58 protein-coding genes and 2 pseudogenes (1 of these 60 only partly in view) are annotated in these 56,511 nt (G+C 61.1%); 34 read left to right on the top strand and 26 right to left on the bottom strand.

The genetic code is table 11. The features are described 5' to 3' along the window. The 3 genes and pseudogenes from QFZ57_RS20255 to QFZ57_RS20245 all read right to left on the bottom strand — a co-directional run. Positions 1–236: the 5' end (the start) of a DUF4192 domain-containing protein gene (locus tag QFZ57_RS20255; RefSeq protein WP_306901704.1), read on the bottom strand. 778 nt of this gene lie to the left of the window's left edge; 236 of the gene's 1,014 nt are visible here — the first part of the coding sequence; it begins with the start codon at positions 234–236; its stop codon lies off the left edge, out of view. Positions 237–832: 596 nt separating this feature from the next. Further along, positions 833–1,183: a hypothetical protein gene (locus QFZ57_RS20250; RefSeq protein ID WP_306901703.1), complete on the bottom strand. Its 351-nt coding sequence runs from the start codon at positions 1,181–1,183 to the stop codon at positions 833–835. Positions 1,184–1,260: 77 nt separating this feature from the next. Then, positions 1,261–1,693: pseudogene (locus tag QFZ57_RS20245) on the bottom strand (hypothetical protein). Positions 1,694–2,368: 675 nt separating this feature from the next. Here QFZ57_RS20245 and QFZ57_RS20240 point away from each other — a divergent pair. Both QFZ57_RS20240 and QFZ57_RS20235 read left to right on the top strand, forming a co-directional pair. Continuing rightward, positions 2,369–2,587: a hypothetical protein gene (locus tag QFZ57_RS20240; RefSeq protein ID WP_306901702.1), complete on the top strand. Its 219-nt coding sequence runs from the start codon at positions 2,369–2,371 to the stop codon at positions 2,585–2,587. Between the two features lie 8 nt (positions 2,588–2,595). Continuing rightward, the gene (locus QFZ57_RS20235; protein ID WP_306901701.1) at positions 2,596–2,901 is read left to right on the top strand and encodes a hypothetical protein; all 306 of its coding nucleotides are present in this window, start codon (positions 2,596–2,598) and stop codon (positions 2,899–2,901) included. A gap of 100 nt (positions 2,902–3,001) precedes the next feature. Here QFZ57_RS20235 and QFZ57_RS20230 read toward each other — a convergent pair whose 3' ends face one another. The 4 genes and pseudogenes from QFZ57_RS20230 to QFZ57_RS20220 all read right to left on the bottom strand — a co-directional run bounded on the left by QFZ57_RS20230 (position 3,002) and on the right by QFZ57_RS20220 (position 7,690). Continuing rightward, complete coding sequence (locus QFZ57_RS20230; protein WP_306901700.1) at positions 3,002–3,820, bottom strand: restriction endonuclease; 819 nt, start codon at positions 3,818–3,820, stop codon at positions 3,002–3,004. Between the two features lie 88 nt (positions 3,821–3,908). After that, positions 3,909–4,052, bottom strand: a pseudogene (locus tag QFZ57_RS21645) (Eco57I restriction-modification methylase domain-containing protein); the annotation flags it as partial. A gap of 1 nt (position 4,053) precedes the next feature. Next, entirely contained in the window at positions 4,054–7,341 is a 3,288-nt protein-coding gene (locus tag QFZ57_RS20225) for a DEAD/DEAH box helicase family protein (RefSeq protein WP_306901699.1), read from the bottom strand. Further along, complete coding sequence (locus QFZ57_RS20220) at positions 7,334–7,690, bottom strand: hypothetical protein (protein WP_306901698.1); 357 nt, start codon at positions 7,688–7,690, stop codon at positions 7,334–7,336. The genes QFZ57_RS20225 and QFZ57_RS20220 overlap by 8 nt, the downstream gene beginning before the upstream one ends. On the opposite strand from QFZ57_RS20220, the gene QFZ57_RS20215 reads away from it, so the two are divergent. Continuing rightward, positions 7,573–8,208, top strand: coding sequence for an ATP-dependent DNA ligase (locus QFZ57_RS20215; protein WP_306901907.1), 636 nt, complete (start codon positions 7,573–7,575; stop codon positions 8,206–8,208). The two genes, QFZ57_RS20220 and QFZ57_RS20215, sit on opposite strands and share 118 nt — an antisense overlap. Here QFZ57_RS20215 and QFZ57_RS20210 read toward each other — a convergent pair. Continuing rightward, positions 8,183–8,329: a hypothetical protein gene (locus QFZ57_RS20210; RefSeq protein ID WP_306901697.1), complete on the bottom strand. Its 147-nt coding sequence runs from the start codon at positions 8,327–8,329 to the stop codon at positions 8,183–8,185. The genes QFZ57_RS20215 and QFZ57_RS20210 overlap by 26 nt on opposite strands. Before the next feature lie 9 nt (positions 8,330–8,338). Continuing rightward, positions 8,339–9,055, bottom strand: coding sequence for an SOS response-associated peptidase (locus QFZ57_RS20205; RefSeq protein WP_306901696.1), 717 nt, complete (start codon positions 9,053–9,055; stop codon positions 8,339–8,341). A gap of 81 nt (positions 9,056–9,136) precedes the next feature. Between QFZ57_RS20205 and QFZ57_RS20200 the strand changes: the two genes are divergently transcribed. Continuing rightward, on the top strand, positions 9,137–9,979 hold the full coding sequence (locus tag QFZ57_RS20200; RefSeq protein WP_306901695.1) for a hypothetical protein: 843 nt from the start codon (positions 9,137–9,139) through the stop codon (positions 9,977–9,979). Between the two features lie 65 nt (positions 9,980–10,044). On the opposite strand, the gene QFZ57_RS20195 is transcribed toward QFZ57_RS20200, so the two are convergent. Continuing rightward, on the bottom strand, positions 10,045–10,965 hold the full coding sequence (locus QFZ57_RS20195) for an AbiTii domain-containing protein (protein WP_306901694.1): 921 nt from the start codon (positions 10,963–10,965) through the stop codon (positions 10,045–10,047). 266 nt (positions 10,966–11,231) lie between these two features. On the opposite strand from QFZ57_RS20195, the gene QFZ57_RS20190 reads away from it, so the two are divergent. The 4 genes from QFZ57_RS20190 to QFZ57_RS20175 all read left to right on the top strand — a co-directional run bounded on the left by QFZ57_RS20190 (position 11,232) and on the right by QFZ57_RS20175 (position 14,938). Further along, complete coding sequence (locus tag QFZ57_RS20190) at positions 11,232–11,843, top strand: RNA polymerase sigma factor (RefSeq protein WP_306901693.1); 612 nt, start codon at positions 11,232–11,234, stop codon at positions 11,841–11,843. Between the two features lie 11 nt (positions 11,844–11,854). Further along, positions 11,855–12,517: a hypothetical protein gene (locus QFZ57_RS20185; protein WP_306901692.1), complete on the top strand. Its 663-nt coding sequence runs from the start codon at positions 11,855–11,857 to the stop codon at positions 12,515–12,517. A gap of 123 nt (positions 12,518–12,640) precedes the next feature. Beyond that, a complete protein-coding gene (locus tag QFZ57_RS20180; protein ID WP_441296750.1) occupies positions 12,641–14,227 on the top strand; it encodes a competence protein CoiA in 1,587 nt (528 codons plus the stop codon). Between the two features lie 15 nt (positions 14,228–14,242). Beyond that, complete coding sequence (locus QFZ57_RS20175) at positions 14,243–14,938, top strand: uracil-DNA glycosylase (RefSeq protein ID WP_306901690.1); 696 nt, start codon at positions 14,243–14,245, stop codon at positions 14,936–14,938. Between the two features lie 26 nt (positions 14,939–14,964). On the opposite strand, the gene QFZ57_RS20170 is transcribed toward QFZ57_RS20175, so the two are convergent. The 5 genes from QFZ57_RS20170 to QFZ57_RS20150 form a co-directional block, all read right to left on the bottom strand. After that, a complete protein-coding gene (locus QFZ57_RS20170; RefSeq protein ID WP_306901689.1) occupies positions 14,965–15,642 on the bottom strand; it encodes an 8-oxoguanine DNA glycosylase OGG fold protein in 678 nt (225 codons plus the stop codon). Between the two features lie 779 nt (positions 15,643–16,421). Then, a complete protein-coding gene (locus QFZ57_RS20165; protein ID WP_306901688.1) occupies positions 16,422–16,571 on the bottom strand; it encodes a hypothetical protein in 150 nt (49 codons plus the stop codon). Positions 16,572–16,650: 79 nt separating this feature from the next. Beyond that, positions 16,651–16,833 (bottom strand): hypothetical protein, encoded by a 183-nt coding sequence (locus QFZ57_RS20160; RefSeq protein WP_306901687.1) that lies wholly within the window; start codon positions 16,831–16,833, stop codon positions 16,651–16,653. 37 nt (positions 16,834–16,870) lie between these two features. Beyond that, on the bottom strand, positions 16,871–17,407 hold the full coding sequence (locus tag QFZ57_RS20155) for a hypothetical protein (protein WP_306901686.1): 537 nt from the start codon (positions 17,405–17,407) through the stop codon (positions 16,871–16,873). A 211-nt stretch (positions 17,408–17,618) separates the two neighbouring features. After that, positions 17,619–18,149 (bottom strand): hypothetical protein, encoded by a 531-nt coding sequence (locus QFZ57_RS20150; protein ID WP_306901685.1) that lies wholly within the window; start codon positions 18,147–18,149, stop codon positions 17,619–17,621. Positions 18,150–18,801: 652 nt separating this feature from the next. On the opposite strand from QFZ57_RS20150, the gene QFZ57_RS20145 reads away from it, so the two are divergent. Both QFZ57_RS20145 and QFZ57_RS20140 read left to right on the top strand, forming a co-directional pair. Next, complete coding sequence (locus QFZ57_RS20145) at positions 18,802–21,948, top strand: SNF2-related protein (RefSeq protein WP_306901684.1); 3,147 nt, start codon at positions 18,802–18,804, stop codon at positions 21,946–21,948. Between the two features lie 342 nt (positions 21,949–22,290). Next, a complete protein-coding gene (locus QFZ57_RS20140) occupies positions 22,291–22,680 on the top strand; it encodes a hypothetical protein (RefSeq protein ID WP_306901683.1) in 390 nt (129 codons plus the stop codon). Positions 22,681–22,799: 119 nt separating this feature from the next. Here QFZ57_RS20140 and QFZ57_RS20135 read toward each other — a convergent pair whose 3' ends face one another. From QFZ57_RS20135 to QFZ57_RS20115, 5 genes are all read right to left on the bottom strand, one after another. Then, complete coding sequence (locus QFZ57_RS20135) at positions 22,800–23,390, bottom strand: recombinase family protein (RefSeq protein WP_306901906.1); 591 nt, start codon at positions 23,388–23,390, stop codon at positions 22,800–22,802. Positions 23,391–23,664: 274 nt separating this feature from the next. Beyond that, positions 23,665–24,363 carry an HAD family hydrolase gene (locus QFZ57_RS20130; protein WP_306901681.1) on the bottom strand — a complete coding sequence of 233 codons (699 nt, stop codon included), beginning with the start codon at positions 24,361–24,363 and terminating at the stop codon, positions 23,665–23,667. A gap of 89 nt (positions 24,364–24,452) precedes the next feature. Then, positions 24,453–24,845, bottom strand: coding sequence for a DUF6262 family protein (locus QFZ57_RS20125; protein WP_306901680.1), 393 nt, complete (start codon positions 24,843–24,845; stop codon positions 24,453–24,455). Further along, positions 24,832–26,331, bottom strand: coding sequence for a tyrosine-type recombinase/integrase (locus QFZ57_RS20120; protein ID WP_306901679.1), 1,500 nt, complete (start codon positions 26,329–26,331; stop codon positions 24,832–24,834). The genes QFZ57_RS20125 and QFZ57_RS20120 overlap by 14 nt, the downstream gene beginning before the upstream one ends. After that, positions 26,328–27,431, bottom strand: coding sequence for a site-specific integrase (locus tag QFZ57_RS20115; RefSeq protein ID WP_306901677.1), 1,104 nt, complete (start codon positions 27,429–27,431; stop codon positions 26,328–26,330). The genes QFZ57_RS20120 and QFZ57_RS20115 overlap by 4 nt, the downstream gene beginning before the upstream one ends. Positions 27,432–28,670: 1,239 nt before the next feature. Between QFZ57_RS20115 and QFZ57_RS20110 the strand changes: the two genes are divergently transcribed. From QFZ57_RS20110 to QFZ57_RS20100, 3 genes are all read left to right on the top strand, one after another. Further along, positions 28,671–28,850 (top strand): hypothetical protein, encoded by a 180-nt coding sequence (locus QFZ57_RS20110; RefSeq protein WP_306901676.1) that lies wholly within the window; start codon positions 28,671–28,673, stop codon positions 28,848–28,850. A gap of 110 nt (positions 28,851–28,960) precedes the next feature. Then, positions 28,961–29,731 (top strand): ParA family protein, encoded by a 771-nt coding sequence (locus QFZ57_RS20105; protein WP_306901675.1) that lies wholly within the window; start codon positions 28,961–28,963, stop codon positions 29,729–29,731. After that, positions 29,728–30,270: a hypothetical protein gene (locus QFZ57_RS20100; protein ID WP_306901674.1), complete on the top strand. Its 543-nt coding sequence runs from the start codon at positions 29,728–29,730 to the stop codon at positions 30,268–30,270. The genes QFZ57_RS20105 and QFZ57_RS20100 overlap by 4 nt, the downstream gene beginning before the upstream one ends. 80 nt (positions 30,271–30,350) lie before the next feature. On the opposite strand, the gene QFZ57_RS20095 is transcribed toward QFZ57_RS20100, so the two are convergent. Further along, positions 30,351–32,174: a MarR family transcriptional regulator gene (locus tag QFZ57_RS20095; RefSeq protein ID WP_306901672.1), complete on the bottom strand. Its 1,824-nt coding sequence runs from the start codon at positions 32,172–32,174 to the stop codon at positions 30,351–30,353. Positions 32,175–32,408: 234 nt separating this feature from the next. Continuing rightward, on the bottom strand, positions 32,409–32,738 hold the full coding sequence (locus QFZ57_RS20090; protein ID WP_306901671.1) for a hypothetical protein: 330 nt from the start codon (positions 32,736–32,738) through the stop codon (positions 32,409–32,411). A gap of 336 nt (positions 32,739–33,074) precedes the next feature. Between QFZ57_RS20090 and QFZ57_RS20085 the strand changes: the two genes are divergently transcribed. Genes QFZ57_RS20085 through QFZ57_RS20070 form a run of 4 tightly spaced genes read left to right on the top strand, consistent with a single transcriptional unit; the run spans position 33,075 to position 36,190 of the window. Continuing rightward, a complete protein-coding gene (locus QFZ57_RS20085; RefSeq protein WP_306901670.1) occupies positions 33,075–33,578 on the top strand; it encodes a hypothetical protein in 504 nt (167 codons plus the stop codon). Then, the gene (locus QFZ57_RS20080; protein ID WP_306901668.1) at positions 33,578–34,567 is read left to right on the top strand and encodes a hypothetical protein; all 990 of its coding nucleotides are present in this window, start codon (positions 33,578–33,580) and stop codon (positions 34,565–34,567) included. The genes QFZ57_RS20085 and QFZ57_RS20080 overlap by 1 nt, the downstream gene beginning before the upstream one ends. Continuing rightward, on the top strand, positions 34,564–35,745 hold the full coding sequence (locus tag QFZ57_RS20075; RefSeq protein WP_306901667.1) for an alpha/beta hydrolase family protein: 1,182 nt from the start codon (positions 34,564–34,566) through the stop codon (positions 35,743–35,745). The genes QFZ57_RS20080 and QFZ57_RS20075 overlap by 4 nt, the downstream gene beginning before the upstream one ends. Next, positions 35,732–36,190 carry a hypothetical protein gene (locus tag QFZ57_RS20070; protein ID WP_306901666.1) on the top strand — a complete coding sequence of 153 codons (459 nt, stop codon included), beginning with the start codon at positions 35,732–35,734 and terminating at the stop codon, positions 36,188–36,190. Before QFZ57_RS20075 ends, QFZ57_RS20070 begins: the two co-directional genes overlap by 14 nt. A 64-nt stretch (positions 36,191–36,254) precedes the next feature. On the opposite strand, the gene QFZ57_RS20065 is transcribed toward QFZ57_RS20070, so the two are convergent. After that, complete coding sequence (locus QFZ57_RS20065) at positions 36,255–36,569, bottom strand: ArsR/SmtB family transcription factor (RefSeq protein WP_306901665.1); 315 nt, start codon at positions 36,567–36,569, stop codon at positions 36,255–36,257. A gap of 371 nt (positions 36,570–36,940) precedes the next feature. On the opposite strand from QFZ57_RS20065, the gene QFZ57_RS20060 reads away from it, so the two are divergent. The 6 genes from QFZ57_RS20060 to QFZ57_RS20035 are packed head-to-tail and all read left to right on the top strand — an operon-like array spanning position 36,941 to position 41,595. After that, a complete protein-coding gene (locus QFZ57_RS20060; RefSeq protein WP_441296749.1) occupies positions 36,941–37,873 on the top strand; it encodes a CHAP domain-containing protein in 933 nt (310 codons plus the stop codon). Next, the gene (locus QFZ57_RS20055) at positions 37,870–38,382 is read left to right on the top strand and encodes a hypothetical protein (protein WP_306901663.1); all 513 of its coding nucleotides are present in this window, start codon (positions 37,870–37,872) and stop codon (positions 38,380–38,382) included. The genes QFZ57_RS20060 and QFZ57_RS20055 overlap by 4 nt, the downstream gene beginning before the upstream one ends. 46 nt (positions 38,383–38,428) lie before the next feature. Next, positions 38,429–39,892: a chromosome partitioning protein ParA gene (locus tag QFZ57_RS20050; RefSeq protein WP_306901662.1), complete on the top strand. Its 1,464-nt coding sequence runs from the start codon at positions 38,429–38,431 to the stop codon at positions 39,890–39,892. A gap of 39 nt (positions 39,893–39,931) precedes the next feature. Beyond that, positions 39,932–40,531: a DUF6668 family protein gene (locus QFZ57_RS20045; RefSeq protein WP_306901661.1), complete on the top strand. Its 600-nt coding sequence runs from the start codon at positions 39,932–39,934 to the stop codon at positions 40,529–40,531. Between the two features lie 11 nt (positions 40,532–40,542). After that, on the top strand, positions 40,543–40,812 hold the full coding sequence (locus QFZ57_RS20040; RefSeq protein ID WP_306901660.1) for a hypothetical protein: 270 nt from the start codon (positions 40,543–40,545) through the stop codon (positions 40,810–40,812). Positions 40,813–40,839: 27 nt separating this feature from the next. Then, on the top strand, positions 40,840–41,595 hold the full coding sequence (locus QFZ57_RS20035; protein WP_306901659.1) for a hypothetical protein: 756 nt from the start codon (positions 40,840–40,842) through the stop codon (positions 41,593–41,595). A 33-nt stretch (positions 41,596–41,628) separates the two neighbouring features. On the opposite strand, the gene QFZ57_RS20030 is transcribed toward QFZ57_RS20035, so the two are convergent. Next, positions 41,629–41,856 carry a hypothetical protein gene (locus QFZ57_RS20030; RefSeq protein WP_306901657.1) on the bottom strand — a complete coding sequence of 76 codons (228 nt, stop codon included), beginning with the start codon at positions 41,854–41,856 and terminating at the stop codon, positions 41,629–41,631. Between the two features lie 97 nt (positions 41,857–41,953). Between QFZ57_RS20030 and QFZ57_RS20025 the strand changes: the two genes are divergently transcribed. Genes QFZ57_RS20025 through QFZ57_RS20005 form a run of 5 tightly spaced genes read left to right on the top strand, consistent with a single transcriptional unit; the run spans position 41,954 to position 48,158 of the window. Then, entirely contained in the window at positions 41,954–42,862 is a 909-nt protein-coding gene (locus QFZ57_RS20025) for a hypothetical protein (protein WP_306901656.1), read from the top strand. Continuing rightward, on the top strand, positions 42,849–44,357 hold the full coding sequence (locus QFZ57_RS20020; protein WP_306901655.1) for an SCO6880 family protein: 1,509 nt from the start codon (positions 42,849–42,851) through the stop codon (positions 44,355–44,357). Before QFZ57_RS20025 ends, QFZ57_RS20020 begins: the two co-directional genes overlap by 14 nt. Then, the gene (locus QFZ57_RS20015) at positions 44,357–45,931 is read left to right on the top strand and encodes a helicase HerA domain-containing protein (RefSeq protein WP_306901654.1); all 1,575 of its coding nucleotides are present in this window, start codon (positions 44,357–44,359) and stop codon (positions 45,929–45,931) included. Before QFZ57_RS20020 ends, QFZ57_RS20015 begins: the two co-directional genes overlap by 1 nt. Then, on the top strand, positions 45,928–47,706 hold the full coding sequence (locus tag QFZ57_RS20010) for a type IV secretory system conjugative DNA transfer family protein (protein WP_306901653.1): 1,779 nt from the start codon (positions 45,928–45,930) through the stop codon (positions 47,704–47,706). Before QFZ57_RS20015 ends, QFZ57_RS20010 begins: the two co-directional genes overlap by 4 nt. An 11-nt stretch (positions 47,707–47,717) precedes the next feature. Beyond that, positions 47,718–48,158 (top strand): DUF4913 domain-containing protein, encoded by a 441-nt coding sequence (locus QFZ57_RS20005; RefSeq protein WP_306901652.1) that lies wholly within the window; start codon positions 47,718–47,720, stop codon positions 48,156–48,158. A 91-nt stretch (positions 48,159–48,249) separates the two neighbouring features. Here the strand turns inward: QFZ57_RS20005 and QFZ57_RS20000 are convergent, their stop codons facing one another. Together QFZ57_RS20000 and QFZ57_RS19995 are read right to left on the bottom strand one after the other, a co-directional pair. Next, positions 48,250–48,579, bottom strand: a complete 330-nt coding sequence (locus tag QFZ57_RS20000) for a histone-like nucleoid-structuring protein Lsr2 (RefSeq protein WP_306901651.1) — start codon at positions 48,577–48,579, stop codon at positions 48,250–48,252. Positions 48,580–49,447: 868 nt separating this feature from the next. Beyond that, positions 49,448–50,584 carry a hypothetical protein gene (locus tag QFZ57_RS19995; protein WP_306901650.1) on the bottom strand — a complete coding sequence of 379 codons (1,137 nt, stop codon included), beginning with the start codon at positions 50,582–50,584 and terminating at the stop codon, positions 49,448–49,450. A gap of 523 nt (positions 50,585–51,107) precedes the next feature. Here QFZ57_RS19995 and QFZ57_RS19990 point away from each other — a divergent pair. The 6 genes from QFZ57_RS19990 (at position 51,108) to QFZ57_RS19965 (ending at position 56,357) form a co-directional block, all read left to right on the top strand. Further along, complete coding sequence (locus QFZ57_RS19990; RefSeq protein WP_306901649.1) at positions 51,108–51,347, top strand: hypothetical protein; 240 nt, start codon at positions 51,108–51,110, stop codon at positions 51,345–51,347. 241 nt (positions 51,348–51,588) lie between these two features. Further along, complete coding sequence (locus tag QFZ57_RS19985) at positions 51,589–52,635, top strand: site-specific integrase (RefSeq protein ID WP_306901648.1); 1,047 nt, start codon at positions 51,589–51,591, stop codon at positions 52,633–52,635. Positions 52,636–52,764: 129 nt separating this feature from the next. Further along, positions 52,765–53,148 (top strand): hypothetical protein, encoded by a 384-nt coding sequence (locus QFZ57_RS19980; RefSeq protein ID WP_306901647.1) that lies wholly within the window; start codon positions 52,765–52,767, stop codon positions 53,146–53,148. Between the two features lie 3 nt (positions 53,149–53,151). Next, a complete protein-coding gene (locus tag QFZ57_RS19975) occupies positions 53,152–54,684 on the top strand; it encodes an Hsp70 family protein (RefSeq protein WP_306901646.1) in 1,533 nt (510 codons plus the stop codon). A gap of 27 nt (positions 54,685–54,711) precedes the next feature. Beyond that, positions 54,712–55,842 (top strand): tetratricopeptide repeat protein, encoded by a 1,131-nt coding sequence (locus QFZ57_RS19970; protein WP_306901645.1) that lies wholly within the window; start codon positions 54,712–54,714, stop codon positions 55,840–55,842. A gap of 14 nt (positions 55,843–55,856) precedes the next feature. After that, positions 55,857–56,357, top strand: a complete 501-nt coding sequence (locus QFZ57_RS19965; RefSeq protein ID WP_306901644.1) for a nucleotide exchange factor GrpE — start codon at positions 55,857–55,859, stop codon at positions 56,355–56,357. The last annotated feature ends 154 nt before the right edge of the window (positions 56,358–56,511 follow it).

Raw genomic sequence — 56,511 nt, 5'->3', positions numbered from 1 at the left:
GTGTAGATGACCAGCAGGCTGCCGGTGGCGGCCTCGTCCGCGGTCAGGTAGCTGACCATCGTTTGGGCGTAACCAATCGGGGCCTGCCCGAACGGGGCATCCACGCGCAGAGTTGCGCCGAGCTTGCTGCCTTGCACCGTCATGGCGACGAAGGACTCTGTCGGGGTCTCGCCCAGCGTGTGCGGGATGAAGGCCAGGATGTCGGCGGGACCGGTGAATTTGATGAAGTCGTTCATTGGTGTTGCTCCTTCTTGCCGAGAAGTTGGGTGGGGCGGCTTAGGTGACCGGCCAGCTTCCCTCTCCCCCCGTTGTTTTTTGGCTGCTGGCGAAGCTTGCGGAGCTGTGCCCGTGCAGGCCCGTCTACCCGTGAGGGCAAGACCCGGGAAATCTTCGGAGGAAATAAGCGACGAAGGAGCGCCGGAGAAGACTTCCCGGGCCGCAGGCCCCGGAGGAACGGAGGGGCTAGAGGGGCCGGAACGGGCACGTACAATCCGAAGGACAGCAGCCAAAAAACGTCGTAGACACACAGGGCCAGGGGGTCCGGAGCTCTGCGACGGTGCGCCCTGGACCCAACAGCCGGCCGCGCCAGCGGACGCCCATCAACTGGTTGAAGCGCAGCGGAAACCAGGGCGAGCCCAGCGAGCCTGCCTCTCCCCCAGGGCCCCGGGACAACCCAACGCCACCACCAGCTCTGGCTTGCCGCCGGCGGCCGCCAGCCATGCACCTGTTACTGCGGGATTGGCGGTCCGCCGCCGGCGACCACCACCAAAGCCGGCCACAGGCGGCGGACCGCCCGCGGTGACCGGCCCCGAAAGACCGGCCACCCCCGGCCCTATTCGCGGCGGTCGTGCAGCGGGACGGCTCCGTAGTGTCCGGCTGCACTTCGGAACCTTGAGTCACTGCTGAAGATGAACGTGCCGCCGAACATGTAACAGGGTGCGGGTTCACCTTCCGGGGTCATTGGCACGGCGTGGATCACGGTTTCGCGGTGGAAGTGCTCGTTTTTGACGAGTCGAACGGCGGGCCGTTCCTCGGTGGCCTCGAAAACGGGGTCGATGCCCTCGCCAATGACAGTTACTTCCATGACGCGGGCGGAGATTCCCCGGTTTGAGAAGTCCGTGCCCAGGGCGTCGCGGTAAATCAGGGCGGTGATGCCTTTAGGGGCGGTGGTGTCGTTGTTCATGGCTTGCTCCTTCGAAAGATGGTGGGGCGCTGTACTGCCCGGCTCCGGCCGGGCAGTACAGCGGTTGTCAGTGCTGGTTACGCGGCGTCCCGCACGACGTAGGGCATCCGGTACCGGCTGGGCAGTTCGGCGGCGGCCTCGGGCAGGTCCGCCGGGCCTTGGGCCTGCCCGTTCTTCCAGCTGGAGAACGCCTGTTCGGTGATCGCGTCCCACAGCCGGGCCTTGGTCCGGTAGTAGGTGCAGGTCACGTCACCCTCGCAATAGGTGGCGATGCCGAACAGGTTGCCGATGTTGTCAGCGGTGCGGGTCACGGCGACCATGACGTAGGGGCCACTGGCCCAGGTCCCAGCCGTCACAGCCCCAGCTGGAGAGCACGGCCCAGCCGTGCTCTTCGATCAGTTCCATCCAGTCGTAGCCGCCGTTCATGTGGTAATCACCCAGCACGGTAACGCCGTCGATGGTTTCCTCGGTGTCCGCGAGGGTCACGGTTTTTTTGCTTACTGCATTCATTGTTGTTGCTCCTTCTTGCCGAGAAGTTGGGTGGGGCGGCTTAGGTGACCGGCCAGCTTCCCTCTCCCCCCGTTGTTTTTTGGCTGCTGGCGAAGCTTGCGGAGCTGTGCCCGTGCAGGCCCGTCTACCCGCAGGGCAAGACCCGGGAAATCTTCGAAAGGAAATAAGCGACGAAGGAGCGCCGGAGAAGACTTTTCCGGGGCGCAGGCCCCGGAGGGACGGAGGGGCTAGAGGGGCCGGAACGGGCACGTACAATCCGAAGGACAGCAGCCAAAAACGTCGTAGACACACAGGGCCAGGGGGTCCGGAGCTCTGCGACGGCACGCCCTGGACCCAACAGCCGGCCGCGCCAGCGGACGCCCATCAACTGGTTGGAGCGCAGCGCAAACCAGGGCGAGCCCTGCGAGCCTGCCCTTCACCACCAGTCCCGTTCCCACCTCCGGTGTCGGTCTCTCTGGTACCTTGCGGGGCATGGACTTGAAGTCGTGCGGGTATTGCAAGGAAGTGGTCGATCTTAGCGCTGGGTCTCACATCCATGACCCTAAGAAGTGCAAACGGTGCGGGGAGATGCTGCCGGCAGAGGCCTTCGACCGGTGGCCATCCAGCGCTGACGGCCGCCGGCACGTTTGCAGCGAGTGCGTATCCGGTGAATCCGGGAAAGCCAGGGTCCAGCGGGTGGTCGCAAAGGACAAGCAGTTCCGGGACGATAAGGAAAAGCTGAAAGAGCGTGGTTACCGTTGGGTGCGGCGGGTCGTTCAGCCCGGCCCGGATCCCGTCTTTCGTTGGGCGTTGCTGGATCCTCAGGGGCAAGAGGTATCAAAGGAAAAAGCCCTGGGGGATATTGAGCTTGCGGAAAACCCTGTGCCGGACGACTTCGACTACCCGATTTACTAAGAGGAGATATGGCTTTTCGATTGCGAGACTTTCTTGGCCGGCGCCGGACACCAACTGCAGCAGCAGTTGGGCCCTTCCCTGTGGCATCGGCCCTGGAGACGGAACGCCCGTCCCTGACGCCGGCCCAGGTGGCGGACCTGAAAGCGGCTTGGTCCGAGCTTCGACAGGCCGTCCAGGAAGCCGGCGTCATCTCATTTCACGGTTGCACGCGTGATGGGAGCCGCTGGCAGGACAACCCGGAATCGGTGCGGGCCATGACGCGCACGATCAAGGGCACGCAGGAGTACACAGCCGATCGCCCGCAGGACGCATAGCGACTGAAAGCGTGCTCGCGCGGTGGCGGCCCGTAGACGCTCGGCGGGCGCCAGAAGAGCAGACGAAGGCTTATCAACCTCTGGCCCGCCTCTCCAGTGGTCAATCCATTGACTTGACCTTGGCCTCGATAAAGTCGATTTCGTCAGCGTCGAGCCCGTACTTGGAGTACAGCTGCTGGTCGATTTCCGGGATGGGCTTGGACCAGTCGATGTCTGATCCCGACGTGAAGTCCTGCAGGGGAACGTACTTCCAGACCTTCGCCGGGTTGTCCTGGGTGGCTTTCAGGACGCCGACGAGTACACGGGCGAACTTGGACTTCACATACTTGAGACAGGCCTCGGAGGGGGCCTTGTCCTCGAACGCCCCGATGGTAATGAAAGACTGCGTTACAGCAACCCCAGGTTCGCCGATCAGAGGTGCCCCGACGACCAGGGCAGGATCGTTGCCAAGTGTTCCGAGGTGCCCGCGCGCCTTCGGAACGATGACCTTGAACTTGTCGAACCCCTTCGGACCCGTTAGGTAGTCGCGGCGAATCCAACGGTAGACACGGCTCTTACCGTCGAGCCCGTACACGCGGGCATATTCCTGGTTTCCCGCAGGGGCTTCGGAATGATAAAGGAAGGAGAGTTGCTGGAAAGTCTTGGTATTGATCTTGAACTGTTCACCGCTCGACATTATGGATAACGCTTGCGGGTGGTCCTTATGCATCTCGGCTGTATACCGATATGAGCGCGAACTAGTGATTTGGGGGGCGATTGACTCCTCGTGCGCCTCGGCAACCTTGTGGAGGATTGTGTTGAGTTCCGGGTACGTCGTGAAGGTTCCGATCGGCTCGCCGTCGTAGTCCTCGTCGCGGTAGGTGACTGCGATCCCGCCGTTGATGTTCGTTCCGGGGAAGAGCTCGTCGCTGTTGGGCACATAGTGCGGGACGCTCAGGTGCGGGTCTGCCCAGCATCTTCTCGTTCCACGCTTTCGGTGTGTACCCAGCGTTGAACAGGAAACGTGCCGGGGTGATGAGCACGACTTTCTCTCCGACCTCGTAGGCCGCGTCCATGAACAAGTGGTAGACGGGCTTGCTGTGAGTCGCAGTGCCGTTGGCCTCCTCCTGATATGGCGGGTTACCGATGACAACATCGAATTTCTTGCTCATGTCAGTTACCTTCTGTCAGCATGTCATCCACAATCTTCTGCCGTTGCGCCTGGCTCATCTGGGCAAGGTTTCCGACCAGGAAGTGACCGGAGCCTTCGATCCATGCCTTGCGCTCGGGTACACCGCCGGAGACCGCCTCGATGGTGATTCGGTGGAGAATCTCGTTGTGGCTCATCTCGAAGACCTGGGAGGTCAAGATGTGCCGCAGTCTCTCCTCCTGGTCCGGGAACACTTCAGTGAGGCCGGTGTCGAGACGTCGCACTAGTTCCATCAAGAACAACCCCGCAGTCGAGAACAGGTCGGCGAAGGTCCTGTCCGGGTCGGTGAAGATTCCCGGATCTTCCTCTGCCAGGGTGTCGATCATGGTCTTGACCACGGGCTGAGGGGTGAACACCAAGGACGTTTTCTGCTGCGGGATGTACGCGAAAATGTTCTCGGTCTGGGAGTCGTCGAAGTAATCGGCGAGAGCTTCCTTCTTGTCCAGGAACTCCTGAATGGCTTGGTCGAAGACCGTCTCGTCGAAAAGGCCAGGGATCATCGTCACGTTGCCGTTTTCCTCGGCGACTTCTTGGCCGTCGCGCAGCAGACGGAACTCAGCCTCGCTGATGCCCGTGATCTCCTCGAACACGGGGTCGGGCGTGTAGTCGTCGAAGTTCGATAGCCGGATGCCTCGATCCCCGTATGCCATGAGGAACATGGGGATCGTGCGGGCGAATCCGCGAAGGTGGGAGCGAGCGTCGTCCATTGTCTGGTCTGCGCGCCCCTGCTCCTTTTTGGTCTCCGCGCGAGTGACCACCTCGGGTACGATCTCGGCCATCGTCTTGTCTACGATGGCCAGGACGTTGGCCTTGAACGCTTCGTCTTGCTCTGCCTTCTTGGCCTCAACAGCCTGGGCATCGGCCTCCGTGGCTGCATTCTTTAGCTCGTCCTCGATATGCTTGCTGGCGATGTTGTGCTCGGTGTATGCGCGCTCGATCTGATCCTTCACAGCCTGCTCGGTGCGCTTGATGTCACGCTGGGCCTGCGCCGCGGTGAGCCCGTATGCCTTCGTCAACTCTTCGCGTTTGGAGCGCGTTTGCTCGGTAACCGCCTTGGCGATGGCTGTCGCCGTCGTGGACGCCGGGGCGTCGGGCTCGGGCGTTGGGATCTCCTCGAGGCTGTAGACCGGTTTGCCGAGCTCAGCGACTTTGGGGTTGATAACTGTCTCCACGTCGACCTGAACTTTGCCGTCGGGGTCAGTGATGGGCGGCGGCTGTGGAAACTCGATGGACTCCCCAGTGTTGACCTTGCCCTGCTTCGCGGTGGGCAGCTTGTCCAGGATCTCCTTGAAGTGCTCCGAGTACCGGAATATGCCGGCGACATTCGCGAACAACAGGTTTGACAGGAAGCCGCGGCGCACGACCTCGCGAGCCTTGAACATCTGCGGGAACGTCAGGATCTGAGAGGCATTGAGCTCTATCATCCGACCCTCAGCGTCTTCACCCAGGACCGGGAAGAAGTTCAGCAGCCGGCGGATGTTTTCCTGTCGTGCCCGCTGGTCGCCCGGAGGGTATGGGTGCAGGTTGTTTGCGAAGGCGTCGAATATGGTCAGTGTGCGCTCGGGTGCGAAATCGAAGATGTACGCGTTCTGCTTCTGGAACACGCGCCCCGCGCGCTCGAACGTGCAGGGATTCTGTGCCCGGAACGCCGCCTGCATGTACTGGGCCGGTGAGGACAGGTTCGACAGCATGATGACCGCAGTCCACTCCGGCACGGTGACGCCTGTGGTTAGCTGCCCGACAGACAGCGTTATGGTCCTGCCGTCCGACTTCTCGGCCTCGGCAATAGCCATGCGCACCTTGTCGAGGGACTTGCCCACTGCCACCGGATCGGTCTCGTCCGAGCGTCCGTCGCCGGCCGCCAGAATGATGGTGTAGTCCTTGAAGACGTCGTGCTTCTTAAGGAGCTTCTCCAGTGCCTTGGCCGAGGCGACGCGGTTGAGCAGCCAGAAGGAGTGCCGAATCTCATCGCGCAGCTCGGTCGTGGAGAACGGGTACTTATCGTTGGCTGCGAGGCAGTCGAGGAACTTGTTGACCTCGGTCTCATGTTCGAAGAACCCGTTGTCTTTAGTCGCGAAGAACTCGTTGAGGTCGAACGTGTAGTCGATGTTCTCCTCATCCTCTTCGATGGCGACACCCTCGGCCAGACGGTCTGTGATCATCCGCGAGATCTGGTAGGTCAGCAGGTTCAGTGTCGGCAGCTCCGCGTACGGGTTCTCCTGGCCGTTGTCCTCCCATTGCTGGCGGGCGGTCTGCTCGTCCTCGTAGGTCCAGTTGAAGATCTGGTCCTGGTCGAACTTTCCGTCCGCCAATGCCTTAAACGGTGTGCCCGACAGGTGCAGTGTCCACTGGCGCTTGATCTGTTCGAAGGCGACGCCGGTCTTGGTGGTGTCGATTCCCTCGTGGGCCTCGTCGATCACCAGCAGATCCCATTCAAACCGTGTGATGTGCTTGAGCTTGTCGTATGAACCGCCGAAGTACTGCGACCCCTTGAGGTCCTGCAGCGACAGGAACTCCACGATCCGAGGGTCTTCATCCTGATGATCGCACGAGAAGGACCGCCACTGCTCTCGAGTCATAGGTGCAGGGCCGGCCAGCGAAGGCGACTCCGAGACGAACTTGAACGTCGTTTGGTGGCCGATGAAGCGGACGAAGTCATCGTGCCAGGAGTTCGCGACTGCGGGGCGGTTGGTGACAATCAGGACGCGCCGGACGTCGAGGGTCCGCATCAGGTCGTATGTCGTCAGTGTCTTGCCGAACCGCGGCTTGGCATTCCAAAGGACCTCGCTCTGCCTTGACTGGAAAGCAGCCACTGCCTGGTCGACGGCCGCCTGCTGCTCGGGGCGTAGGACGTAGTCCTCCTCCACCTCGGTGCTCTGTACATCAGAGAAGTCTTGACCAGCGAAGTCGTTGAAGTAATCTAGTGACCTCTTCGGAGCAACCTTAAAGTGGTGCCATTCCGTGCGCTTGGGCTGGGTCTCGCGATCTACCCCTTGCTGTTGAAGGTAGGCATGGAAGTCCTTGTCGGTAAAACGCCCGCCGGTTTCAGAAGTGAACAAGGCTCGGCGTGCCCACAGTTTCTTCTTCTCGACGGACAGCTGGGATGCCTGCTGTGCAATACGGGCGTCGGCGGTCTGCTGTTCCGTGTACCCGATCTTCTCCCAGCCGTCGTACTTGGGGATGTCGGGCGTCGTCCATGAGTAGATCAGCGGAGTGATTTCGCGGAACGTGCTGATCTTCGGACTAGGCACCTGCCCTCACCTTCTTGTGGACCTTGTCAATCTTGCACACCTGATAGCTGTCGTAGAAGGTGAAATCGAAGCCGCCGTCGTCGCGTAACGAGGCCAGTGTGAACGGCTCACGCTGCACCATGCCTGGGGCTCCTTCAATCCGGTTCCACCACGAGAACTGGATGTCCTGACCCTCCGGGTCCTGGCCGGTTAGGGTGTTACCGCGGGCGATGTTCGTATTGATGAGAAACACTGCCGCCCGGCGCAGGTCGGTGTTCGGACCGCAGGGAGTGCCATGGGCCTGGTGGAAGCCCAGGAACGCCGCCGCTTTCCCTCTCCCCCACAACCACGGACCGGGAGGTAGCAGCACAGTGGTTCGAGGACCTGCCAGCAACAGGAATTGAAGGGCTGGTCATCAAAGGCACGAACGAGCCGTACACCCCCGGGGCCCGTTCCTGGATGAAGCTCAAACACAGGGAAACTCTGGACATCATCTGCGGGGCAGTGATCGGGCCAATAACCCAACCCTCAGAAGTCGTTGCCGGCCTCGTCCTGGATGGGAAGCTGCGGATCGTGGGCCGATCCACGCCACTGAAGACGAGGGAAAGCCGGGAACTGGCGCGCTGGCTACAGACCCCAGTGGGTGAGCACCCCTGGCCCATCGTTGTGAAAGGTACGGCCCTGGACAGGTTCAACCGGGACAAAGAACCTGTGGTGCTGACACTCGTGGAACCCCTGGTTGTCGAGGTTTCGGCCGACACGGCTTGGTCCGGTCGGTCCTTCCGGCACCCTTACGGCTGCTCCGGGCCAGGCCGGAGCTATCCCCCGCTGATGTTGTACTGCCGGACCGGCTTCACGCCGGTTAGCGATCCGTGCGGATCACTATGAGGTTTTGGCCCTCTTCCAGAAGCGCGTAGAGGTTTTCCCGCGCTTCTTCATAGGTGTCGCCTTCGGCCTCGATGTGGCTGTAACTGCCGTCCGGGTTAGTGATGGTGCCGGTAAGTATCACCGCATGAGCCTATGTGGCTGCCGGCTCGGCGGGCTCGATGAGCTCGGGACCGTTGTTGCGCACGCTGTTGACACGTGGGCTGACAATCCGAGGTGTCAGCGTCGGTTCCGGCAGGGAGTCCAGCAAGTGCTGAATGTCGTCCTTGTCGGTCAGGTCCGGGTCGAGCCATTCAGCGAAGCGGTCCTGCGGGATGATCACCGGCGAACGGTCATGGACGTGGCCCAGGGCGTCCTGGGTGGTGGTGGTGAGCACCGTGCAGCTGAGCAGCCACCGTTCCGGATCATCCTCCGGCAGAGTCGGGTCCGCCCACCATTCGTACAGGCCGGCGAAGCCCAGCAAGGGCTCATTCTCCGAGTACAGGTAGTTGGGGATCTTTTTCCCGTCCTCGGTCTTCTGCCACTCGTAATATCCCTCGGCTGGGACGATGGCCCGGCGCTTCATTGCCGCCTTCCGGAACGACGGCTTCTCAAGAATCGACTCACTGCGGGCGTTGATCAACTTGGAGCCGATCTTGATGTCCTTTGCCCAGGACGGGACCAGACCCCAGCGGGCAACCAGCAAATGCCGATCAATAGTCCCCTCATCCAAACGTTCGGCAACGATCGGCACGCTCTGGGTTGGCGCCACGTTCCAGCTGGGCGGTGGCGGGCTTCCTTCGACTTCTTTGGCCTCAAAGTGGTTTAGAAGATCTCCGGTCGCTTTGGACATCACATATCTGCCGCACATGAAGCCCATTCTGCCTTGCATCAATCATCAAGCGCTTCGTCGCTGCTAGGAGGGCTGCTGAGGTCAGCGTAATCTCAGGTGGTGTCCACAAATCCATTGTTCCGCCCTCAGACAAGCGAAGAACAAGCGGTGGCCCGCGGAGATTTACTGGAGTGCTTTGTCGACATCGCCCGCTTACAGGAAGTGGTGCGCGATGCGCTGCCCGTAGCGGAACGTTCCGTTCTTTGGTTGGACGACCAATTAACGCGTCCCTACCAAACCTCGCACGCCGTCAATTACTTAATCCTGACGGCTGTGGACCACCTTCACTGCCTGAAGACCGTGATGCAAGAGGCGGAGTCTCAGCACATCTTTGCTCCTTTCACACTGATCCGCTCAGCAATTGAGACGGCTAGCACCGCTCTCTGGCTTCTAAACCCGACGGACCGAAAGACCCGCATTACTCGGTCATTGAGGCTGGAGGCCAACAACATAACGATGCTTGGCAGAGCCTACGACACCATGGGGGTGGATACGGCTGAAACGACGACCATGCGTTTGCAGCTACTTCACGCGGCCATTGAAAAGTCCAAGGTGGACAAGGATGTAGTCATGGGCGGATACCCAGCTGTCCAGACCATCATCAAGGCAGCAACCAAGGAGGCCGGCCTGTCACGCTGGATCTTCGCTGCCTGGCAGTTGAGTTCCGGATCCGCCCACGGCAAGACTTGGGCTGGGGCGCACACATCAACTTTCACTGAGAATGAGACCTCCAGCAGCGACGTCCTCAGCGGCGTCCTTACCTCGGATGAAATCAGTATTTCCAGGGTCCTGTTTGCAGCATTGGCCGTGGTCAACCGAGCCTTAGTACTCCAAGCACGGCGCGCCAGACGTCCAGTGGCAGGCCGCAGTTTTATACCACCAGAGCCGTGCAACACCCCTTAGGCAGGCGTTCGCGAACCGGGCTCAGCCCCTGAGATTTAGCTATGGGAACAGCATCGAAAGTGTTATCAGGCTGTCGGCATCCCAAAAAAGGCTCCCACAGCCTGCAAAACGCCCTCGGCAGCGAGATTGGAAGACACACCGCCAGCCAAGGAATAACCGCCAGCGCGGAGTTTAGACACGAAATTGTTGGTCTTTTCGGCTGGGCTGGAACCATCCGCCAGAACAGCGGATCGCAGGTCCTCTGCTGCTTCGCGCTGCAATCCAAGCTCCACAGCTGCTTTGACCAGCGAATCGATATCACCCTTTTTTACCACCGCCTTTTGTTGGATATCTGATCCAGCGGCGATGTTGTTGCCGTCACCGTTGATGGTGAAATGGAAGTTATTTGTCACTTGTTTTACCTCGGGATCATCAGTCGTCGGTCCACCTGGTTCGCCAGCTGTAGGAGCAACTTGCTCCAGTTCCAAAGCGAACTGGAGAGCAGTAGTACGAACAGCGTCGATGATGCCAACGATTGCGTTTTGGGGAATGGCTTGTGTCGCGCCGATGAGCTCCATCATGTAGAAACCCGCTCCGCCCTTCTTCTCCGCCACGTGCCGGTTGTATTCATTCACCATGAAGGGGTCCCAGCTCATACTGGGATTCTTGTCGCTGGCTCCAAGCAATTCGAGGTCCGCAACGGGTTGACGAATCGTGGCCCTAAACCAGCCGTTAATGAAGTCTTCCGGGAGGCCGACATAAGAAACAACATTGGTCGCGCGGCTGCCGACGGGTCCTGACCACACGCCAGTGACCGGCGTCGGGAAGGGACCCCTATATCCGGGCACTGGATCAGTGCTTTTGTATCCAAACAACTCTCGTTGTGACCAGGCACCCAGTTCCTCTGCCCTGAGACGAAAGGCAACCGTCTGAACCTTCCTAAGCAGGTTTGCGGTAGTAAAGGTCCCATCACTAGCAGCATCGATAATCTCGGTCAGCTTGGTCATGTGGCCAATTCTCTCCTGCGCAAGGTGCAGATCGCCCTACTGGGTTACTAGCGCGTGCTGTCGCGTTGCTCTGCGCTCTTCGCGAGGTTGTTGTCGCGGCATCGCAGCGGTCCCATTTCCTTGGAACTGGGACACTGGAACGGACTAGGCCAGCCTAGGATCAGGACTATCTGCCGCCTTGGCGCCACCTTGGCGCCACCTTGGCGCCGACTTCTGCGGGACGGGAACCTTTTCGGATCCTGCGGACACTACAAGGCATGAGGCTAATGGGGGAAACCGACGAAGACCTGTGGCGCGAGTGCATCGCAGGCGACGCTGACGCATTCGGGGTCCTGTTCGACAGGCACTCCGATGCAATCTTCCGGTACTGCCTGTCCCGCTGTGGTTCCTGGCATGACGCGGAGGAACTCGTCTCAATCACGTTCTTGGAGGCGTGGCGACAACGGAACAGGCTCAAACCGGAGAGGGACACTCTGCTGCCGTGGCTGCTTGGCGTGGCAACGAATGCGAACCGCAACCGTGCCAGGGGATCGCGGAGGCATGCCGAGTTCCTGGCCAGGCTCCCGCACTCCGATCCCCGCCACGGACGCAATGAAGCGGACCATGCAGAATCGGTTGCATCGAGGCTTGATGCAGAACGTGCCGTCCGCGAGTTACTGGACACGACCGCTGGCCTAAACGACGGGGAACGGGACGTCGTTGTCCTCTGCCTGATGAACGGAATCGGTCAGGAAGAGGCAGCTAAAACCCTCGGCGTCCGAATCGGAACAGTCAAATCGAGACTCTATCGCGCCCGCACCAAACTGGCGGCGATGAATCAAACACAAATGCCCGCCCAACAACTCGACACGACGATCGTTGAAGCGAGGATGTCATGAACCTGCCTGAAGTGACTTACCCGAAAGACACGAAAAATCGTGTTCAGAACCTCCTCGTCCAGGAGGCCCGCCGGAACGCCAAAACAGCGCCGCGGTGGCGCAAACCGGCAGTACTCACCTTCGCTGGCCTGGCACTGGCCGGAACAACGGCCGCCGGCGTTTACGTGGCCTTGGCGCCGGTGGAAGACAAACGGGACATCCGGTGCTACTACCGGGCCGACCTTACGACCCCAGTGCAAGGCGCTCCCGGCGACACAAGGCCGCCGTACATCACCACCGGGATCTTCATCACCGGATTCGACGCAAGGAACAACCCCAACCCGGACGACAAAAACGCCGGCATGCAACAGGTCAACGACCCCATCAACCAGTGCAGCCGCGTATGGGACATGGGAAACATGAACCCATATGGAATCAACAACGACATCATCCCTGACGGCTTTCTGTCTCCTCCAGATGGCCCACCGGGTGATCGCCCACTCCGTGAGGGGGCTGACAAAGACCAGAACGGCAAGCCCCTCTGGCCAGGGCCGGTCAGCATGGCCCTCGGCAACTATGTCCCGTTCCTGACCGCATGCGTCGTAGATAACACCGTCGCCGTCATTCCCGGCCCCGCTGAGGTCTGCGCCCAACTCGGTATTCCAACACTCGCCGAAACGCTGAACGAGAAGTAATCAAGAATCACGAGATGAGTATCGCCCGACTGGCCTATGGGGATGCCTGCTCGGCCTGGGCACCTGTGATTGGCCTTGATTCCCTTATAGCAGTCCAATCATCGTCAAAACCGGTGGGGGTGCATGTTTTTGTCAGTGCAGGTGGCTAGGGTGAATCAAATGCCTGCGGGCTGCAAAAAAGGGGGACCCATGCCGCTGGTGGCGTTTCTTGACGGGGAACGAATTGAATCCTACCTAGCCACGGAGGAGCGCTGGGATCAGGTTAGGAGCGTGTACAAGAGTAGGTCCCTGCTCATGCGCTGCGGGGTTCCTGGAATCCCTCGCACGTCCAGACGCGGCCTCAGACACTTTGCCCACAAGGCCGGCGTGCAATGCGGCCTCGTCGATTGCTGGAACGAGTCACCTCAGCATCGCATGCTCAAAACGCTGATCGCCCAGGCGGCCCGGGATGCAGGCTGGCATGTAAACGTCGAGTGGAGCACAGAGGGACGGGCGTGGACAGCGGACGTCTTGGCAGAGCGCGATGGCAGGCGCCTGGCGTTGGAGGTTCAATGGTCGCGCCAGGACGCCGGAGACTTCAGGCGCAGGCAGGATCGTTATGCCGCTGACGGCGTGGAGTGCTTCTGGTACGTTCACCGGCGAAACAAGGATGAGGCCAGGCGCTCCGGCGTGCCCCACGTCGTCTTCGAGGGCGACGATGCTCCATTTGATGTCCTGGCGGAAAAAGCGTTCCAGCCAGCAGCATCGACGAGTCTGCACGCCCATGTCACGGCTCTCCTGCTGGGGCTGTACCTCGACCGGATCCAGGCGCGGATCACCTCGGTGACGATTCATTACCTGAGCGAGAACTGCTGGGCCTGCAAACGGCCATCCACAATTTGGAGGATCAGTGCAGCGTCCCTCCAGTCCCGCTGCCAGGAGACGACCGACGCCGCCCGGACAGACTATCCTTTGTGGCCAACCGAACGCATCGAGGCTCTCGTCGCTGGCGACGTCGCAGCGGTTCTGGGCAAAGGCAGCCGTCCGCCGCTGGCTCCATTGCGGATGCACCATTCAAAGAAGGCAGACAAGACTTACCTGGCTTACGGGTGTGCGCATTGCAGGGCAGGCTTTTTCGGGGACGGCTTCCTGGAGCTGGAGACCCGCTGGCAGTCAGCGACCATCCCGGTGACGGCCCGAATTCCCCTGGCTGATGGAATCCTCACGCAGGTCCATCTGTGTGCGGACAAGGGCTTCGGACCATGCGGCCAGGAGCCGTCAGGGGGCCAACAAGCAACCTTTGACGGCTACATATCCAGTCAACACCAGCGCCGGCATTCACCACGCACACGCGCAGCAGACGTTGCGCTGGTGGGAACGGATATCTCCGCAAGAGACGCTGTGGCCCTCATGACCGGTCACCGGTATCCGGACCACGGGGAATCAGCCTCCAGTTCTTGGTCCTCGTCCCGGAGGAAGGAAAAGCCACAACCAACCGGCACCAACTCCTGCGACTGGTGCGGCAGACAGCCCCACCCTCAATACGAGTGCCTTTGGCGCCAGCTCAGGGCGAAAGCAAACGTAGGCCCTGGCTACCGGCATTATTCGGATAAATTTTATGAGGGCATCTCCAGGGGAAGGACCCCTGAAGATGAGGGCACGGCGATAATGAAGCGACTGCTTGATCGGTGCGTGCCGATTCCACGCAGCCAGACCGATGGCGGCAGATAGGGAACGGCAGGCAGCGTGAAAGACAGATCCACCGTCATATGGAACAAGCATGCCTACAACGCAGGAACCTTACTTAGCCGGCATCACCTCCCCCACGTCCTTCAGCACCGGCAGGAGACAAGATACGAAGGCGTTGTTGGCCCACTGAACAGGTGGGTTGACCACATCCGGGTTTCCACACAGGAAAGCGTCCCTTATTTCGATCCGCGGGCGGCGACGGAGGGAGCCGACGTACTGGTTCTATTGCAGGACCCGTCCGGGGAAGCGCAACTGGGTTCGGGATTCATCAGCCGGGACAACAATGACCCAACGGCACATAACTCCACACTCGCCGCTGAAGCCGGCGGCCTCCCCTATTCCAGGTCGCTGCACTGGAACGTCGTCCCTTGGTGGGTCGCAAACCCGTCCTTTGCACCACGGAGTTTGGCTGCCGAAGCGCGCAGGGCTGCTCCACTGCTGGCTGAGTTGATGGACTTGTTGGAGACCCGCCCGAAGGTGGTTCTCCTTCTAGGCAAGCAAGCACAGGAGGCCTGGTCCCAGCTGCTGCTCGGGGCTTCTCCTGATCTCAAGGGGCTCCCGATTATTGAGGCGCCGCACCCGAGTCCGCTCGCTTATAACAAGACCGATGCGCGCACAGGCAAACCCAACAGAGTACTGCTACAGGAAGCCTTCGCTCAGGCGACAGCGGTATCCCAAACGAACGCTGTGTGAGACCGGGGGCTAAATCCCCACCGCGGTCAGTTCCCGCTGAAGATCAGCTGTTCTACCTGCTCGGGTTCAATGCTGAGATCTTGTGCCCATTCGGTCATACAAGCCGTGTACTGGCGGTAGCTGCCGGCGCTGTACCAGGTAAGCCACAGGGGCCCGATCTCTTTGCAGTGGTTCCTGAACCATCCCGCGACGATGCTGTCCATGATTGGGGTGGTTACTACCAGGTCTGAAGCCTTAGTAGCGAAGCTGATGTACTTTGTCGCGAAGGCGGGTCCCCACTGAGCGAAGAACCTTCGATCGGCTCGTCGTTTGTCTACGACATACTCAAACGCAGCAGCCCCACCATCGGCCATCGCGATCCGGGCGAGGGTATGTAACTCGACGGCGAAATCCTTTCCGTTCTCCAGGTCCGTGTTCAAGCGGATGACTCGCTCCGCCCGGTACGGTCCAAAGCCGGCCTTGGCGTAACCCCAGAGGTAGCTGGCGACGTAGGCGTCGAGAGCCGAATCGGGGCCATCCACTTGCTTGAACGCCTCCAGAACGCCAGCGCGGTCAATGGGATTTGGAAGTGATTCCAAGATGCTCTTGTCGCCGAGGTACCTTTGCCAGTTCCGCTTCTCCCACTCGAAGGCCTCCTGCGGTGGACGGCCCTTCCCGTCCCAGTTCTGGAATCTTCTTCGCAGGTCATCAGGTACAGCCGGCATAATCTATCTCCCCCAGGTAGATGGTTCACTTACTTTCGCATATGGAACCCCGGGGTCAGTGGATGTGACTGGTTTCCAGTACAAGCACGTAATAGCCTCATCGGCTCTTGTCGGACTCTTGGGCGTCGCATGCCTGGTAGTCGGAATATTGACCCTCTAGATCCCTGCGCGGGCGCCCGTAAGCCGTCACCAAGCGCGCAGCCAGGCACGATTCTTCTCTCGGCGCCCGTTGCTAGCCTCCATACGCACGTTTTCCGCCATGCCTTTCGGTACCTGCGGCCACGCCCGGAACTCGCGCCGGAGAGGGTGCCGCTGCCGGGCCGGTGAACCCTTGCCCGACAGCAGCAGTCCCCCGTTAGTGCCAGGGGAAACCCGGGAACCCGTTACGGAGCAGCACAACTACCAGCCGTACGGCGTTGACGATGAAGCTGAATAGCGCCCATGGGGGCTGATTCTTAGAGGTTTTGGACAAAGCGGCCGTCCTTTCAATGACGAGGGGAGAGCCGCTTCCCGGTGTAGGACTGGCTGCCATGGGGCAGCAGGACATAACCTAAGTGTGTATTCCTCAATACAACGCCTGGTGTCAACGGCTCGATCCGACTGACTCAGGACCCGTGAAGCCCGTTGGCGCGGGCTTCACGCATTTAAGTCAGCAGCCTGTCGGGGACCTTCATAAGGCGTCCCTTCTCGGCACACCTCAATTCTGCCGTATCAGTTATCCACAGCCACATTTTCCCGGAGTTTCTGAGGCCTTTTGGGGCTAATGTTGCCGGGCTTGGCTAGTCGCGCTCGGCGCGAATGATGATCAGCTTCTGCCCCTCTTGCAGAAGCATGTCCAGCCTGGCGCGGGCTTCCTCATACGTGGAACCCTCGGCGCTGCTGTAGTCGTAAGCGTTATCTGGAGTGGAGACGGTGCCGGTGAGTATCACCGCACGATTCGAAGCGCAGCCCCTATTTCTAGGCGTTTTCTAGGGGACGAGACCGATTTCAGCCAGCCGGCAACGAGTGTCAACCAGGGGGCTTCACCAGAAGAATTTTTGAGGGACATGAGTAGACAGGGTCAGCGGCCCTGGCATGGGGAACCCACCCGGCCCCACACTTGCCGCTCGCGTGCAGGATGGTCATGACCACCTCGACGGTTGCCTCGTCCACGGAGTTGTCCACGACTTCGAAGACCAGGTGGTGGAGCATCACGCGAACATGGCGGGCCGGGTGAAAAAAGAGCGATCTAACGATGAGGCATAAAGGGCACTAAGAGAGAAACGACCACCGGGACCAAGATGCCCAAGCCGGCACCTATCAACGCCGCTCTCTTATGCGCGTCACGTGCAATCTTTTCCGCCTGACTGATTCCGTCTTGAGTCACCTTTGAGAACGCAGCCAGCAAGCGTTTCCTTGCCTCAGGAGAGGACCGCATAATCTCCTCCGGCGAAGGTGTCGATTCCCCCCTGGATTCATCTTTCGCCAGCACTCTTTCAATTTCCCCGCTCTCCTTCCGGCGGATCCTGCGGAGCACGACTATGTAGATGACCAGGGCCACGACGAACAGTGTGATTCCGATGAGTATCGGGACCCCAGTTTCCGGCTTCAAGAGTCCAAAGATGGTGGCGTAGAGCAGACCTGGGACAGCCAAGATGACGAGGCTCAGAACACCGGCGATAGTGCGAGCTGCAACCTCGCGCCAAAATGTGCGCTCGGTTGCCCACTCGGCGGGCCAATTCCAAGCGCTCGGATTCTCTGGTGGCCGCTGGTCGGTGCTTGTCATGTGAACGAGCGTAACGGGGACAGTACACACGTCCGTAAATAGCTCCCCCGGTTCGGCTGACAATCCCACTTCCTTAGAAGTGGGACGCTCCCAGCGGGACACCAGAAGCATGCACCCAGTCCTGCACTCAGCTGGGACCCCTGCGCGGGCTCTCCCCTGAGGTTAACGAGAGGCCACGTATCAGAAGCCACGGGCCGTACGCGGTCGGGAACTACGAAAAGGTTACGTTCCCTTCATCATCGACCTCGACCCACCGGGTGTCGCCCTTGATCTTGACACCGAGGGCGCGTTCCAGCTTGGGAAGCCAATTCGCGGCGGTCTGATTGATATATCGCTTGCCGTCTATCACTTCCACCGCACGGATGCTGCCAGGTCGTGAACTCCAACCGTTCACGGCACGACCGTTCCTGTATCCAGCCTTAAGGGCAAATCGACGGATTTCTTCGGCGCCGGCGCCCTCGCCCGTCTCGGCGTAGAACCGACCAATGCTGCCGATATAGACCAGCGAGCACATGTCCTGGAACTTCTGGTCCGCCTCTCGGTCGGGTGTGGCCTTCATCGGGAGCGGGTCGGTCAGCGGGTCGAACAAGATCGGCTCGACTGCCGCGGGTGCCCATGTAACGTCCTCGGACCGGCTAACCGGGTTGAAGTCCTCTTCCTCATCGCCGCGAATCGTAATGAGGAACGCCTCGGCAGCAGCGGCAAGTGCTCGACTGAGGGTATCGGCGGTGTACTCGCTCATAATAGTCCATCCTTCATGGTTGTAGTAGGTGTACTACCACTGTTTAGCTTCGTGTAGGACACGATAGCTCATATGCTACGGCGATACAACAGTGTTCTAGTGACCCTGTAGGACCGAGTAGCACATGCATTCACCAGCTTATATATGGGCTTGCCGCCGGAGGGAGCGCCTAACTGAGCGCGCAGCGGGATCTGGCAGATTGCTCGCCCAAGGACAGGGGCGAACGGCTTGAAGCACGTCCAGCTCTTAGCTGGCCACACTGACGAGACGCCTGTGGACGGGGGCCGTGAGGCGGTCGCCTGATTTTGTCGGTGTGTGGTGCTAGTTTGGCCTCGCTCACATCACATTGGTCGTCGCATTTGCGGCGCAGCGCGCAGAAAAGGACGACTATGCCAATTTCGGAGACGGATGAGTGCTGGTTGCTGGCAGGGATGGCCGGCTTTGTGGCCGAGGCTGTCAGTCCCTGGGCGCAGCTATCAATTCGGGGTCGACGGTGAGTCAGCGAGGGGCCAGTCGCCGTCCACGTCGTGACGAGTGGGAGGGGCAGGCCGACTTATTCTCGATCGAGCCGGAGGGCTACGTCTTGGAGAGGTTGGCGAGCCTCGACTGGCCAGCGGCTGACCAATTTCCCGTCAACCACACGGGCGCGCGAGTGCGGGCAGTGGTGTGGAGCGATCTGGTCTCATCCGATTCACCGCTGGTCGTTGCGGGTTTTTCCTCGATTGCCGAACTAGTTGATCTGGTTGCAGCCTGGGATCGAGAGCCTCATGATGCACCAGCGAAGGCGAGAGTGCTGCTCGGCACGGAGCCGTTCGCATCGACCAGGTCCAGCTTCGCCTCCTCGGAGGTGACGTTCAGCGATGAGGTCCGAAAATTCTGGCTTGAGGAAGAGGGCGTGTCCCTGCGGCTGTCTGCGAAGGTTCTCCGCGTACTCAAAGTATTGGATGAGGGCCGGCTGGATGTTCGGTTTGTTGATGGGTCCACGCGACTGCACGCGAAGATCTATGTTGGATCGGACGCGGCGACCACCGGATCGAGCAATTTCACAAGTGCCGGCCTCAGCAACCAGATCGAGGCGAACACCAGATTTCAGCGGCACGCCGATGCGCACCGCTACCGAAGCCTCATCAAGGTCGCGGAGAACTATTGGAATGTCGGGCAGTCCTGGAATGACCAATTTCGTGAGCTGCTGCGCGCCCTTCTTCGGTTTGTCCCTTGGCAGGAAGCGTTGGCTAGGGCGTGTTCTGACCTGTTGGACGGGGCCTGGGCCAAGCGCTATCTGTCCAGCGACGCCGCAGGCTCTCAGCTTTGGCCGTCACAGGTGTCCGGGATCGCACAGGCCCTTTGGATCGTGGAGAATGTTGGCAGCGTCCTCGTTGCCGATGCCACCGGCTCGGGAAAGACGCGGATGGGGGCCCACCTGGTCCGTGCTGTGCGCGACCGGTTATGGAGCACGGGCAGGGTGAGGCGCGATCTCACAGTGCTAGTGTGTCCGCCGTCGGTGGAGAACACCTGGTATCGCGAGGCGGTCTCATGTGGAGTCTCAATAAACACAGTCTCACACGGACTGCTGAGCCGGCAGTCAGAGGACGGACCACGTGCGCAGGAGCTGGCGGTGAAGAACGCGCAGATTCTCGCCGTCGACGAAGGCCATAACTTCCTAAGCCAGGGCTCAAACCGTACTCGTCAGGTCCGGGAGAGCCTAGCCGAGCACGTCCTGCTGTTCACGGCGACGCCGATCAACCGGGGCTCCGCTGACCTTCTCCAGCTGGTCGGTCTCCTGGGGGCGGACAACTTCGAGGACGACACCCTGGATGTTCTAGAGAAGCTCGAACGACGCCGCAGCCAAAGCCTTGAGATCTCATCGGAGCAACAGGAGTTGCTTCGCCGCGAAATCCAGCGATTCACCGTACGGCGCACTAAGCGAATGCTGAACGCCATGGTCGACGACAATCCCGAAGCATATCGGCACCCCGTGACGCGGCGGGTCTGCCAATACCCGCGACACGAGTCCATACCGTATGCCACAGGAGAGAGCCGCGAGGATGAGGCGGCCGCGGCCAGAGTGCGTAAGGCATCGGCAGAACTGACCGGCATCGCTCTGCTCGGGAACCAGATCGCAGTCCCACTAACACTCGCTCAAGACTTCACGGACGAGCGCTGGCTGGAAAGCCGACTCGCGGCCGCCCGCGGACTCGCCAACCACCATGTCGTGACAGCTATGCGGTCGTCCAAGGCGGCACTCATCGAGCACGTCGCCGGAACCGAGGAAGCGGTCAGACTATGTTCAATCCCCAGCGCGTTCAAGCCAAAGCCGACAGGCAACATGCTTGAATCCATCGCCAGGCTCGCCCGCCAGGGACCTCCCGAGATTGTCCTCACTTGCGAAGTGCCGCCCTGGCTCACGGACATCGATGCATGGCAGGACGCCTGCCAGCAGGAAATCGAGCGCTACAGCACGATCCTCAACGCTGCCGAACAGCTGTCGACGACACGCGAACAGACCAAGGCCGACCTCATTACACAGCTCAGCCGGAAACACGCCCGAGTCATAGCCTTCGACCATCACCTCATTACCCTCTCGTCGATCCAACCGCTCATCGACAAGGGCGGCACACCGGTGATCGTTGCAACCGGTGCCAACACGAGGACCCGCAAGGAGGTGGAGCGCGTCTTCGCGCCGGACAGCCACGCCCCTGGGATAGCGCTCTGCTCCGATGCCATGAACGAGGGACTCAACCTGCAGGGCGCTTCAGCTATGGTCCACTTCGACGTCCCAACGACCCTTCGAGTCGCCGAGCAGCGGGTCGGGCGCGTCGACCGGATGGACAGCCGGCACGATGCGATCGAAGTCTACTGGCCACGCGATGGCGCATTATTCGCCACCCGCGCCAACGAGCTCCTCGCGGCCCGCGCCCAGGAAAGTACCTCACTACTGGGCTCGAACCTCCAGGTCCCGAATCTCACGGAGGGGCAGGAAATCGTCGAGATCGAGCAACACATCGCCACGCTGGAAGCTGGTGGCGACGAGTCCTGGGACGGAATCCGCGACGCACTCGACCCCGTGCGCCGGCTGGTTGAGGGACAGGACGGGCTAATATCTCGCCCCGTGTACGAGGAGCACCGCACCACCACGCATCGCGTGCTCGCCCGTGTCAGCCCTATCAGGTCCACAACGCCCTGGGCATTCTTTGCCGTGGCTGGCGTCGGACACGGCGCCCCGCGCTGGATCCTGCTTGAGGGCACGGACGCTCAACCCATCATCGGTCTGGAGAACATCGTGCAACCTCTCCGCGAGAAACTCAGCCACGACCCGCCCAGCCTTCCCTTCGATCCAAGCTGCGAGGAGTGGCTGAACCGATATCTCACAGCCGCCACGCGCTTCGAACGGCTACTCCTTCCACGGCGCCTACTGAGGGCACTCGATCAAATGACTCAAGTCACCGAACATTGGGCAATCAACGCCGCACGAAGGGGAGACCATGAGTCCAGCGAGCGGTGGAGGAAAGTCCGCACACTGGCCGCACCCAGTGACGAGACACACCCTGACCCCTATTTGATAGCGGAGCGATGGCTAGAACTCGTCCAACCGTTACTCAACGAAGCCCGCAGCGCACGCAAGGGCTCTCGCTACCTTCGCCTCAAACACATCACGCCGAAACTCCGCGCAGAGCCGCTTGACATCGAACTCGTTGAGGCAATGTTCACAGGCCTCCCGCTCGGGGCACCACTGGCAAAGCGTGTTACAGCCTGCATCCTGGGTGTCCCCGATGCCACTCCGACAAATGCAGGCGCTTAATTCCGCGGAATCGTGGGAGTCCCGGAACCAGGACGACTTTGGCGGGTTCTTAGAGTTAAGGGTCATGGATCGGAGTGTTCCATTTCCTTGAAACCGGGGACACCCATCGCTGGACCGTAAGCATTCTGTGCCGCTATGCCTAGTCAATGTCAGGGGCTCCTGAGAGACTGGCTGTCAGGAACTCCTGACAGGAAAGGTCGGACAGTGGGCTGGATTTCAAACGACAACGAACACGAGGGGTGGGCTGCCTGTGTAGCGCCTGATGGACGGTTATCTTCCTCGTCTTCAGGTGAAGGAAGGCTCGTCAAGGGTGTATCCGGGCGGTACAAGCGGGACAAGCTGATGACTGACTACGAAGTAGTTCCCGATGCAGAGATGATGGGCTGGCGTGGAGCCTGCGATTGCGGCTGGCAAGGCGAGATGTGGAAAAGAGTTGCTTCGCCGGCCGATGCTGACTTCGGTGAGCGTCGGGACTACGTTGCGCTGGAGGATTTCGCTGACGCCTCTCGAGAGGTTGAAGACGCCATCCACGATGAGTGGAAGGCCCACATCGCCCCATCGGAAGCGATCCTAAGTGTTGCAGCAGCTGCGTGTGAGCACAGCCAGGCCGGCCAGAGGTTGGATAAGACCGTTGCCGCGGCGAAGGCGGCGGGAGCCTCCTGGGCGGACATCGGCCGTGCAGTCGGGATCAGCCGACAGTCCGCCCACGAACGTTGGGCCGATAAGCAGTAACGCGGGGAAACTCGCTACACGAAGAGCTATCACTCACTCCCCCGCGGCTACCTTCCCGCCGTATACCGGCTTGTCCGTAACCTGAGCGTCCCAGAAGCTATCTCAAAAGTAGAGCTGCGTTACGCCGCTGCGGTTGCGACTTCTGGGACGTCATTCCGGCTAAGGGCCCGGGTCAGTGAGGAGACACTGACGCTGAGTATCTGGGCAGTCTCCTTCAAAGTTTTTCCTTGACTGCGCAGCTGCCGGGCGGCCTCGGTTTTAGACGGAGTCATCGTTCGAGGCCGGCCACCAAGCCGCCCACGTGCTTTCGCCGCCGCCAGGCCGGCCTTTGTCCGTTCAGACAGCCGAGACCGTTCGTACTCTGCAAGGGATGCGAACATGTCAAAGATCAGCTTGCCGTGTGCGCTGGCAGTATCCAGCCACGGTTCAGCGAGAGACCGGAACCCTATCCCCCGCTGCCCCAGCACCGTCACAATGTCAGCCAGATCTGCGGTACTCCGGCCCAGTCTGGTCAGGTCAGCAACTGTCAGAACATTGCCTGGCTGCAGGTAGCCCAGGCATTCCTTCCACCGCGCCCTCGCCTGAGTGGCGCCGGAAGCGTACTCCTGAAATACACGCACGGCCCCTGCCGCAACGAGCGCATCCACTTGAGAATCCAATGACTGTCCCCGGGTGCTGACCCTCGCGTAACCAATTACGTTGCCAGACACGTCAAAAAGCCTCCACTGTGGGTTTTGACCAGTTTTCATTTCGGAAACCAGTTCTGACCAACGATATGAGTGCTTTTGCGACATTTTTCGGAGGCTTGCCGGATGCAGGTCAGAAACGATCGATATCTTTAGTCGCGCGCGTTCGACGCTGTGATTACGGGGCGCTTCCGCTCTGGACAATGTCCAGGACGTGCACCCGGGGAGTCTTTGGTCCTCGAAGTCCGTCCGAAAATCGTGATTCACTCGAGATGGTGTCGCCCACGGATCGGTCAACCTAGATGACGTGGGTTCCTTCGATGAGAAGTGGAAGCAATTCCGCGAGACTTTGGATTGTCCCCTTACCTCTGGTGCCCTCCCGGTTGAGATGGATGGCTTGTAGTCCCGCGTTCCGGGCTCCTTCGATATCAACTCGGTAGTTGTCCCCGACGTACAGGGTCTGGGCAGGCGATAATTGCATGCTTTTGCAGGGCTCTGCGAACGCTTCTGGGGCCGGTTTGGCGTGGTTGGTAAGTTCCGAGCTAAAGATCCGGTCTATCAGCGGTTCGAGGCCTATCCTGTTGATTTTCGAGGTCTGCTGGTCGTGGTTCCCGTTGGTGACGACGCCCACGGGCATGCCGGCGGCCCGTAGATCCAGCAGGGCGGGTGCCGCGTCCGGAAACGCTGTCCACGCTTCCTCGTATTTCCTGAGATAGACGGCGAAGAGATCGTCGAGCTGGGTATCCGTTTTGGGAACGGCAAGCCCGGTTTGAGGGAGGAAGTCGCGGAGCCGCTCACGGCGCTGTTCGTGGAATGAGAGTTCCTTGGTGAGGAACCGGTCGTAGTTGACTTGCTCGATCTCAAACCACGAACGCGTCAGTTCGTCGGACTGCTCCGTTCCGAGATGTCGGAGGAACGCATCCACTCCGGCGCGGACAGACGTCGGATGATCGAACAGGGTGTTGTCCAGATCGAATAGGACGGCTCGAATTTCCACTCGCCAAGCGTAGCGGGCCCATCGTGCACCACCGCTCAGGCTCTGGAAGGTCAGTTGTACATCTTTGTGCCGGACGACGTTCGCCCCCGTCACGCTTCCTCAGTGCCCGCTGAGTTCCGACGCCTTGCGTGTCCCAATGCGAGGGCCAGTTGGTGTCTGAGGCGTTCAATTTCTGCGGTTAGCTCGCGGTTCCGTTCAAGAGATGCGGTGAGGCGGGCCCGAACGGAGCCGGTGCTTGCGCTGCTTCGGCTTGCTCTGGGTTGGCGTGGACGGTCGTCGCGCAGTCCGATGATGTCCGCGCGCAGGTCGGCTTGGGTGTAGAGCCAGGAGCGGGATACTCCTGCGGCCGCGGCTACGGCTTCGAACGTGACGGCGCCGCCTTGGTTTTCTAGTTCACGCAGTGCCGCTACGGCTTTGGAGCGGGTGAGCTCGTGCCGGCGTTCCGCGGCCTGCCGGATGTGGCGGCTGTTATCTGCCCGCACGGTTGTTTTCCTCGTGCAGATGGTCAGGGTTGGCGTGCGTTTCGTTGTCGAGAGTTTGGATGATCCGGTCCAGGTTGCCGAGCACCCGGGCGTTCATTTCGGCCAGTCGCTGTTGGCCGCGGGCTTCGGCGGCGGAGATGATCTGGACGACCTGGGTCCGGTGTTCGCGGTGTTGCGGGAGGAAGTCGGCGGTGGTGATGAACATGGGACAGGTTAGACAGGCGTTGGCGTGCGGGCAGGTTTTTTGCACCGGGAGGCTGCAGTAGCCGTTGGGCAGTGCCTGGGTCGCCCTGCCGAGGCGCTGTTTGGACCAGGCGGCCTCGGCTAGGGGCCCGTCGGGATCGAGTTCGACGACGCTGCCGGATGCGTTGACCTTCCGTGCAGCCTCCCAGTGCCGCCGGATGGTGGTGTCGCTGAGTCTGGCGTAGTGGGCGGTCATCTGGTGGGAGTCGTGGTCCAGGATTCGGCGTACGACCTCCTGCGGGACGTCGAGGTTGATCAGTCTGGTACCCAGCGTGTGGCGGAAGCGGTGCGGGCTGACCACCGCAGGGGTGCCATTTTCATCGGTGACGTTACACTCCCTGACCCATGACCGAAGAGCGTTAGTGTATGAGCTTGCGCTGATGTGTCCGGCGCCGTAAACGTCCACCCGGTCATGGGCGAAAAGAAGTCGCGTCCCGGAGTTGCCCGTGCCGTTGACGTAGCTGATCTGCTCCGCGATGGCCCGTTCGAGTTCCTCATCGATGGGGACGAGCGCCTCGCGTTTCATCTTGTGGTTCAGATACCGCAGATACGGGGCACCGTCCTTGTCCCGAGTGATGCAGTTCTGGGTCAGGGCCACGGCGTCGCTGATCCGCAGCCCGCACCGGATCAGAATCACGGTGATCAGTCGGTGATGTGGGCTGGCCATTTTGGCGAGATTTTCAGGGTTTTCCAGCTGGGCCATGACGTGTTCACTCAGGGCCCGGGGTTGCCGGACCGTCTCTTTGGGATAGTCCTCGGTGTAGATCTGTGCCGTACTGGGCAGATCGGTCACCCAGCCATGGCGGCGCATGGTGAGCAGGAAGGTGTTGAACTGTCCGATCCGGATCCGGTGTGATGGTGCTCCGGCGCTGTGGGTGTGCAGGTAAGCCAGAAACCCTTCGATCACCTCCCGGTCTATGTCGGCGGTGCCGGTGACCGGGATCCTCGTTGAATCCAGAAAGGCGTTGAAGCTCTCCACGGCTTTGGTTCCCAGCACCGCGGATTCAACCGTCAACCCGGTCGTCAGCCGCCAGCGGGCCCATCGTTTGGCTAGCTGCTTCAGCCAGGGCCGGGTGATGTTATCGAAGTGGACAGTGACCTGGCTGCGGGCGGCGATACCGAGGGCCCTGGCATGCCAGACGTCCTTGGGGAACTCGGTCTCCCACGGCGCGGCGCCCAGGGAGGGCCCCGTCCGGACCGGCAGTGGGACGTTTCGTGAGGGCACGGGATGCAGAGTGGTCATATCGTCACCGTCCTGGAGGCGAACCAGCCCGCATCGGCCAGTGCGCGGCGGGCATCATCGCTGGAGATATGCGCATAGGTTTTGACTGTTGTCGTCAGGCTCGCATGGCCCAATAGTTTAGAGACCACCTCGACCGGGACGTTCTCCCGAAGCATCCGAGTGGCATAGGTGTGCCGGAACCAGTGCGGGTCGAACGCGATGCCCGTCTGCCGCCGGAGCCGCCGCACCAGGTCATGGACGGCGGCATATGTCATTGCTTGCCCGTAGGGCCGGCCCCACAGGTTGACGAAGACGTAGTCGGAATCCAGGTCACCGTATTCGACGTCGAGGTAGCCGGCATACAGCCGGATCAGTTCGGCGGCGACGGGGACGGTTCGCGAATGCGGCGACTTCGCACGCGCACCATTGGTGTTATCGCGCCGACGGACAGTGATTTCCCGTTCGGCCACGGCGATGTCCTCATGCCGGAGCCCCAGGGCCTCACCGATTCGGATACCCGCGTCATGGAGCAGCGCGAACAGCAACCGGTCCCGGCGGTGCTCGCACGAATCCAGAATGCTTTGGACCTCCTCGGGGGCCAGCAGACGGGGAATCCTTGCCGTCACGGGAAGCTTCACCACCCGGCGCTGTTTCGCCGCCCCCTTGCTGATGTGGTGCAGGAAGGGTTTCCAGCCACCCTGTCGGGCGGAAGGGTCCCAGCACGTGATCAGCTCGCCGAGGTCAAGGCCATGTCGGGCGGCATGTTGATAGAAGATCGAGACGGTGGAAAGTTTGCGGTTCACCGTCGCCTCGCCGCAATGGTGCCCGATCGTCGGAAGCACCGAAACGACCTGGCCACGCATGTCCGGCGGACGTCGCAGCCACCGGATGAACGCCCCCACGTCTTCCAGCTTCACCGACTGCCAGTCGAGCCCGTATTCGTGCAGGAAAACGAACCAGTCCTTCAAATCGTGGGCGTGGGCCTTGATCGTGTTCGGTGACCGCTCGGTTTCGGCCAAATACCGGAGGTAACGCTCCGCCGGTTCCACAACACCGGCCACGCCGACCACTGTGTACGACACCGCATTGCTTGCCGGATCCAACACCTTCGATACCCGCATCGCCGCTCCCGTCAGCTGCCTCGTGGACGGACAAGACGCTAACCCATCCACAACGAAGCAACCAGAGCCTCAAACCCCCGTGAACTACATGACGGACAGCCTGAAGACGACTCAAGATATCGGTCGTTATTGACGTGTCCCCGTGATATCGCGTCCCATCTCCACCCTTCCACCGCTGCACTTCAATCCACCTCCAGAACGTTCGTCATCGAACAAGCCGTATTCAACGTTCAAACAGTCCGAGAACGCGGGACCAAATTAGCCCCCTGAGCGGCAACCGAAGACTTCGCCCACAAACTCCTGCTGATCGAGGGCGAGACGAACGCCAATACCGTTATCGGCGAGACTTTGACGAAGGCAACGCGGCAAGCCTTCGCGCCATCCCCCATGCATGCATGCATGAACGCAACCATGCATGCGGGCTAGCGTGCTGTCAGGACAGCAGGCAGGCAGGCAAGCCGTTCGGCGCGCATGCTTTCGCGCGTGCCAGCATGCTCGCAAGCGCTCCGGCCCCGTTCCTCCCCCACCAGCATGGACGACACCGGAGGTCACGAGACGATGATCGCGAGGCTGCAATTCGCCAGGGGCGGGGCCCGAGCGCGGGTCGGGCCGGGCTGACGGCAGCAAGGGTGAGTGGATTCCCGAGCCAGACAGCAAGCCTTCCTTCATGAATGCATGCACTTCCGCCTTCCTTCAGAAATACAAGCTCCGCCCGGGCATGACGACTTCCGATGTACCATTCCTTCTTTCATGCATGAATGAAAGAAAGACAGAAAGCGCCGGTCCGTCACTGGGAACGGGCATTCATTCATGCCAAAAGATTGACGAAGTTTTCGAAGCTGCAACAGGCTGGCTTGCCTGCATTCATGGATGAAGCTTCGGAGCCACGGCAGTTCATGGACCTCCTGGGTTAACTAATTCCCGATCTCGAAGATCTCGCCCGAGCGACGATGGAAGGCGTGCATTCATGCATGAAAGGCCTGCGGGAAATGAAACCCGGGTCCACGCGAGACAGCGTTAACCCAAGCAAAGCTGGTGGCCAGCCAGCTTGAGCGCAAGCGTGCAGCCCCGCATGCCGCCATGCATGCCTGCATGCATGGACGCGGGCATGAACGCCAGCTTGCATGCATCCTCGCATGTTGGCACTGGAGGAAGCATGCAGGGATGTAGTTGGATCCTCGCTACCAACTGGTCCGCTCTGACACCGAGTCCGACCCCCGTCCAGATCATCCTGCTGACATGGCGGTCTTGCATTCGTTCATGCATGACTGCAAGCACGAAGGACGCGCCGCAGGACTGAGGACGCCCGGGCCTGCACGTGAATCGCCCCTGACCCTGGTGGGGGAGGGGAGTGGTCTGCGTGCCCTTGGCGCCGACAACGACCGGCAGGAGAAGAATGCTGCATCCATGCGTGCATAATTCCATTCATGCATGAATGAAAGAAACCTGTCATGCCAGTTTGATCAAAGCGGGGGCGTGGTCGGCGTGGCTCCTTGAAACGCACAAGTCCCCCCGGGAAGCTGGAACCCATGCAAACAATCATGGTTTACAGCGAGTCAGGTGGCGCCACCAAGACGACGTCAGCTGTCTCTCTCGCCGCTGTAACTGCCGCCTCGGGACGCAAAGTGGTCCTCGTTGACCTCGACCCCCGTGCCGCCGCAACCAAGTGGATCGGGGTAGAACCGAAGGAGTCTGGGCTCCACGTCGGTGCCATCCTGGGCGACCCGGACCCAGAGGGTTGGGCTGAAGACCTAGCCGTGGAGTCCAGCTGGTTCCCCAACCTCCGCGTCGTTCCGTCTGCCCGCAGCGTCTCCAACCGTGAAGCAGACCGGGCCGATCACGCAGAGCTCCGCCTGAAGACATCCCTGATGGGTATCGATGCCGACGTCGTCATCATCGACTGCCCGAACCGTCAGGGTGGGCCGCTTACTCTCTCCGCGCTCAACGCAGCAGACACCATCGTGTACGCCGCCGGCGCAACGGTGGACGGTGTCGATGGGGTAGCGGGTGCCCGCCGCAGCGTTGAACAGTTCCGCACCTCACGCAAGCGCATCGGTGCGCCCGACAACCTCCATGAAGCCGGCATCATCGTCGGCGCCGTTGCCTCCACCGTCATGTCCAGAATCGCGGTCGCCAGCATCGAGGAGCTGCGGGAGACCGGGATGCTGCTCACCCCGCTGGTTCCGCACCGTACCATCGTCCAAGAGATGCGCATGACCCAGGAGTGGTACGGGGAGTACCGCAAAGGCCTGCCGGTAGTGGAGGCCTACACCGAGCTGATGAAAGAGATCATCCGATGACCGAGGCAAGCGTAATCAAAGACCGACCCGCACAACTGCGCCGCCGGCCCCGGCCCGCTCCGGATGAGACGGTGGACCCTGTCGACTACAACCCGGCAACGCATTCCCCGGCAGCTCCCTCCGCAGCCCCGGTCCAGGCTGAGGCCACCCTCGTTAGTGGGGGAGGAGAGAAGGATCCGACCGAAGAAGCAGCGCCGGCTGCGGTTCATGCTCCCGCAGCTGAGCCCGTCTCAGCGCCAGAACCAGAGGCTGCAGTGGAGACGTCGGTCCAGGCAGTACCTGCCCAGGCTGCCCCTGCAGAGGCCGCGGTTCCCTTCGAGTCGCTGGCACCAGCTCCTGCCCGCCAGGCCTCCAGAGGGTCAAAGGTCAAGGCGACTACGAACAAGAAGTCCCAGCGCCGCGAGGTCACCTTCCCGCTGAGCACGCGCGTGTCCCAGGAGATCCTGGATCTGCTCTACGACGCCCAGGAAAACGAGGGCGTCACCCTGCGAGACGCGATCGAGCAGGGTGTCCGAATGCGCTGGGGCTCCAACCGCTAACCCCGCATTTCGCCGGCCATGCTTTCGTGCATTCATTCATGCATGAAAGCATGGCTTTCCTTTGCCCTTGGGGGGGAGGGTCAGGCCGATTGTCTGAAGGCCATGTCGGACAGTGACCACTCATCGGGCGGTCCCTCGAACATCTGCCACGGGTAGTCCTCACCGGGGGAGAGGAGCTCGGCGACGGTGGTGACGTTCTTGGCCAGCCACTCCCGCCAGATGATCCGGTCTGTCCGATACCTCTGCACCTGCGCCGCCACTGCCTCCAGGACTCCGAACTGTTCAGCGAGCTGACTCAAAGATGTCGTGGTGACGACAGACCAAGCCTTGCCGACGTCGCGGGCGACCAGGTTCCATGCCGTAAGAACTTCGAGGGCTTCGTGCACCGCGGACCTGGAGAGCCGCGTGGCACGGACAATTTCCGATGTCGGCATGGCGGGGGAGTGTTCCAGGGCTTCGTAGACGAAGGCGGCCGGCAGCCCCAGTTCCCGGAATACCGGACGCAGGGCGTGGATCTTCCCTTTCTGCCAGGAGGCGTCTTCGGCTGCTGCCTTCAGCTCTTCGGGAACGGTCAGCATGTAAAGATCGCCCTTAGTTCCACGGGCTTCTTCAACGAGGGTGATTAGAGGATCCTTTTCGCCGCGTAGTTCCCGCAGGTGGAGGCCGACTGTGGTGTGGTCGAGGCCTGTGGCGACCGCGATGGACCGGACGCCGAATTCGATAAACCGGGAAGCTGTCATGTGTGCTGCCTCGCCCAACGCCCTAAGCACCATCCGTCGTGCCATTCCTGTCCTGGACTCCTGGTAGTTCACCTCCCTAATGCGCAGGGCATTTCGCCAGCTCCGGATGAACCGATGCTCCGCATCGGGATTAGAAATTGGAGGGATCCCCTTTACCCCTGCCGCCTGTGTATTTGGCTGGCTTGTGGGGGATCTGCGGACACTGTCATTCGGGTCGGTTTTTGCGGGCTTTTTGCTCAAGTAGCTGAGGGCTTTCATCCAGTCCCGGCGCAGGGCCGGGAGCCGGTGCCGGGTTGGGTACCGGGCGTAGAAGGAGGCCAGTCCAGGCCAGGTTCCCTGGAGCATGCGGCGCTCCACGTCAACGAGCTGGAGGCCGGCGGCCGCGGCGCCGACGATGACTGCCTGGCGCGCGTCCGAGTCTGAGGCGTACCGGCTGGTGTCGTACATGCCGGTTTGGGCGAGTACCTGCATGGCCCGGGACATGCGGCCCACGGGATGGTCCACGACGGGTGCAGACGAGGTTGCCGGGGTGAAGGTCTCTTCCTGGCGGGGTGCCCTGACGGCTTTGATCTCGGCGGAAAGATCCTTGGTCATAGCGGCCCAGACCGCCGCGCTGTTGGGTCGGCGGGCGATGTCGTAGGCCATGGATAGGCTCATCGCCAGTTCCTGGTGGCCGCCTCGCTTGTGCGGTGAGCCGGGGGTTCGCATGCAGCCGTGGAGTAGGTTCTGGTGCGGGGTCTTGTCCAGGGTCCGGTACCGGGTGCCCAGCGCCTCGACAAGATCACGCGCTTCGGAGAAGGTGACCCGCTGCGCCAGCGGGACGTAGACGTGGCGGCCGCCGTTGGGGGAGTAATCCTCAATCCACCGGGCCCCCACCGAATGCAGCCAGGTCTGGACCGCGCGGACGTCCGCCTGGACCCAGTCTGTACCTGCTACCGAGGAATCGAAGTCGAGGAAGATCGCCGCGCAGGTGCCGTCCTTGCCGAAGATCCGAACGGCGGCGGGCAAAGACGGGAGTGTCTCGGTGAGGTTCCGTTCATATCTCTGCGGATAGGTCTTTCCGGAGTCCTTGGAAAGCCGGACCCTTGGCTGTCCTGCGAGAACAGGAGCGAGGGCTGCCCACGCTTCGGCTGGCGAGCATGACGAGGAGAGGTTGCGCGACACGCCACACTCAGATATGGCTGGCGACGCACATGGGTGTCCATGTACGATGAGAACAATCCTTTCGGGGAGAGTTGCTGACAGGCAATGAAAAGGGCCGATCTTGGCGGATCGGTTTTGTTACACAAATGAAGCCCTGTAAAGGACTTCCAAACGATTCGCGGACTGTTCGCCGGCAAGCATCCCAGTTCGTGAATCAGAAGCTTCGAAGGCCCGCCTCGTGCGGGCCTTCAACTTTTAAGAGGCTAAGCGGCCGAGTGGCAGCTCGTCCTGCTGGTGAATTGCGTGAAGCCTGGTGTTGGCAAGGCGCTCCTCAACCACGTCAGACAGCCAGTCGCTGACGTACTGGTACCCCTCCGCTTTTGCAATTTCCTCCATTGCATCGGCCTTAGGAGTAGCGATGCGGAAACCGACGAATTTGCGATCGCCTTTGGAGCGCCTGCCCGTACGAGTAGTTGGAGCCATCATCCCTGTCCTTTGAACTTCGGCAGCCGTGGCTGCCTTTACTTCAATAGAGTGGTCGAGCCAAGTACTCAACGGCCCTAAAGGAGTGAAATGCTGGACCATCCAGCTCCTCTGAAACTGAAACTACCACCGACGACTTCCGCCCTTCGGCATTGAAACAGAAACAGCCTCGGCGTGTTGAAACGGAAACGGCTTCATATTTCAGCCGACTGCAAGAGGTCCGAGCGCATCAGCATGAGCCGGCCGACAAAGGCTCGATGCTGGTGTGCCAGGCGTACATGGCATTAGTGCTTCCCTTCCGTTCGTGACAAGCGACTGTCGTGCCCTCTTGGTAAGGTAGGCCCGATTTGCCGTGGTCTTTGTATGGCCATCAGTAAAACATGTCTGAAACATGTTTCAGACTAGCCTAGTCGATACAACCATGTGAAGGAACTTGTAGTGACGCGAGCTCCGCGTTCCTTGTCAGTAACTCAGTCTGAGCAAGCGTTCCGCGATGCCTTCAAGGCTTTCGAGAGCCTAAATCTTTCGTCTGGTCTTACGCTTGAGCAGATCGTAAGAGCCGTCGAAGAAATCCGTGGCCGTCGGATTCGTATCAAGGCAACCGACAGATTGCTTGGCACCGCCATCTGCGGTCTCTGGGTTCCGGGGAGGAGACAGGAATGGGTGTTTCATCCTCCGACTCCTTGGGAGTTGCAGCGGCAGCAATTCATCCTCCATGAACTCGCTCACATGGTCTTGGGGCATGATGCGAATTCCGCAGCCCGAGTGTTGCTAATAGAAGGTCTGCAGAGCTTGCCACCCGAGCTTGTACGTCGAGCGCTCATGCGAACAGAATTTCGCACAGTGGAGGAGGCCACGGCCGAGTATCTGGCGGATTTGATCGCAGAAGCGCTCAGGGGAACTCCAACAGAGCCAGGAGCTTTCGAGGAGGTCTTCGGATAGTGCAAATCTTCACGGCAGCGCTGATGATCGCCCTCAGCGTGGTTGTCGTAGTGACCCGGCGCCCCGGAAAGGACACAAGCATCCTCTGGGCATCGGTCCTCATCTCGATCTCCTTGATCTTCAACGTCGATTCCGTTTATGTGGTCGTTGATCAGCTCTTGTATGGACGGAACTATGCCGACCTCGGTGCAAATGTGCTGCTTTTGGTTGGTGTCTACTTTCTGGCAAGAGCCATCCACAGGGCTGCCCGTCCCCTTCCTGTACTGGGACATTCGAAGTCGCCTCGTGTGCTGGGCAAATCCGGCGTGATGGTAGCCGCGTCCGCTGCAGCTGCTTTTTTCAGCCTGATCGATGCCCCGATCACTTCCACAGCCTTCATGATGCAGTACGGGGCTCAGCCTGCCGCTGCCCTATATTCGGCGGTCCAATACGTATACATCGGTGCAGTGATGGCCGCGGCAGGTTGGACTTGCCTACGCTTTCGCAAATCTTGGAGCACTGGCAATTACAAGACGGCGTTCGCACTGGTAGGTATGGGTTGCTTGTCAGCTGTCCTACTAGTGGTCGACGTACTAGCGCTTGACACGATGCATGTCTTGGGCGAGTTGCAGGCGATGGCCAAGCTCAGTGGGCTCTATGGGGCACTTAACGCAGCAACTTTTACTCTGCTCTGCACCGGGCTGGCACTCCCGCCAGCACGACGCAAAATTCTCTCCATATACGAGGCTTCACGGATTAATTCCATGCTCGCTGAATTAGACCCAGTTTGGAAGTTGGCCATCGCCGGAAATGCCGGGGTGACATTAGATTTCGCGGTCGTACCCGAACGTCCGCACCGACGCCGGCGGGAGCTGCACCGCATGATTGTGGAGATCCAGGATTCTCTCGTCAGGGATCCTGGATCGAGGAAACGGATCGGTAGAGACGGACTTGACAAGCTGGCTAGGGCAACCCGGTACCTCGAGCGGCAATCGTGGCGCTCGAGATGACTGCTGCTATCGCCACATTAGTGGTTGCTGCAACGTGCGCGACACTGACGACGCTTGCATGGGCGGCACGGAAGGCCGTCTCTCCCACACACAAACCCCGCTATGACATCGTTCCCCTAGCGATAAATGACGATGAAATCGAGCTTCGGGCCACCAATCGCACGCTTGCATCAGGGACCTTTGGACTAAAAATCGCTGGGCAAGATAACCCGGCTGTTTTAGGACCAGTGCTTGCTACCACAAACGGGGCTGTTCGGCGTCGCCTTCTTTATCGGCCCATAGCATTGTCATTGCAGTCGCGTTGCAGGTGGAGCGGCATCGTAGCCGCCACGCCGTCTTCCTCTTTCCTTGAAACTGAGGTGCCCACCAGACTAGGTCCGGCTCCTGCATGGATCGTCGATAAGGGAAACGACCTGTGGGCAATTCACGTACACGGCCAGGGGAGTGATCGCCGCCAGACACTTCGAGGCGTGGAAAGCGCAAGTGCTCTAGGTCTGAACTCACTGATCGTTTCCTACCGCAACGATGGTGAGGGGCCGAGGTCGCAGGATGGCCGCTCTCACTTGGGCGAGTCTGAATGGCACGACCTTGAAGACGCGCTCAAGGTCGTTAAAGAACGGGGAGGAAACAGCTGCATCATATTCGGCTGGTCCCTTGGGGCGACCATTGCTCTCAATGCTCTCCACCGTTCAGAGTTGGCAAATATGATCAAAGGTATCGTGATGGTGTCTCCGGTACTGAACTGGGAGGCAGCCTTCCGTGCGAATGCCCACCGCCAAGGCTGGCCACGGTTCCTCGGTTCCGTGGTTACCTCCTTAATTTCCTCAACTCAATTGTGCCGACTGGCTGGCCTCCACCAGCCACTGGACATCAGGAGAGCGGACGCGAGCAGATTCGGCCGCAGGCCCGACGTTCCAGTGTTGATATTGCACAACAAAAACGACTGGTCCGTCCCCATCGAAGATTCTGTCCGCTTCGCCGCGGCCCACACAGGACAAGTAAAACTGGTCGGTTTCGAGTGTTCAGGCCACACGCAGGAGTGGAATGCAGACCCGGTAGGGTGGGATTTGGCAGTTCGTTGTTGGTTTGGAAATTTTTTCCAACCGGACCGGGCTGAGGCTCAAGCTGCAACGTCAGCTGGTGAACTTTCGGATGGGGTAGGAAATGGCTGGCAGTGATACTGCCCGGGATCGGCTGGCAAAGGCGGAGACTCTTGCTCGCAAGGTGAATCTTCTGCTTGACGTAGTAGTGGCCGAAGGTGGCAAGCCGTACGAATTCTCGGACATACAGGCCGGCGTCCGCCAACACGGATACGAATTGTCCAGGACGCGGTGGTGGCGCATCCGGTCCGGTGAATCGCTCGAGGTTGTTCCCACGGAGGCGCTGGTTGCACTCGCCAAGTTTTTCGAGATTGACCCGGTATACCTAACAGATGAAACCGGCGAACTTCCAGAACGCATTGAAAGGGAGCTTCAGCTTCTGAAGAAGATGCGACGAAACCAGCTGAAGAACATCGCGGCTCGAACTCTTGGCGACATTGACATCAAAACCCTAGACGCCATCAACGCTCTTCTCGACGAAGTCGATGCCCTTGAAAGAATTGATCCGGAACAGCCTGAATAACGTTCGAAACATGTTTCATCCCTGTTAGGGTAGTGACATGGCTGTCAAGAGCAAGGCGTCGGGATCAGCGTCCCTCGATATAGTCGAAGTATGCGCGCGCCAAGTTTCGGACCCTGGCTGGTCGCACCGCATAGGTGACATCGCGGCCTTGGCGCGCACCGCGCGGAGGATCAGTTTCGATCAAACCATCATCTTCAAGAGCTTCCAGATGCCGGTTCAGGCTCGGTCTGCCTATGTCCAGATCAGCCTGGAGTTGCCCGATAGTCGCGGGACCCACAATAGCCAATTGCCTCAAGACTTTCGCTTGGGCCCTGTTGCCCATGAATCTAACTGCGGCTTCGACATCTGGAGGAAGATTCGGACGGATCAGTCGGGGCATGCGTCCATACTGCCCGACTTTTCATTGAATCATCACGGTTATCCATGCCGCACTCTATTGCTAAATAAAAGAGTCCCCGCGACCCTCTTTATGTGGAATCGCCAAGACAGCTGCCCGAAACGTCTTTGCCTCATCTGCGATGTCACTTGTCCTTCCACCACCGGCCTCGTGACGAAGACGGACGCCACGGGCCTCACGTTAGTCGGACCATGCGGGGGTCGGGGCTGATGCGGGGAAGGTCATTTGCGCTGGTTACGCTCACCGCCACCCCGATACTGTTTTTTGGCCTGATACTCAGCATGCTCGTGCTGCTCACCCCTCCGAAATCTACCGCGGCTACTTGTGGCCCGGCCGTTTCTGCCGTCACCGATGTGAACATCAAAGTCCATGGCTACAGCGAGGAGCAGCTGACGAATGCCGCGGCGATCATGGGTGCCGGTAGGGCTCTGAACCTGTCCGTGAAGGGACAGGTGATCAGTGTCATGGTGGCACTGGGGGAGTCGGGGCTGCGTGTTCTCGACCGTGGCGACGCCGCCGGGCCGGATTCACGCGGTTTGTTCCAGCAGCGTGACGGCGCCTGGGGATCGTACGCGGATCGGATGGACCCGACCATCAGTGCGACGAACTTCATCAAGGCGCTGCAGAAGGTGGATGGCTGGGAGCTGCTGGAGCCGACCATTGCCGGCAACACGGTCCAGCGCAACGCGGACCCGTACCACTACCAGAAGTACTGGCCCGAAGCCGTAAAAATCGTCCAAACACTCTCTACCGGCAAGTTCTCGCTGGAAGGGAGCGGCTGCGCTATGCCTGGGCAGTCGGGCGCCGGGGATGACTACCCGTGGAAGAAGTCGCCGACCTGGGTGCAGGCCGGTACGGGCCCAGCGGTGGCGTCGCCGCTGGGCATGTTCTACCGCGAATGCGTGGACTTTGCCCTGTGGCGGGTGAACCAGCAGATGGGCTCCACCGGCGCACCGTTCAAGTTCCTCAACGGCACGTTCCGCCCGGACGGTCAGAAGTTGGGTTCTGCGCTGGCGTGGAAGGCCGGTTGGGATGCCAAGGGTTGGGCCACCGGCAATACTCCCCGGGTTGGCGCGGTCGTTTGGTACGCGCCCGGGGCCGGGGGAGCGGACCCGACCTATGGCCACGTCGCCGTGGTCAAGGCAGTCAAGGACAACGGGACCTACGTCGAAGAGGGCTACAACGGCAACCCGCCGCCGGATGACCACAACTACTACACCCGGACGGTCAGCAACACGGTCCCGTCAGCCTTCCTGTATCTGCCTACCCAAGAGGAGAAGAAGTGAAAAAATCCCTGGCACTGACCGCGGTGGTCCTGCTGTGCACGGCCTGCGCACCGGCAGCGAACACCACGCCGGTCCCGGCGACCAGCACGGCCGCCACGGCCTCTGCACCGGTCTCCCTGAGCGCGGGCAGCGGCCCGCAGGCCCCCGACGGCACCGTGCCGGCCACCATCGGCATCAGCTGGGACCAGGCCAGTAAAGACGCCGCGGTAGACACAGCCCAGAAGGCCATGGCGGACTTCGCCCGCCCGGGCGTGGAGGACAAACAGTGGGCCAACAGCCTCGCCCGTTGGCTCACGCCGCAGGCCACCGCCGACTACTCCGCCGTGGATCCGGCCTATGTCCCCGCCACGCGGGTCACCGGCACTGCCACACTGACGGTCGATGAGGCCAACGGCTATGGCGTCATGGCAGCCGTGCCCACCGATGCCGGAACCTACACCCTGCAGCTGCTTCGCACCGGCCCGGAGGCCCCGTGGAAGGTCAACCGACTCATCCCGCCCACCCCGTAAAGCGCCCGTACTTCACCAGCCCCGTCAACGTAAGGAATCAGGTTTCATGAGCACCACAACCACGGAGGTCCTGGCCTTCCCGAACATCAAGGCCATCATCAGCGACAACGGCACCGCCGAGGTCGTCGTTGCAGGGAACTCCCGCGTCGTCCCGGCAGGGGAGACGCTGCAGGACCTGCGCGACAACGCCCTGGCACTTGTCGTGGCCGAAGCTAAGACGCTGCAGCGTCCCGTCCGGGTCCGCATCGAGGATCCCGAAGGCCACGGCGAACTGATCGTCCACCCGGGCGGCAACGTCGAATCCGTCTCCTACGAGCTTCGGCCCGCCCGCCGCCGCAGCGTCTTAGCACCCGCCGGCACACACGCTGCGGCCGCCGCCGAAGTCACCGACACCGCTCCAGCGCCAACGCCTGCGGTGAAGCCTGAAGCTGTCCAGCCGACGGTGGGACGTCAGTCTTGGCCGCGCCTTGCCGGGGAGACGGCGTTGACCGAGGACGTGGCTCCGGCCGACGATGAGGCACCGCAGCGGGCTGTTGCAGCCGATGCGCGGGTGACTCGACGCAGTTTGAAGGAGACCTCCTTCCTGGTCAGCGCCCCGGTGCTGGAGCCGGCCACGCAGGGCTGGCGGGGTGCGCTTACGCGCCTGGGCTTCCGGATGGACCCCTCGGAGGAGGAACTGTCCGAGCGTGAAGACATCCGTACCGTGAGTCAGCACTGGCCGGGCCCGCGGACCATCGCCGTGGTCAACCGTAAGGGCGGGGCCAACAAGACCCCTACGGCCGTCATGCTTTCGGCGATCCTTGCCCGCTACAGCGGCGCAGCAACCGTGGCCTGGGACAACAACGAATCCCAGGGCACCCTGGGATGGCGGACCGAGAAAGGCGTCCATGACCGCAGCGTCCTGGACCTGATCGATTCCTCCACCGAACTGCTGTCCCCGTCCACGAACGCGGCCGAGATCGCCAAGTTCGTCCACCACCAGACCGCCGACAAGTTCGACGTGCTGCGCTCGGACGAAAACGAAGAAGGCGACCACGAAGTCACCGCAGAGGAAGTGGACATCGCCCACCAGGTCCTCACCCGGTACTACCGGCTGGTCATCATGGACTCCGGCAACACCGCCCGGGCCGCCAACTGGCGGCGGATGATCGACCACACCAACCAGCTCGTCGTCCCCGTCACCGCCATCGAGGACCGTGCAGAAGCCGCCCGGCTGACCCTGCAGACCCTCGAATCCCGTGGCGGCCACGACGCCGAGCTCGCACACAACGCCGTCGTGATCGTCTCCGAATCCACCGACGCCAAACGCAGCATGACCGGGGACGCCCTCAAGCGCGCCAAAGCCGAGGCGCAGCGGATCGCGGACGGCTTCGAGCCGTTCGTGCGCTCCGTCGTCCGCATCCCGTACGACCCCGCCCTGGTCAACGGGCCTATCCGCTACGAAGCCCTCCAGCCCGCCACCCAGCGGGCATGGCTCGCGGCGGCCGCCGCCGTCGCCAAAGGCTTCTAGAACAATCCCCACGGAACTTGAAAGGTGAGAGGAGGAACCATGCAACAGACCCTGAACCCCTGGGTGACCCGCCCCACGGCTGACGAACCGGCGGAGGAAACCCGGGCTGCGGCTGTCCCGCCGGCGGCGGTCATCAGCACACCGCTTCGGGGCATGGTCGAGCCAGACGCGGCCGACCGGCTGGCGTCCCGCAGCATGGCCGGCACAGCCCGTCTCTGGGTCGTTGGTACCCACGGCGGAGCGGGTGAAAGCCGGATCACTGACCTCATCGAATCTGCCCGTGCGACGGATCATTGCTGGCCCGTTCTCCCCAGCGGCGGCAGGCCGCAGGTGCTGCTGGTCTGCCGTGCCGACTTGCGGGGCCTGACAACCGCCAGGAACGCACTCACCCAATGGGTGTCCGGCGCCGCCCCGCAGGTCGACCTGCTCGGCCTCGCCGTCCTGGCAGACGCCCCGGGAAAAACACCCAAAGCACTCCGGGACTTCACCGCCCTCGTAGGCGGCGGAGCGCCACGATTCTGGACTCTGCCCTGGGTGGACGCCTGGCGGCACACCGACACCACAGCACTGCCAGCCGCCCGCGAATACCAGCGCTTCATTACCGACGTGGCCGCCCTGGCCACGTCAACCAACCACTGAAAGGTCTCACCATGAACACGTTCACCGCACTCTCAACCAGCGTTATCCCCAACCCCACCCCCGTCGTCCCGGCACAGGCCGGCGGTCTGCTGACCATCCTGAACTGGGCCTCCGGTATCGGCCTGGTCCTGGGCGTCCTGGGCGTCATCATCGTCGGCATCGGCATGCTCATCGTCTGGAACCGCGGTCAGGGCGGAGAGCACCTGGGAAAGCTTGGCTGGGTCCTCGGCGGCTGCATCATCATCACCGGTGCCGGTGGCATCGTCCGCGCCTTCGTCTAAGCCAGCACCATCAACGGGAGGTTCCGTATGAGCCAGTCAACAGAGAGCACCACCGAAAGCAATCCGTTCACCAAACCCGGCTTCATCATCGCGGCCGCGCTGGTGGTCGCGCTGGTTGCGGCAGGGATCGTCATCTTCCTGCTCCCCAAAGGGCAGAGCAATGCGGAGCCCGCACCGGCCTCATCGTCGGTCGGCGCCTCTCCGGCGTCATCAAAGTCGGCCGATGTGGCTGGAGAAAGCGTCTGCGGGCTGCCCTCAAGCACGGAGACGGCTTTGGGCGCAGCGCCAAAGTCTAAGTGGGAACTTGTCGGCAAAATGGCAGCCCCCACGGACCCTAAGACTTTCGGACCGGGGCTGACGGACGGGAGCGGATTCAGGTCCTGCTTTGCCCACTCGCCAACCGGCGCTGTCTACTCTGCCGTTAACCTGGTGGCCCTGGGCTCGTCCAAGTCACAGCAAATGAATATCGATCTGGCAGACAAGCTCATGGTCCCCGGTGCTGGGCGTGACGCAGCCAAACAGCAAGCAGCGACGTTTGATCCTTCCACCGGCTCCAGTGACACAGTCCAGGTACGAGGGTTCCTACTCAAGTCGTACACGCCCGCAGAGGCCAACGTTGACCTGGCTTTTCAAACTTCCGGCGGGAAATTGTTTCATGCAGTTCTGCCGCTTGAGTGGCTCGACGGGGATTGGAAAGTCAAGGTTTCCGATGCTGGTCAGCTCATAAACGATGTTGCCCCGCTCAGTGACATGAGCGGCTTTATCGCATGGGCCGGGGTCTGACATGGCCGAGTGCGCTCCCTTGGATGTGATCTGTCACGGCGGCAATGCGGTTTCCGGGATGCTCGATGACGCCGTGGGCAATCTGGCGAAGTCGATCATGGAGGGCATGAGCCAGATGGTGACGACTCTGTCTACCTTCTGGGCGTCTATGCCGACGGTGAACCTCACCAGCGAGGAGGGGGCAAAGGCCAGTCCGGTGGTATCCGCTGTGAACAGCGAGTTGATGCCCTGGACGCTGACCTTGGCAGTCCTCGCTGTCATTCTTGGCGGCATCCGAATGATTTGGGAACAACGGGGGGCGCCGCTAAAAGACCTCCTACGATCTCTGGTCACACTGACTCTGGTATCGGGTCTTGGCTTGGGGGTTATCTCGATTTTGGTGATCGCCGCCGATGCCATCGCCAGCGCCCTCATCGAAAAATCGACGGACGGTAAAGGATTTGCCGACGCGTTCCAGAAAATCACCGTTATTCAGGCAGGGGACGCAGTGTTCATCCTCATCGTCCTTGGCTTGATCGGATTGCTTGCATCCTTGCTGCAGATCGTCCTGATGGTCGTCCGCAGCGGCATGCTGGTGATCCTGGCCGGCATCCTGCCCACCACCGCCGCTTTCACGAATACCGAAATGGGCAGGCAGTGGTTCCAGAAGGCAGTGGGCTGGACCATCGCCTTCATCCTTTACAAGCCAGCCGCAGCGATCGTGTACTCGGTCGCATTCCTGTTGATGAGCAAGACCAGCGGGAAGGATGCCCTGATTGGCTCCATCACAGGGTTCACGTTGATGATCGTTGCCCTTTTCGCCCTTCCAGCCCTGATGCGGTTCGTCACGCCGATGGTGGGAGCCGTTGCCGCCGGCAGTGGGGCAGCGGCCGGGGCCGCCGTGGGTGCCCTTGCCACCGGCGCTGTGTCCATGGGCCGGGTTGGCAGTGGACGGGGCAACGCAGCACCGATCCCAGCCAGCACCAGCAGCACAACGAGCACGAACACAGGCAGTTCTCCCAAGGGTAGTTCTGGATCTTCAGACCCCCGCGGTGGTGGAGGGCAGCCCACGCCTGGCACTACGGGCCCGGGCGGAGCAGCCGGTAAAGCCGGCACGGCGGGAGCGTCAGCACCGGCCGGAAGCGCTGCAGCCACGACCGGGGCGGCGGCTACGGGCCCGGCCGGCATGGCCGTAGCCACGGGCGTACAGGTGGCGTCAAGGACATCAGAGGCAATCAAGACGACCGCGCAGGATTCAACCGCGGAGGGCCCCAGTGGCAGCAATTAACACCGAATACAAGGAACCGTCCTACGGCAACTGGCGCGTTCCGCGCTCAGCCGGCCTGGGCAACCTCGGCGCTATCGGCACCGGCATTGTCATGGTCGGACTCCTGCTGGGCATCGTCAGCTTCGCCATCTGGGGCCTGTTCGTCGGCCTCGGCGTCCTTGCCGTCGCCGGCGCCTGCGCGCTGCTGCTGACCGTGAAGGACAAGCACGGCCAGTCCATAGTAGACCGTTTCGGTACCCGTCTGGCTTTCAAGGTGTCCAAGTCCTCCGGCACCAACCTTTACCGTTCCGGCCCCCTTGGTGTGACCGAGTGGGGCATGTACCAGCTGCCCGGGTTGGCGGCGAAGTCCACGCTGTATGAGTTCACCGACTCCTACAAGCGCCCCTTCGCCATGCTGCACGTACCAGCCACCAGCCACTTCACCGTCATCTTCTCCACCGAACCCGACGGGGCCTCCCTCGTTGACCCCGAGCAGGTCGATGCCTGGGTCGCCAACTGGGGCGGCTGGCTCGCCGGGCTCGCCGACGAGGCCGGCCTGGACGCCGCCGCCGTCACCGTTGAGACTGCCCCGGACTCCGGTTACAGGCTACGGAACGAAGTCCTGATGAACATTGACCCGGACGCCCCGCAGTTCGCCAGGGACATGCTCCATGAGGTCGTCGACACCTACCCGGAAGGCTCGGCCACCGTCCGCGCCTGGGTGTCCCTGACCTTCAACGCCTCCCTGCGCGCAGGCTCAAAGAAGCGCACACCGGAAGACGTCGCCCGCGACCTTGCCTCCCGGATCCCCGGGCTGTCGGCACGGCTGCAGTCCACCGGGGCAGGGATCGCCCGGCCCATGTCCGCGCAGGAACTCTGCGAGGTCGTACGGATCGCCTACGACCCGCCCGCAGCATTGATCATCGACGAAGCCCACGCCGCCGGCACCCCGGTATCCCTGACCTGGGCCGAGGCCGGCCCGACCGCCACCCAGGCCAGCTGGGACGACTACCGACACGACTCCGCGTTCTCGGCCTCCTGGACCATGACCGGCGCTCCCCGCGGCTCCGTGAACTCCTCAGTCCTCTCCCGGCTGCTCGCCCCGCACGGCGACATCGACCGCAAGCGCGTCTCCCTGCTGTACCGCCCGATGGACTCCGCCCGCGCCGCAACGGTCGTTGAACGGGACCAGAACAACGCCAACGTCCGCATCACCTCCGGCACCCGTCCCACAGCACGGGCACTGGTGGATGCCCGCTCGGCCGCCCAGACCGCCCAGGAAGAAGCCCAAGGCGCCGGTCTGGTGAACTTCGGCATGGTCGTCACCGCCACAGTGACCGACAAGGAACGCCTGACCGACGCCGTTGCCGCCATCGAGCAGACCTCAGGCACCGCCCGCGTTCTGCTGCGCCGCGCCTACGGCTCCCAGGACACGGCTTTCGCCGCGTCCCTGCCCCTGGGGCTGGTCCTGCCCAAGCACAGCATGGTGCCCACCGAGATAAAGGACGCCCTCTAATGGCCCGCATGAAGCTTTTGACAGCAAAGAAGGCAAAGAAGGCAAAGACAGCAAAAGCCCCGGCCAAGGAAACAGGGCCGGGCTCGCGGGGCTGGACAGGAAGGGGTGGCGGCATGGCCCAGCTCCTCCCGTCCGTCCGGGAATACCGGGGAACAACCGTCCAGGTCTGCGGACTATGGCCGTTCTCCTCCGGCGCGTCCTCACCCATGATCGGGGTCCCGCTCGGCCGGCATGAGGAAACCCAGGCAACGGTCTGCTGTGACCCGATCAGCTGGTTCCAGCGCGCACGCCTCATTTCCAACCCGTCCGCGTTCATCCTCGGCAAACCAGGTCTCGGAAAGTCCACGGTTGTCCGCCGGATGTTCATCGGCCTCTCCGCGCAGGGAGTCCACCCATTGATCCTGGGCGACCTCAAAGGCGAGCACGTCAAAGCCGTCAAAGCCCTCGGGGGCCAAGTCATCAAACTCGGCCGCGGCGTCGGATACATGAACATCCTCGACCCCGGCCAGGCCGTCGAAGCAGCCCAGCTGCTGGAAGACAGCGGGCACCATGAAGACGCAGCCCGAGTCCGCGCCGACGCCCACGGCCGGCGCCTGACCATGGTCGTCTCCCTCATCACCATCAGCCGGAACAACCCGCCCACCGACCAGGAACAGACCATCCTGGACCGGGCCCTGCGTGTCCTCGATGAACGCTTCGACGGCGTCCCCGTGCTGAAAGACCTGCTGGACGTGATCGTCTCCGCCCCGGACGAACTGCGCCAGGTCGCCCTGGACCGCGGAGACATGAACATCTACCTGCAGGAAACCCGGGCACTCGAAGCCACCCTGCTGGGTCTGACCGGTGGCGGAAAGCTCGGCGAAATCTTCTCCCGGCAAACCACCAACCCCATGAAACGTGACCGCGCCGTCGTCTTCGACGTCTCCAGCATCGACGAGACCGAAACCGATCTGCAGGCCGCCGTGCTGCTGGCCTGCTGGTCCTACGGCTTCGGAACCGTGAACGTCGCCAACGCCCTCGCCGACGCAGGCCTGGAACCTCGCAGGAACTACTTCGTCGTCCTGGACGAGCTGTGGCGGGCCCTACGTGCCGGCAAGGGCATGGTCGACCGCGTGGACGCCCTCACCCGGCTCAACCGCTCCGTCGGCGTCGGGCAGATCATGATCTCCCACACCATGTCCGACCTGCTGGCACTGCCGGCAGAAGAGGACCGCATGAAGGCCCGGGGCTTCGTCGAACGCTCGGGCATGGTGATCTGCGGCGGCCTGCCTGCCTCCGAGATGCCGCTGCTGACCTCCGCGATACCACTGTCCCGGCAGGAACAGCAAAAACTCATCTCCTGGCAGGACCCGCCCGCCTGGGACTCCCGGGGCGTCGACGTCGAACCGCCAGGGCGCGGAAAGTTCCTCATCAAGGTCGGCGGACGTCCCGGAATCCCGGTCCAGGTCGGCCTGACCTCCGTGGAGCACGGGCCCGACGGGGTCAACGACACCGACGGGAAATGGCACGGCTCCCCGGAACCGATCCTGAACCCGGCAGCACCCATCCTGCCGATTGAAGGAGGCTCGCTGTGAGCGCACCGAACCGCAAAGGCATGGGCCTTGGCGACGCCATCCTCGTATGGCTAGCCATTGGCTTTATCGTCGTCTTCGGCGGCGGCACGTACGCCGCCGTACACATCGGCTCGTGGATGGCCGGCATCGACGCACCGCCGACCCATCCCATTGACTTGATCGCCGGGCTCATCAAGGGAAAGGTGCCCTGGCCGGCCCAGTCCATCGTCGTCGTTTGCGTCATGGCGGGCCTGGTCCTGGCCCTGGCCGTCGTCGTCCTGGTGGCATGGCGGCAGGGCGCATCCAAGCGTGCCCGCGTGGACAAGGCCGCCCGCTACCTTGGCCGGGGCAAGTCCCTCGCCGCGTTCTCTGACAAGGGAGCGCAGGCTAAGGCGGAACGGCTGGGAATCAAGGACAACCCCGGCATCGTCGTAGGCAAGGTGGTCTCCACCGGCCAGAAATTCGTCCAGTCCTGGGAAGACCTCAGCCTCGACATCTGGGGACCGCGGACCGGTAAATCAACCTCCCGAGTGATGCCCGCGATCCTCGACGCTCCCGGCGCTGTCGTCTCAACCTCGAACAAGCGTGACGTGGTGGACGGCACCCGTGGGGTCCGCGGGGCCGCGGCCCCGGTGTGGGTGTTCGACCCGCAGAAGATCGCCCAGGAAGAACCGGACTGGTGGTGGAACCCCCTCTCCTACGTCACCGACGAAGAGAAGGCGTACAAGCTTACCCAACACTTCGCCGTCGGCTCCCGGGTCCCGGGATCCAAGCCGGACGCCTACTTCGACCCCAAAGCCGAGGACATTCTTTCCTCGTACTTCCTCGCCGCAGCACTGGGCGATCTGCCGATCACGCAGGTCTACCTGTGGGTGACCGAGCAGGTCAGCCAGGAACCCATTGAAATCCTCCGGGAGCATGACTACGAACTGCAGTACAAAGGCCTGGAGTCCACGCTGAAGCTGGCCGACAAGCAGCGCGACGGTATCTTCGGCACCGCCGAGAAGATGATCCAGTGCCTCAAGAGCCGCAACACCCTTCGCTGGGTCGCCCCCACAGGCGGCGCAAGCATCGCAAGCGTCGCAAGTGATGCGCGCCGGCAGTTCAACCCGCACGCCTTCGCCTCCTCCCAGGAGACCATCTACATCCTCTCCAAGGAAGGCGCCGGCTCAGCCGCACCACTCACCACGGCACTGACCGTGGCCATTGCTGAGGCGATGGAAGAGCGCGCGGAACGCAGCGGCGGCCGCCTGCCCAAACCGGCACTATTCGCCCTCGACGAGCTGGCCAACGTCGTCCGCTGGGCCGGCCTGCCGGACCAGTTCAGCCACTACGGCTCCAAGGGCCTGATCGTCATGGGCATCCTGCAGTCCTGGTCCCAGGGCGTCGAGCTCTGGGGAGAGGCGAACATGCGGAAGATTTGGTCCGCCGCGAACGTCAAGGTCTACGGCGGCGGTGTCGCCGAGGAAGGTTTCCTCCGCGCGCTTTCCGACCTGGTCGGGGACTACAGCTACATCAACGTCTCCATCTCATCCGGGAAGTCCGGGTTCAGCCGCTCCCGTCAGGAGTCCAAGGAGCGCATCTTCGACGTCTCCAACCTCGCTGAGCTCGATCGCGGCCGCGCCGTCGTCCTTGCCTCCGGTGCGCCCGCCACGCTGGTGCGCACCATGCCCTGGTACACAGGGCCGCACAAGGACGCGGTGGAAGCGTCCCTCAAGAAGTACAGCCCGCACCCGGAGGAAGAGCCAGTACCGGTGGCAGCGGCGCCGGCCGCAAATCCATGGGTAACCAGGTAGGGGAGGAGGGCATGACGATAGACATCGGCCGCTTCGGTGAAGCTCCCACCTCTGACGTGCAGGAAACAGGCGCTAAGGCCGACGAGCAGCAGAAGCCCCCGCAGCTGGTCTACGGGTCTGCCGAAGAGTTCCTGCACGAGCAGCTGCTCCCCACCTACGTCCGCGATGTCGACGGGCGCGCTGCAAAATGGTGCATCGAATGGTACTTCCACCCCGAAGCTGTCTCCCGGGTGGAAGCCCTCTGGCGGGCATGGGAACACCTCAGACTCGACGGAGCCACCGGCATCAGCGTCTGGTTCAAAGACCACGCAGACCACCACATGAGTGTCCTTCTTGATCCGCGCGGGCCGTTCTACAAATGCGATATGCAAAAGCACCGCGACCCCGAGCATCTGGAGCCCAAAAAGGCCCCGGCTGGGTGGTTCCCTGATGTTCGGACTATTCCTGCCTGACAGGGATGGTTGCAGGATGACTTAGGATCCAAATAAAAATCAGGGCTGGAACCAGTTATAGGTTCCAGCCCTGATTTTGTTTGTTCTGGTTCTAGTGGGCGGCTTCGTACTTCTCTACGACTTCCGCCTGGATACGACCGCGCGTGTTTACCGGGATGCCATTCTCGGCCGCCCAAATCCGTACCGCCTTGGCGTCCGGAACACCCTGCGAGGACTTAGCACGGGCCACAGGACGGCCACGTCCGCGGGATACTTTGCGGCCAGCGTTGGTGAAGCGTGCCAGGGCTTCGCGGAGTTCGTTAGCATGGCCATCGTTGAGGTCAATTTCGTATTCACTGCCGTCGAGGGCGAAAGATAAGGTTTCGGTCGCTTTCGAGCCGTCGATATCATCTTCCAGCACCACAACTGTCTTTTTTGCCATGAATTAAGGCTAGCATTCCATTGTCCAACCGATTCCCCAATAAGTGGTACCAGTCAAGCAACTACTCCCACCACATCAAGGCACCTTTTCGATATCGAATCGAGTAATGCAGCAACAAAAGCGAGCGTCATGGGCGTGAGCAGTCCATGGCTGGGGCCAATTCGGGCTATCCACGGCTGGAATCGGGAGCCATCTGGGTAGCTTCCAGCAGCCGAAGCGGTGGGATAAGGATAAGCCATCAGGATTGTCCCCGGTTGTGGGCATTGAACCAACCGTCCAGACCGCCTCCTGAATGATTGCGCAACAGGCTTTTGCACGATTGCAGATTGTAGGATGCGGGCACGGATGGTGGCAGCTCAGCCCTCCACAAGGGGATTCCAACTGTCCAGATGGTGTCTGGACACCGTGGCTATACCGATCTGCCCGGCAGTGATGGCCCCATGGCGACTTGATTTTGAGTACACAGCCACCCAGCCCGATGCGAGGCCGACGTGCTTGAGCGGTCTTCGGGCGGGATGAACGAGACTTGCTGGAAGACGAGCTAAAGGACTGCCCGTGCTTGCGCTGGTTAACTACCATGCGGCGGCGGAAGATCCATGTCCAGGGGGCGATCATCAACCACTGCTGTGGGCGGCGGCGCGGCCTGCATCGAATGGTGCCAACCATGCCCCTTCAGGGGTGGGAACCGTTACGGCCACCACAACGGCGGCCATCGCCAAGAGGATCTCCACGGCCGCCTGCAGTGGCCTGACTCTGTACTCGGGGTAGGAATCTGGTAGGCGTAGTCAGGCCGGGCAAGTTCGCGGAGGAAAGCATACGGATGTACTTTCTCCGAAAACCTGAGGAATGGACACCAGGGCATGACCGTTTATTTTGTGGTGGGCTCGAGCATGCCGTCGCTCCAGTATGTCCGTTGGCGTACCACGCATATCGGATAGCGTTTGGCGTTGTCCTCGATGGTCTTACCCGTCGCAATGTCGACTACAGGGTGTTGGTCAGTTGTTTTCAAATAGAGCTTGCCTCCATGGAGCGCCTCGACTTGGGCGTTGAGCTGCTTAACCCGCTCAGCGTCAAGAGTAAACTTCTCGTCCCCTGAGGCCGCATCTGTGACGATCAGCGGAGCACTGTCAATGTAAGCGTGAGCGGGGCTTCCTGCAACGAGCGAGGACAATGGGTCGACGCTTGCAACCTGGTCAGGCAAAGTTACGGCAGCACCAGTCAGAGCGTTGAAGTTGCTGTCTTGCTCGCCGGAAACGTGGACGTATTTCATCCCGACAGCCCTACCGACGGTCATTCCACCTTTCGAAGTCCAGCCGATGTTGATATTGGAGCACCCTCGGGCAACGTCGATGTAGTTGACGTTCCAGAGATCTTTGCCTGTAGCAATGTCAACCCCTGTCGCTTTGTAGCAGGGGTCGCCCCCGGAGTTGAACCCGGGTCCGACGGATTGCAGGGCCACCGCACCGGTCACGCTTGCTGTGGTGAACCCCGGTCGCTCCCAAAGCATTTTGCCGCTCATCGCGTCGTAAGCACGGGTGATACCGTCGTCGTTCTGGGGCGCGTTGAAATAAAATGAAACAACGTTACCGTTTGATCCGGTCAAATTCTTCGCCACACCAAATTCAGTGTCATCCCGGAGCACTTCAGTTTCCTTCAGGACGCTGGAAGTCGCGGGATCGATGACGAGCAGGACGGAAACATACTTTTCGGGGTCGAGCCCAGACGCCGGCTGGCGGTACTGGACAATGCCAGCGATCAGCGGCTTCTCCATCGAGCCAATGCTTGTATACGACTGCGCCGAGACGGCCTTACCTGGAAGTAATGCCTTTGCCGAGAGAACAACCTTGCCTTTTCCAATGACGTAGAGGTCCGCCTCGCCATCAATACTGGGCTTGATATCGGTGAACCCAGAGCGCTTGATGAGGAAATTTCCGAATTCTGAATACCCCGTACCAACCATGGTTGGCTGGGCAGCTGGCGAAGGTGTGACGATCGGCTTACTCATGGTCGGTTGCGGACTCGCGGAGGGCGCAGTGGTCGTCGCTACTGGGGTGTTCGCAGAGTCTGCTGGAGCTGACGCGCTCTGACAGCCCGAAGCGGTAAAAGCGAGTAGTACGGCTACGGCCAGAATTGCTACCGGCCCGCTTGCCTTGAAATGCGGCCCCATATTGAACGTCCCCCATCGTTTTAGTCGTATGAGATTTATATGTGCACGCTGAGCAGCAGGTCAACGGAATCTGGCAGATGCGGCTGTGTTACGAATAGCGAGAAAAGAAGGTGCCCACCCAAGGAGCGGGACGCCTGACCGGAGGAGGTGCCGAGTCAGGTGTCCGACTGAGGATGGCAGAACAACCTTCTTGTGGACATCAAGCCCGGCGTCAGTTTCAGAAGTCAACTGCACGGAATGTTCAAAGTCATCTGCCCTGGCACGGAGACTCCCATCTCTCCAGCTTCCAGGATGCGAACAAAGGCTTTATCGAGGAGCCGAGTCACCGCCCCCCGGTGCAAGTCCCATCATCTTCTCGTTGATGGGCCTGCGGAATGTGAACACCGCTACCGATGGCTCCCGGCAGCAGGAGCGACCGGGCACCAAAAAAGTGGTTTTTGCTGAGGTGCAGGCGACTTCTGAAAAAGACACCCGGTCACCCCTTGCCCTTGATGTGTGCGGCATCGAACAGCACCCGTTGATGCCGCTGCCCGGGAGCGCCAGCCAACTAACGCTGGTCCTCCAAGATACGGACAAGTTGGAGGACCCATATGCTTTTTAACTGGATGCGAGCGATTACTGAGATCGAACTCGGCTATAAGAACCACCTATAGTCCTCCATGTTGGAGACCAACCTCTCTTGACAAAATCCAGCATGCCCCCCTGCACCTAGCGTTCTTGCAATTGATATCCGAGGCCGCCGCCGAGCGGACGCCCGGGCGCATTAAGTGTTAAAGGGACGGCGGCGGCGCAAACTGCACCCCCTGATATCAGCTGGTGCTATCAGGAGGAAGTCATCAGCCGTGATACGTGCAACATCGGTGTTGCTTTATGGCTATATTGATCCTCTAAGTCAGAGCTGGGGGAGCGCGGTGGATAGTCTTCTCAAGGGGTTGTCAGCCTCGACGCGGCGAGCCTATGCAAGCGATTTGGCTCACTTATTTTCATGGTGTGAATCCCGTGGGCTGAATAACGCCCGGCATCTTGCTGCGCGGCATATTTTCGCCTATCTCGTCGAGGTGCGTCGGGACGGCAGATCGACCTCGACTATCCGCCGCCGTTTAACCGCGCTTCGCAAGATTGCTTCTTCTCATTTGCTCGATTTACCGGTGTCTGAACTCGTCCGCTTGGAAAAGCGCTTCCTGGATGCCCATCAGGGTCAGGCCAGCGTGCTAGTAGTCTCAGACGACCCCATCATTCGCGCTGGACTGCAAGCTGTACTTACGGAGTCAGGTGCAGTGTGCTGGGCTGATGAAACTGCACATCTGGAGCCCACGTCCGCCTCATCCTGGGACTACATCCTTGTCTGGATGAACTCACCACTAGGTATCGATCCATGCGGTGCAATTTCCCGGATTAGAGCTCTTGGCCCCGCAGTCACGACGCGGATTCCGGTGGTTGCTGTCCACTCGTCGCCCCTGAATCTTATCGTCCAACTACGGCTTGCCGAAGCGGGTGTGCGGTATGCGCTGCCGCATCAGTGGCTTTCGGAAAATCTGCCTGCATTGGCCGACATGCTTGCAGAGGCAAATGTGCCATTGAAATTCCACCTCGACACCCCGCTTGCCCTTCGCCAGAAGATCGGTCTCCGACTCAGCGGAGAAATTGAGGCGCTGCTCGATGCCGCCGCACTCGCGCCGGACAAGCTGTGGAAGGGCCACCTTCCACAGTCACACCTGCCCATTGCTCGCTCCGAGATTACCCGCCTCCGCCGTATCGCACTCGAGCAGGCGGGGATCCCCGCGCCCGAGTTCGGCAAATACGCCACCTCATTGCGACGAGCTCCCGACACTCCCGAGTGGCCCCGGGTGCGTGACATCGTCCGCCAAGCTTTCGGCCTGACTGAGTAGCATAACCAAGCCGACAGAACAAGTCATAAACCCTGCCGACAACCGATTCCTAAAGTTAGGGGCGTTAGCAGGTCTTGGTGTCCTTACCGGGGCCGTACGTGCTGTTTTGAAATCGAAAGGTTCACCTTCATGGACGGTAGTGGCTTCATCCTCATCCTCGTGCTTCTCATCGCCGGGATCTTCGCCTTGGGCATTTGGAACAGCGGGCGCGCCAAGCGCGAGCATGAGACTGTCGTAACGCTCAGTCCCGCTCGAGCGCGCCAGATCGTGGAAGACAGCTTCGGAAAAATGCTGTGGGCGGACGTGTCTGGACCAGGCCACATCAACAAGCGTCGTCGCACCATCAATGACACCGGCGCGACGATCTCCGTCGTCATAGAACCACTGAAGGACGGTAAGACGCACGTGACGGCCTGGATGTCCGCGTGGAAAACTCAGTACGGCATGGTCACCAGCGGCGGCTGGCCGCTGGCGAAAAAGGTCATCGCCAAGCTAGATCAAACGCAGGCGTAACTGATGTCGCGGGCGATTGGAATTGATCTTGGAACGACCTATTCGGCCGTCGCGATTCTGCGAGATACAGGAGAACCCGAAGTCCTTCTCAACCGGGACGGCGAGAACATAACCCCATCCGTAGCGCTCTTTCAATCATTCGACGGTCGTGATGAGCCTCTTGTCGGAACAATGGCGAAGCATTCGGCCGCCAGCGCCCCTGAAGACGCTGTGCAGTTCGTCAAACGCAACATAGGCGATCCGGCTTGGAGGTTTACCTCCACGGCAGGCACAACCTACACGGCCGAGGAAATCTCAGCAATTATCCTGCGCCGACTAAAGGAAGACGCCGAACTGGCCTTGGGTGAGCCCGTGACGGACGCCGTCATAACCGTGCCGGCCTACTTCGACGACGCCCGGCGTACCGCGACCAAACACGCGGGCAAAATCGCTGGCCTTAACGTCCTGCGCGTGTTGAACGAGCCAACGGCAGCGGCGCTCTCCTTCGGTCTGGACACGTCCGCTGAAGGTACGGTTTTGGTCTACGACCTTGGTGGCGGCACATTCGATGTGACCCTGATGCGAATCGGCGAGGGCGAGTTCGACGTCCTCGGCACCGACGGCGACCGAAACCTCGGCGGATTCGACTTCGACAACCGCCTCATCGAGTACATTGCCGGCAAGGTCGAGGAGCAAGGGGGACCCAACCTCCTCGATGATCCAGCTCAGCTTGCCGTCCTCCGCGAGAAGTCCGAAATGGCGAAGCGAAGCCTCACAACCGTAGCCGTCACTAATGTCCATGTCTCCGCCGAAGGCCGCCCCTACCGCGTGCAAATTGAGAGAGCAGAGTTTGAGCGCATCACCATGGACCTGCTTCGCCGAACGCAAGACCTTACGGAGCACGTGCTTGAAGAGGCCGGTATTTCCTGGGCACAGGTTGACCATGTGTTGCTGGTAGGCGGCTCAACGAGAATGCCAAAGGTCCGGGCGACAGTAGAGCAGCTTGCCGGCAGACCCGCAGACCGATCAGTCCACCCCGATGAGGCCGTTGCACTTGGCGCGGCTATCCAGGCGGCGATGGAAGACTCTGCGACCTCAGGAGCCGATATAGCCCTGTTCGAAGGCGTTATGCCCGTGATTGCTGACGTTACGTCACAGTCGCTTGGGGTAATCCAGGTTGATGCCAACAATGGTCGTGATGTCAACACCATAGTGATCCCTCGAAACAGCAAGATCCCGGCGAAGCTTAGCGCCGAGGGTTTCACGGCCGTGGACAACCAGACCTCGATCAATGTGCGCGTCACCCAGGGCGATGACACCAACCCGGACTACGTAGTGGAGATTGGTTCCAAGGAACTCCCCGTCCCGCCGTACCCCAAGGGGGCTCCCGTGCGGGTGACGTATGCGTACGACATTGACCAAACCGTCTTCGTCGAGCTTACCGACCTCACAGCAAATCAGTCTTTGGGAACATTCGAAATTGACCGCCTCGCCAATTTGACCGACGACCAAGTTCGCGCGGCGGCGCATAAAGTCTCGTCGCTGTCCGTCCAGTAGACGATCTCACGAAAAGAAAAGAGCAGCATGGCCCCCCTCGCCAACTACTACGCGATCCTCGAAGTAAATCCTGAGGCCGATATCGAAACGATTTCCAAAGCAATCAGTGAGAAGCGCCGATTCTGGCAGCCGAAGACCAGCCATCCGAAGCTGGAGACCCGTCAGACTGCAGAGAAGCTGATGAGGGACATCTCTGATGCGGAGACCGTGTTCAACGATCCTCCAAAGCGCGGCGAGTACGACCGCAAACTCGCCGCCCAAGTCGACCCACCCAACCCGCCCTCGAAGGAAACGCCAGGCGCAGGACGGGATTGGCTGAAGATCGCCCTCGAATACCTCTCCCAGGGCAACGCCGCGCAGGCGAACTACGCAGCGCGCGAAGCGACCGGACAGCAGCCCGAAAACCCGGAGGCTTGGTACTTTCGCGGGGTGTCATCGGCGCTAGTTGACCACGATCAGGACGCTCTCTTCGAGCTGAACGAGGCGATCCGCTTGGATTCAAACCAAGCCGCTTACCACGCAGAGCTGGGTGATCTATACAAGAAAACCTCCGATTGGCGCGATGCCCTAGGGGCATACCAGCGCGCCTCAAATTTGGAGCCGAACAACGCCTACTACAAGGCCGGAGTCGGTTTGTCCTACGGCGCGCTCGGCGAAGTTGACCGTGGCGCGGAGATACTGAGAGTTGCGCACGAACAGTTCCCTGATGATGAACTCGTGAGGTACTACTACGCTCTGGCCCTCCTAGAGCAGTCAACATCGACGTGGTCGAAGTTCCATGACGGCACCCAGAACATACTGTCCGAGGCGCAGCTGAACCACACGAAGGAGAAGCTGGCGAAGATCGACCGGCTGAATATCACTGATAGGGAGTTCCAAAATGACCTCGACGAGGTGCGGGTATTCGTCGAACAGGCGGAATCTGTGAAGTTCCAGTCTTTCAGCGGGTTACCTGGCCTCGCCGCCGGTGAAATTGCAACGCTCATAGCTATGACAATCGCCTTCAACTCGGGGGGAGGCGGCGCATTCTTGGGCGTCATCTTCCTCGTCCTTCTGGTTCTCTGGCCTGTGCTCTTCGTGCGCTCCCACCGACTGGCGGGCTGGCAATGGAACCGAAAGCAAGCCCCCGCCTACGCGCGTAATACCGGCCTACAGTAAGGGGCACTGTCACGATGTCTAGAGAAGAAAACACGATTGAGAACGGCTCCGACGCTTTGGCAGCGCTCCAGCTCGAGGTGAGTCAACTCAGCGATCTGTTCAAACGTCGCCTAATGGAGGATCGCGGGAAGAACGCGCTCATCGAGACGGTCCAGGACCAACTTCGCACAGCAAATGAGTTACTCAAGTACCGCGACCTAGAGGCCCTCATCAAGGAAGCACTCCTGGCAATCGACCGGCTTCAAAGAGAGCCCGCAACACCAGAGCTTGTGGAGTCGGCCGTCGATGAGCTGCTAGAGGTGTTCCGGCGCCGCGCGCTTGTCGAAATAGACGACGCGGGCGACTTCGATCCACGGGTCCACGAAGTAGTAGGCACCGTCGATGCCGCAGGGGAACTACGGCCCAATACCATCGCAGCAATCCAGCGCACGGGCTACCGGCTCGGAGACCGATTGCTGCGCCCTGCCCAAGTGACGGTGGCCGTGGCGGTAAGCACTGATGACAGATCAGCTTAGGGGCTGCGCCAATGTGCTGCGCCGCACGCATGCTCGCCTCCTCGGTGCCCTCTCTTCCGCCCAAGCCGTCGCGGCAGGCAGCCGAGACGCGGCATACGCAGCGGCACAAAAGGAACGAGAACGCTTGCAGGCGATAGCTCGTAATCACGCATCC

Source organism: Arthrobacter sp. B1I2 (assembly GCF_030816485.1).
In the GTDB taxonomy this organism is placed as follows: domain Bacteria; phylum Actinomycetota; class Actinomycetes; order Actinomycetales; family Micrococcaceae; genus Arthrobacter.
Note: the sequence above shows the minus strand (reverse complement) of the source record. Positions and strands in the feature narration are given on the sequence as shown.

What these genes read in the sequence shown, in the direction of transcription:
- QFZ57_RS20030 (WP_306901657.1), bottom strand. Translation starts at nt 41,856, where the DNA reads ATGACAGCGAGGACTGCCAAGGTCAGCGTCCAGGGCATCAACTCGCTG.
- QFZ57_RS19965 (WP_306901644.1), top strand. Translation starts at nt 55,857, where the DNA reads ATGTCTAGAGAAGAAAACACGATTGAGAACGGCTCCGACGCTTTGGCA.
- QFZ57_RS20000 (WP_306901651.1), bottom strand. Translation starts at nt 48,579, where the DNA reads ATGGCAAAAAAGACAGTTGTGGTGCTGGAAGATGATATCGACGGCTCG.
- QFZ57_RS19980 (WP_306901647.1), top strand. Translation starts at nt 52,765, where the DNA reads ATGGACGGTAGTGGCTTCATCCTCATCCTCGTGCTTCTCATCGCCGGG.
- QFZ57_RS20190 (WP_306901693.1), top strand. Translation starts at nt 11,232, where the DNA reads ATGGGGGAAACCGACGAAGACCTGTGGCGCGAGTGCATCGCAGGCGAC.
- QFZ57_RS20120 (WP_306901679.1), bottom strand. Translation starts at nt 26,331, where the DNA reads ATGACCACTCTGCATCCCGTGCCCTCACGAAACGTCCCACTGCCGGTC.
- QFZ57_RS20150 (WP_306901685.1), bottom strand. Translation starts at nt 18,149, where the DNA reads ATGAGCGAGTACACCGCCGATACCCTCAGTCGAGCACTTGCCGCTGCT.
- QFZ57_RS20070 (WP_306901666.1), top strand. Translation starts at nt 35,732, where the DNA reads ATGGCTGGCAGTGATACTGCCCGGGATCGGCTGGCAAAGGCGGAGACT.
- QFZ57_RS20155 (WP_306901686.1), bottom strand. Translation starts at nt 17,407, where the DNA reads ATGACAAGCACCGACCAGCGGCCACCAGAGAATCCGAGCGCTTGGAAT.
- QFZ57_RS20170 (WP_306901689.1), bottom strand. Translation starts at nt 15,642, where the DNA reads ATGCCGGCTGTACCTGATGACCTGCGAAGAAGATTCCAGAACTGGGAC.
- QFZ57_RS20100 (WP_306901674.1), top strand. Translation starts at nt 29,728, where the DNA reads ATGACCGAGGCAAGCGTAATCAAAGACCGACCCGCACAACTGCGCCGC.
- QFZ57_RS20035 (WP_306901659.1), top strand. Translation starts at nt 40,840, where the DNA reads ATGAGCCAGTCAACAGAGAGCACCACCGAAAGCAATCCGTTCACCAAA.
- QFZ57_RS20250 (WP_306901703.1), bottom strand. Translation starts at nt 1,183, where the DNA reads ATGAACAACGACACCACCGCCCCTAAAGGCATCACCGCCCTGATTTAC.
- QFZ57_RS20205 (WP_306901696.1), bottom strand. Translation starts at nt 9,055, where the DNA reads ATGTGCGGCAGATATGTGATGTCCAAAGCGACCGGAGATCTTCTAAAC.
- QFZ57_RS20140 (WP_306901683.1), top strand. Translation starts at nt 22,291, where the DNA reads ATGACTGACTACGAAGTAGTTCCCGATGCAGAGATGATGGGCTGGCGT.
- QFZ57_RS20015 (WP_306901654.1), top strand. Translation starts at nt 44,357, where the DNA reads ATGGCCCGCATGAAGCTTTTGACAGCAAAGAAGGCAAAGAAGGCAAAG.
- QFZ57_RS19995 (WP_306901650.1), bottom strand. Translation starts at nt 50,584, where the DNA reads ATGAGTAAGCCGATCGTCACACCTTCGCCAGCTGCCCAGCCAACCATG.
- QFZ57_RS20235 (WP_306901701.1), top strand. Translation starts at nt 2,596, where the DNA reads ATGGCTTTTCGATTGCGAGACTTTCTTGGCCGGCGCCGGACACCAACT.
- QFZ57_RS19975 (WP_306901646.1), top strand. Translation starts at nt 53,152, where the DNA reads ATGTCGCGGGCGATTGGAATTGATCTTGGAACGACCTATTCGGCCGTC.
- QFZ57_RS20160 (WP_306901687.1), bottom strand. Translation starts at nt 16,833, where the DNA reads ATGCTCCACCACCTGGTCTTCGAAGTCGTGGACAACTCCGTGGACGAG.
- QFZ57_RS19990 (WP_306901649.1), top strand. Translation starts at nt 51,108, where the DNA reads ATGGGCCTGCGGAATGTGAACACCGCTACCGATGGCTCCCGGCAGCAG.
- QFZ57_RS20005 (WP_306901652.1), top strand. Translation starts at nt 47,718, where the DNA reads ATGACGATAGACATCGGCCGCTTCGGTGAAGCTCCCACCTCTGACGTG.
- QFZ57_RS20065 (WP_306901665.1), bottom strand. Translation starts at nt 36,569, where the DNA reads ATGCCCCGACTGATCCGTCCGAATCTTCCTCCAGATGTCGAAGCCGCA.
- QFZ57_RS19970 (WP_306901645.1), top strand. Translation starts at nt 54,712, where the DNA reads ATGGCCCCCCTCGCCAACTACTACGCGATCCTCGAAGTAAATCCTGAG.
- QFZ57_RS20180 (WP_441296750.1), top strand. Translation starts at nt 12,641, where the DNA reads ATGTTTTTGTCAGTGCAGGTGGCTAGGGTGAATCAAATGCCTGCGGGC.
- QFZ57_RS20040 (WP_306901660.1), top strand. Translation starts at nt 40,543, where the DNA reads ATGAACACGTTCACCGCACTCTCAACCAGCGTTATCCCCAACCCCACC.
- QFZ57_RS20115 (WP_306901677.1), bottom strand. Translation starts at nt 27,431, where the DNA reads ATGCGGGTATCGAAGGTGTTGGATCCGGCAAGCAATGCGGTGTCGTAC.
- QFZ57_RS20110 (WP_306901676.1), top strand. Translation starts at nt 28,671, where the DNA reads ATGGCGGTCTTGCATTCGTTCATGCATGACTGCAAGCACGAAGGACGC.
- QFZ57_RS20195 (WP_306901694.1), bottom strand. Translation starts at nt 10,965, where the DNA reads ATGACCAAGCTGACCGAGATTATCGATGCTGCTAGTGATGGGACCTTT.
- QFZ57_RS20050 (WP_306901662.1), top strand. Translation starts at nt 38,429, where the DNA reads ATGAGCACCACAACCACGGAGGTCCTGGCCTTCCCGAACATCAAGGCC.
- QFZ57_RS20105 (WP_306901675.1), top strand. Translation starts at nt 28,961, where the DNA reads ATGCAAACAATCATGGTTTACAGCGAGTCAGGTGGCGCCACCAAGACG.
- QFZ57_RS20045 (WP_306901661.1), top strand. Translation starts at nt 39,932, where the DNA reads ATGCAACAGACCCTGAACCCCTGGGTGACCCGCCCCACGGCTGACGAA.
- QFZ57_RS20075 (WP_306901667.1), top strand. Translation starts at nt 34,564, where the DNA reads ATGACTGCTGCTATCGCCACATTAGTGGTTGCTGCAACGTGCGCGACA.
- QFZ57_RS20090 (WP_306901671.1), bottom strand. Translation starts at nt 32,738, where the DNA reads ATGGTCCAGCATTTCACTCCTTTAGGGCCGTTGAGTACTTGGCTCGAC.